Origin of the sequence: Sphingorhabdus arenilitoris (genome assembly GCF_042651485.1) — a bacterium.
Classification (GTDB): domain Bacteria; phylum Pseudomonadota; class Alphaproteobacteria; order Sphingomonadales; family Sphingomonadaceae; genus Sphingorhabdus_B; species Sphingorhabdus_B arenilitoris.
The window spans coordinates 1-56,045 of sequence record NZ_JBHSDH010000006.1 but is presented as its reverse complement, the minus strand read 5'-3'; the positions used below and the strand labels follow the sequence as shown (position 1 = coordinate 56,045).

Genomic DNA, 56,045 nt, shown 5'->3' with positions numbered 1-56,045 from the left:
CGGCTCGTTCCTGCGACAACGCCATGCCTGCGCCTTTGCCTGCGGGCACATTATTGGTGATACAGCCCAAGGTGAAGCCATCCTGTTTCAACCTATCGAGCGCATCCACCATTGCCGGACGAACATCACCAGCAAGGCATTTCAAAACATCCGCGCCGCGCAAATCAATATCCAGCAACGCGGCCTCGTTGGCAAAGAGCAGGTCAAATTGTTCTGCGTTAATTTCGGCACGCTCAAATAACGCCCACGCATTACCGTCTGGATTGGTGCTGTTAATCCGCCGCACACTATCACGCGGCTGCCCCTTTTCGGCCTCCAACCGGTTAAAGGCTTCAAAAGGCGAAGATGTAATCACCCCGCCGAAATCGAAAATGACAGTGGTGAAATTCATGCAATCGTAGCTCCGAATAAGCTGCCTATCGCTGCGGTAGCCGCCATTGCGGTCGCCCCCCAAAGGGAAACCCGTATGACAGACTTAAGAATAGGTGCGCCGCCAAGCTTGGCGCCGGCATAGCCTAGCATCGCAAGGGAAAGCAGTGCGGTAATCGATACTGCCCAAGGCAAATTTGCACCCCCAAAAAACGGAACTATGCCAAGAGGGAGCGCAGCGCCAACAGCAAAGGATGCAGCAGAGGCCAGCGCCGCCTGCAATGGTTTGGCCGCCAAATGTGGGCTTAGGCCCAATTCATCGCGCATATGAGTAGTAAGCGCATCATGCGCAGTCAGTCTGTCCGCCACCTGTTTCGCGAGCTCCCTATCGAGTCCGCGCTTCTGATATATCATAATCAGCTCTTCGCGCTCATCTTGCGGAACATTTGCCAACTCCCATTTCTCTCGCATTATCTCCGCGCCCTCGGCGTCGGCCTGAGAGCTAACCGACACATATTCACCCGCCGCCATCGACATTGCGCCTGCAACCAAACCAGCAATGCCGGTTATCAAAATTGCCGAAGGAGAAGCCGAAGCTGCCGCAACACCTACAATTAGGCTTGCCGTAGATACTATGCCATCATTTGCGCCTAACACCGCTGCGCGCAACCATCCGATCCGATCGACCAAATGGGCTTCATCATGCAATCGCGACATTTTAGTTCCTCAAAATTGCAGCTTCAATCCCGGCCGTTTCCAGCGTGTTTTGGCCAATTGCCCGGTGCCAGACAGGCATATATATGCGTCCATCATGTCATCGCCGCCAAAGGCGATATTGGTGGTGAAAATATCTGGCGTTGCGACAAATTCTACAAGCTCGCCATCGGGCGCGATCACGCTGATGCCGCATTCTCCGATTGTTGCGACGCAGATATTGCCGCATTCTTCGACTGCCAAACTATCGAAAAATTTATAGCCTGCGGGCCGGTATACCGGGATGCCGGGTCCGCCTGGCCCCGCGTCAGGGGCAACCTTTCCAGGTGCAGTGACATTGAATTTCATCAACCGGCATGTATAGGTTTCGGCGGCATATAGCGTCTTTCCATCTGGTGACAGCCCGCAGCCATTGGGATTGTTCGAAGGAAAAATCACCTCTTCCAAATGGCTACCGTCGGTCTTGCCATAAAATATGCCGACAATGTCATGTGCGCGGTTTGCATAATCGACCTTGCCATGGTCGGTGAACCAGAAGCCGCCCTGTTCATCAAATACAATATCATTTGGCCCGCGCAGGATGCAGCCATGGTCGCCGCTTTTGTATAGTATCTCGACAGCGCCAGTTTCGATATCGATACGTTCAATCCGTCCGCCCGAATAATCATCGGCAATGCCATGCGGCGTCAAAAAGCCGCCCTCGTCATTCCAGTTAAAGCCCCCATTGTTGCAACAATAAAGCTTGTCATCTGGCCCAATCGCCAGGCCATTGGGCCCGCCGCCAGTGATTGCCACGACCGATTGACTGCCGCCGGGCGACACCCGCGTAATCCGGCCTGCAGCGATTTCAGTAAGGATGACGCTGCCATCGGCCATAACCACGGGTCCTTCGGGAAAACGCAGTCCGCTTGCAACAATTTCCATATTCTTCTCCTCAGTCTGTCACTAAGGGCTGACATAATATCGGCGGTAAGGGAAGCCATTCATTTTCGGTTCAGCAATATAACGGGCAGGCTATTTGGTCTAACCACGCGGCAAAACCAAATTTAACGCCCGGAAATAGAAATTCTATTTTGCGCCCCTCGCCAAGATGGTTACACCCGTGGGCAAGCAAAAGGAGCAAAGAATATGAGCGGGCAAAACGCAGAACATAAACCGGAAACAATGGCGATCCATGCAGGAACGCAGGTCGACCCTGCAACCAATGCACGGATAACCCCAATCTATCAGACCGCATCTTATGTATTTGATGATGCTGCCCACGCCGCCGATCTGTTCAATCTCGACGCCTTTGGCAACATCTACACGCGATTGATGAACCCGACCAACGGCGCATTGGAGGGCAAGATTGCGGCGATGGATGGCGGCGTTGCGGCATTGGCTACAGCATCGGGCCATGCGGCACAATTCCTCGCCTTTCATACCATCATGGAACCGGGGTGCCATATTGTCGCAGCGAAAAAGCTATATGGCGGCTCGCTCAACCAAATTGGTCATAGCTTCAAAAAAATGGCTTGGGACTCAACCTTTGTCGATGCCAATGATTTGGAGGCACTGGCCGCTGCAATTACGCCGCAAACCCGCGCTGTCTTTATCGAAAGCCTCGCCAATCCAGGCGGCGTGGTGCAGGATATTGCAGGCATCGCCGATGTCGCACATGAGGCCGGTATCCCGTTGATCGTTGACAATACGATGGCGACCCCGGCGCTGTGCCGTCCGATCGAACATGGCGCGGACATTGTCGTTTATTCCGCCACCAAATTTTTGGGCGGACATGGCAATTCCATCGGCGGTCTGATTGTTGATGCGGGCAATTTCGATTGGGCCGCGAGTGATAAATTTCCGGCGCTCAGCACCCCGAACGCATCGTATCATGGCAAGGTTTTCACTGAAGCCTTTGGCAATCTCGCCTTCATTCTGGCCTGCCGCACGCTGGGTATGCGTGACCTTGGCCCCGCGATGGCGCCGTTTAATGCGTTTCAGATATTGACCGGCATGGAAACATTGATGCTGCGGATGGACCGGCATTGCGAAAATGCCCTGAAAGTCGCGCAATGGCTGGAAGCGCATCCAGCGGTATCATGGGTTTCCTATGCCGGGTTGAGCGATAATCCGTATCATAACCTTGCAAAAAAGTATCTTGGCGGCCGCGCAGGCAGCGTGTTCACATTCGGCCTGAAAGGTGGATATGACGCTGGCGTAAAATTGGTTAGCGCCGTCAATATGTTCAGCCACTTGGCCAATATCGGCGACACACGCTCGCTCATCATCCATCCCAGCTCAACAACACACCGTCAATTGGATGAGAGCGAAGCGGCTGCCGCAGGTGCGGGCCCCGATGTCGTGCGCCTGTCCATCGGGATAGAGCATATTGACGATATTATCGCCGACTTGGATCAGGCATTGGCCAGCCTGAGCTAAGACGTCCAAATTCGCGGCATATGTTGCTTTCAAATCACCCAGCAAGGGTTTAGATAGCCATATCGAAACCATATTTTCCAACTGACTTGAGAGCAACTATGACCGCTTATCCGACTGACCTGAAATTCTATATCGCCGGATCATGGCGGTCCGGCGAAGGCCGCGATCATCATCAGGTAATCAACCCTGCGACCGGCGCTGTTTTGGCCGAATTACCGCTGGCCACACCCGATGATCTGGACGAAGCATTGGCAGCGGTGGAGCGCGGCTTCAAAAGCTGGAGCGCGGTGGACGTCAATGCCCGCGCAGCAATATTGCATAAGGTCGCGGATTTGATCCGCGAACGCACCGACACAATCGCCGCCTATTTGACCATGGAACAGGGCAAACCGATTGCCGAATCCAAAGGCGAAGTTGCCAGCTGCGCTGGGGTATTTGACTATTTCGCCGAAGAGGCGAAACGCGCCTATGGCCGCGTGCTTGTCCGCCCCACTGGACAGCGCAGCCTGGTGCTGAAACAACCCATCGGCCCTGTTGCAGCCTTCAGTCCGTGGAATTTTCCCGTCAGCTTGATGAGCAAGAAAATGGCCGCCGCGCTGGCCGCTGGATGCTCGATCATTTCCAAACCGCCAGAAGAAACACCTGCTTGCACCATCGCGTTGATGCAATGCGTCGTTGATGCCGGCGTACCGGCCGATGCGGCGCAGCTGGTTTACGGCGTGCCCGATATGGTCAGCCGCCATTTAATCGCCTCACCCATTATCCGCAAAGTCAGCTTCACGGGCAGCGTGCCTGTCGGCAAGCATCTCCTGAAATTGTGTGCAGATGGTGTTAAGCGGACGACAATGGAACTGGGCGGTCATGCACCGGTGTTGGTATTTGATGATTGCGATCTGGAAAAAACACTCGACATGGCGGCTTTTACCAAATTCCGCAACGCGGGACAGATTTGCATCAGCCCAACGCGTTTCTACGTGCAAGATGGCATTTATGAGGCCTTTGCCAAAGGGCTTGCAGAGCGCACGGCCAAGGTAAAGGTCGGGGACGGACTGGATATTGATAGCGGCATGGGCCCGCTTGCCAATGAACGCCGCCCGGGCGCGGTTTCGGCCTTAGTTGAGGACGCAAGGGCCAAAGGCGCCAAAATCCTGACCGGCGGAGAGCGTCAGGGCAATGTCGGCAATTTCTACCGCCCCACAGTGATCAGCGACGTGCCGATGGACGCTGATATTATGAATAACGAACCTTTTGGTCCGGTTGCCCTGATCCGCCCGTTTAGCAGGATGGATGAGGCATTGGAGCAAGCGAACCGCCTGCCCTTTGGCCTTGCGGGCTATGCCTTCACCCAAAATCTGCGCACCGCCAATTTGGTGGCCGACGCGATGGAAGTCGGCATGGTCGGCATGAACAGCTTTGCCATTTCCTCTCCCGACGCCCCGTTCGGCGGCGTAAAAGAATCGGGCTTTGGCAGCGAAGGCGGCCCCGAAGGCCTCGACAGCTATCTCGTGACAAAGGCAGTCCATATGTATTAAAGCACCCCCGTGGGTCAAAAACTTATGGAGCACATATGGCAAAGTTTATTGCACTCGCTGCGGCATTCGCCGTTGTAATTTTCGCGCATCCTGCCGCCGCAAAAGCGGCATGTCCGGCGAATAATCATCAACAGCTATATGATATGAATGAGCGTTTGATCGTTCCTGAAAATAGGGACCTCGATGAAGCCGTGACGTTTATCAAAGCGCGCATGGCGGCCTGCCCGGATGATTATGAAGGGTTGGGATATATGGCGATACAAATGGGCAACGTTATCCGGCTACGCCAAGATCCGACCAAAATCCACGGCGATATTGACCTCGGTTTTACGCTCGTCGCAAAAGGGAGCGCCGTCTATAAACCAAACACCCCAGCCTTCTCGGTTACTGCGAAAAACGGACAACCCGCGAGCTTTTTCACCATTGGTCATGTTTCATCAACCATTACCGATGTGTATATACCCATGATGGCGCAATCTGCACGGGCTGACAATGTGCACCCGTCAATGGCGGGCCTCGTCAAAATCGATTGCCCCTATCCCATGAACTATACGTCACGGGCCCAAGATGAAGCCAAATTATGGTTACGAGCAAATAAGGAATTTGGACGTCTTTGGCTCAACCGGCAATGGACGATTAACCGGCTATCCAATCTCGCTGCGGCGTGTGGTCCTTTGAAACCTGTCTTTTTGCTTGGCGTCGCAGAAATCGAAAACGAGCTGGTTAAAGATATTGAACTCTCTATCGACACAGCCAACCGGTCCGCCGGTTTTTTTACTACTTTGGCCGACCGGAATAAAATCGAGCAGCTGGAGGCGCAGCGCAAGAAACAGGCCGCAGTGGCAGCCAAAGCGTATGAAGCGTTTTTTGCGACAAAGTTTTTTGAAAATGAGGAACTGAAATATTTGTCTAAGGGTCTTACCATCCGTACTGATGTGAGCGACTATCCATCTTACCGGCTGGAAAAGCTTCGTGAAATCGCGGGCTTACCGGCAAAATGATCGTAGACCATAAATGCGGATATCCGAAACAATCCGGACCGCGTCATTGAAACGGCAGCTTTATCTGACCGCTGGCTTGGTTTCGGTCGCGCTGGGCACTATCGGCATATTTTTGCCGCTGCTGCCCACCGTGCCCTTCATGATCCTCGCCGCTTTCTGCTTTGCGAAAAGCAGCCCGGCATTGGAAAAGCGTTTAATAGAGGACCGCCGTTTCGGGCCGCATATCCTTGCCTGGCGCGAAAAGGGTGCGATTAGCCGTAAGGGTAAGCTAGCCGCAACCGCCGCCTTCGCGGTCAGTATTGCGTTGGGATTGTGGATGATGGCAATGCCTTGGGCGCTCATCCCGATCGGCGTCGCGGTCATCTGCCTCAGCTGGCTTTGGAGTAGGCCGGAGCGTTAGGTTAATTCTGCGCTCCGGACAACCGCAATCCCCGCCTCGCGCTGCGCCTTCAATTCCTGTTTCAACTTCGCTGGGTCGCGGGCGAATACGAAACCGAAACTAACGCCGCCTTCCTTACCAATTGTCGCATGATGTAGCTTATGCGCTTGCACCAAGCGCTTGGCATAGCCGCTTTTGGGAACATAACGAAAATAGCGTTGGTGAACGAGGCCGTCGTGGATTAGCGTGTAGATAATACCGTAGCATAATATGCCCAAACCAATCCAAGTAGCGGGCGCCCATGCCGCGCTGCCCATGATCATCGGCGAACCTGCTGCGAACATCGAAATACTCATCGCCGCACCGACAATGCCGTAAAGATCATTTTTTTCCAATAGATTGTCATGCGGTTCATGATGGTCGCGGTGCCAAGCCCAGCCAAAGCCGTGCATGATATATTTGTGGCTGGCCCATGCGACCATTTCCATCGCAATGACAGTGACGATAACGATGGCGAGAATAGCGAAAATGGACATATCAATGCTATAGGCGTGATATTCGATATTTTGAAGCGCAGATTGCTTGCATATTGGCGCATCGCAGTTAAATCAGCCGCATGGAAAACGCAAAAACGCTTTATGAAAAAATCTGGGACGCCCATGTCGTGGAACAGCGCGAAGACGGCACCGCGATCATCTATATCGACCGGCATTTGGTCCATGAGGTTACCAGTCCGCAGGCTTTTGAAGGGCTTCGCGCGGCGGGGCGTAAAGTTAGGCGACCGGATTTGACGCTCGCTGTGCCTGACCATAACCTGCCCACCACCGCGCGGCGCGATGCGGATGGTGCACGGATCCCCATTGCCGACCCTGAAAGCGCGCAGCAGCTGGCCGCGCTTGAGAAAAATGCACCGGAATTTGGCATTCGCTATATCGGCGATGCCGACGCCGAACAGGGCATTGTCCATGTGGTTGGCCCGGAACAGGGATTCTCGCTTCCGGGCACCACGATCGTCTGCGGCGACAGCCACACGGCCTGTCACGGCGGGCTCGGCGCGCTGGCTTTTGGCATTGGAACCAGCGAAGTTGAACATGTTCTCGCAACCCAGACTTTGCAGCTCAAACGCTCCAAATCGATGGAAGTGCGCGTCGACGGAACGCTGGGCCCGGGTGTTTCCGCCAAAGATGTCGTGCTGCATATTACCGGCGTGCTTGGCGCGGCGGGCGGCACTGGCTATGTCATCGAATATACCGGAGAGGTCATCCGCAACCTAAGCATCGAAGGCCGCCTGACGATCAGCAACATGGCCATCGAACATGGTGCCCGCGCCGGGCTTTGTGCGCCGGACGACAAAACCATCGCCTATTTAAAAGGACGCCCCATGGCTCCCAAAGGCGATGATTGGAATGCAGCCGTCGCCTATTGGCAAACTTTGCGCAGCGACGCAGGCGCCAAATTTGACAAAACCGTCATTATCAACGCCGCCGATATTGCACCCGGCGTCACATGGGGAACCAGCCCTGAGGACGTCCTGCCCATTACCGGTGTCGTTCCTGATCCCGCCAGCTTTGCCGATCCATCAAAACGCGACGCTGCGCAGAAATCGCTCGACTATATGGGCCTGACGCCGGGCACCGCGATGCGGGAAATAGAGGTTCAGAATATCTTCATCGGTAGCTGCACCAACAGCCGGATCGAAGACCTACGCGCTGCCGCCGCCGTCCTGAAAGGTCGCAAAAAAGCGGGCAATATCAAATGGGCCATCGTTGTTCCGGGCAGCGGCCTCGTGAAACGGCAAGCCGAAGCCGAAGGACTCGACCGCATCTTTATCGACGCAGGCCTGGAATGGCGCGAACCGGGTTGCAGCGCGTGCCTTGGTATGAACCCCGACAAGGTACCCGCTGGCGAACGCTGCGCATCGACCAGCAACCGTAACTTTACTGGCCGCCAAGGTCCAGGCGCGCGCACCCATCTGGTAAGCCCCGCAATGGCCGCAGCCGCAGCGGTGACAGGGCGGCTAACCGATGTTAGGGAGATGACATGACCGACAAAAAAGAAAAATTGGAAAAACTGATTAAAGACCGGGACGGCAATTGGACCACGGGCGCTAAGGTCGGCGCAGCGGTTGGTTCGGCCGCTTTGATGGCGGCTTTGCTATATGCTGGCAGGCGCAGCTTGACCAAGAAGCAGGGCAAGCTTGAGCCCGGATCACCAGAGCCCAAGGAAAAGCCTTCGACCGCGAAACAGCCCAAGGGCGATACGGATTGATACCATGAAAGCAGTCACACAGATTAACGGTAAAGCCATTCCCTTCGGCGCGAAAAATATCGATACCGATATCATCATCCCCGCCAAATGGCTCAAAACCATCAGCCGAGCAGGGCTTGGCAAAGGGGCGTTTGAAAGCATCCGGGCGCAGGCAGGCAATATCTTCGACGATCCGCGTTACGCGGGCGCGCCGATATTGATTGCGGGCGATAATTTCGGTTGCGGCTCCAGCCGGGAACATGCCGCGTGGGCCATCGCCGATTTGGGCATAGAGGCGATTATCGCGCCCAGCTATTCCGATATATTTTCCGGCAACGCTTTCAAAAATGGCCTGCTCGCGATCGAATTGCCGCAAGCGGCGATTGACCGGTTGATGGACGTGGCGCAGCAGGCATCGGACGACGCGGCCCCCATTCAAATCGATTTGGAAAATCAAACGGTGACCACGGTGTTTCAGGACCGTTTCCACTTTGAAATCGACCCGTTCCGCAAGGAATGCCTGCTAGCCGGGCGCGATGAGATCGCCCTCACGCTCGAAAGCGAGGCGGCGATTACTGCGCATGAGGCAAAGCTGACGGCGCAGCAGCCCTGGATAGTTCCGGCCTAAGCGCTGACCTTATCCTTTGCGCCGCACAGGCACCGGAATATTGCAAATATCCGCGCCGCCCGCAGGCTTAATGAAAAACGGATCGCGGCGGTTCGCCCGCGCATCGGCATAGCGCGCAAAAGTCTCGCTTTCGGTGGATAGATATTCGAAGCCGGGCAAATCCGCGATATCGCCGCCCATGCGAACCGATAGGATCGGCGTGCGCTCCTCGGGCGTTTCATAGAAACCCAGCGGGCCGGTGCCGCGCGGGAGGCTGCTCATATGCTCCATGCCCTCAATGATCCGGCCGACCAGCGCAATATTCCGGTCGAGATGGCGGGGCGCATGGCCGATGACGGCATACAGCTCCGCGCCGCTGCCTGTGTCCGGCGAAAAATTCCGGCCTACGCCGACCATACCGTAACAGTGGACGGGCCATTCGCTCATAAAATCATTCGCCATTGGAAGCCCTGCCACAAATTTTGTCCAATTCGCATAGGAGTCGCCACTGCCATCAAGCGGTGGTGCGTCAAGCTTACTCAATTCCTCTGGAGTATAATGCTCGTAAACATAATCGCCTTCCCCCATCACCTCCAGACCCTCTGGCAGTGGCTTGGCTAGGCCTGTGGCGGCCGGATTGTCGTAATTGGGATCGCCCCATTGCGTCACATAATTATCCTGAACGCGGTTGATGCTGATATTGTCATACCATTTGGCCGCCGCAAGCTTGCGGATATTGCGCACCCAGCCCTGATTGAATGGCTCCGGCATCAATTGTATTACCACGCGGCGCGCCTTGCCTTTTGCATCGGGCGCCAAATCCATCACCAGCAAGTCCGATGGTGCGATCGTGGTCCACTCCGCTGCCTTTGCCTGCGCCACGATTTCATTCGGCGAAGGCGGGCCTTCCGGTTCGTCCTGCGCAGCGGCGGGAATGGCGAAGGCGGCGGCGCATAGCGCGGATAACAGATTTTTTTTTCATATAAGCGCTTATTGCAAAAGATGCGCACTTGCGAAAGCGCAATTCCATAGCTAGGGGAAGCGCTTGCCGAAAGGCATATTGCGGACACGTGGCCGAGTGGTCGAAGGCGCACGCCTGGAAAGTGTGTATAGGGGTGACTCTATCGTGGGTTCGAATCCCACCGTGTCCGCCATTTTTCTGTGAGTTTGTTGAATTAGTGATAACTCAACGGATTTGTTTCCAAAAAAAGAACCCATAATAATATCGGGTAGGCATTCTAACTTCAAAGAGGGATTTAATTCCTGCGCCTCAAGCAGACGCCCATAAAGAAAAATTATACCCGAAGCTCAATAAGGATATTTACCGACCGGACTGATCAGTATTAAACCAGTTCAAGTCTTACCTCTTCTGTTGGGACCGATGTCAATAAACTAACAGCAATGATTGCAATCATGGCTGCACAAAAACCCGGAATAATTTCATACAGCGCGTCGCTCCATCCCAGAATTAGCCATCCAATGACAACAACCGCGCCGGTAATCATACCGGTCAATGCCCCCATTAAGGTCATGCGTTTCCACGTGAGGGCAAGCAAGATGACAGGGCCGAAGGCGGCACCAAAACCAGCCCAAGCGTTGCTAACCAGGCTCAACACGCTGCTATTCGGATTTTGCGCTAGAAGCATAGCCACTGCGGCAACCGCAACTACGGACAGCCGCCCGATCGTCACAATTTCCTTTTCGCTCGCACCGCGCCTTATAAACAGCCGGTAAAAATCCTCTGTCAGCGAACTACCCGTTACGAGCAGTTGTGCTGATATCGTGCTCATCACTGCGGCCAGAATTGCTGCAAGCAAAAGTCCGTTGAAAAATGGATTAAACAATAATCCGGCAAGCTTTATAAAAATAGTCTCTGGGTCATCGACCACTATCCCATTCGTTTCCATATAAGCTCTGCCGATCATACCAACCGCGATTGCTCCAAGCAATGTCACTGCCATCCACGCCATACATATGTTACGAGCTGTGGGGATATCTTTGACCGAACGTATCGCCATAAACCGCACGATTATATGCGGTTGTCCAAAATAACCTAGGCCCCACGCAGCCGTTGAAATTATCCCCACCGCCGTTGTTCCAGCAAACAGACTGTTCATATCGGGGCTGATGGTATTGAGAATGGCCGTCACGCTCTGCCCTTCAGGCAGCTCTACAAACGTCAACAACGGAACGGCCGCCAAGGCAATGGCCATGATTGTTCCCTGTACGAAATCAGTCAGGCTCACCGCTAGGAAGCCGCCTAACACGACGTAGGCAACAACAACCAAAGCAGTAACCCATAGCCCGGTTTCATAAGCAGCGCCGAAGGCCGACTGAAATAACTTTCCGCCTGCGACGAGTCCAGACGCGCTGTAAAGAGCGAAAAACACAACGATAATGAGGCTAGCGGTTAACCTCAAAATATGCCGGTTATCTTGAAATCGATTACCAAGATATTCGGGAATAGTAAGCGCATTACCCATTCGTTCGGTTTGCTCGCGCAGCCGCGGCGCTACGATCAGCCAGTTGGCCAATGCGCCAATGAATAACCCGATTGCAATCCATGCCTCGGCAAGGCCGGATAAATACAATGCGCCTGGAAGGCCCATTAAGAGCCATCCTGACATGTCAGAAGCACCGGCCGCCAGTGCGGTCACGGCAGGCCCCATTTTGCGCCCTGCCAACAAATATTCGCCGCTATTGCCCGTGGATTTTCGCCATGCATAGACACCAATAGCTAGCATCAGCACAAAATAGAGCCCAAGCGAAATATAGGTGCCCGATGCCATTATGGTTCCCCCTTCAAAATTATGATTTGCTTGGATTGGTAAAGTGATTTTTTGTTAAAAAAGTCGACTGCCATTTGGCACGTTTTTATCTGGCGCAAAGAGCACGACTGCGCCGTTTTCATCGGAAAAACCCAAAGTCAGTACTTCCGACATAAACGGCCCGATCTGCCGCGGCGGGAAGTTTACAACTGCGGCGATTTGCCGCCCAACCAAATCGGCGCAGTCATAATGCTCCGTTATCTGCGCACTCGATTTCTTGCGGCCGATCACTTCACCAAAATCTATCACGAGACGATAGGCAGGATGCCGTGCTTCTTCAAAGGTCTGCGCTGAGACGATTGTACCGACCCGGATATCCACCTTAAGAAATTCGTCAAAGCTTATCTGCGCCGCCGCCGGCTCGTCGCTGCGATGATTTTTATGCATATTGAAATTCTTTTCAAATGGCTTTGATCGTTTCTCTGGAACTAGATATCTGTTGCATGACCATATTGGCAGCAGAGAAAATATATGTGACGCGGCGGTTTTAACACTGCCGCGTCACATAGTCTTAGTTCTTAGAAGTTGGTTGAAAGACGGACATAATAGCTTCCGCCATTGAAACCAGCCGGGTGATTAAGCGGATAAATCGCGCCCAAAAACCCTGGCGTACGGCCCGTATTTCCATCCAGAGACCATTCCTGAGGAAAAGTATCGAAAAGGTTTTTGGCACCAACCGAAATTTTGAAATGATCTTCAAATTTAAAGCCAATCTCGGCATCAACAATTAGAAGTGATGGCGTCGTGATTGGAAGGGTGGTGTCATTAAACAGGTTTTCAAAAACTTTGGTATAATGATTCAACCGGATTAACCCGTTAAACATTCCCACATTATGCGAAATGGTAAATGTGGTCCGCAATGTTGGCAGCGAGTCTTCAATTTCACGCCGACGGTTTTCGTCAATTGTGGTTCCGACGTTGCTGACTTTGGTATCATTGTAACTTGCTGCTAATGTTACGCTTGTGTCGCCGGCACTCGTGGAAAACGGGTAGCTTGCGACCAAATCAATACCCTGCGTCGTTGTGTCAAAATCATTTACGAAAAAGTTTACTTCGCTGATAGTCGCGGCTTCCGGGTTACCAGCGGCAATTAACAAAGTGCGGTCAGCTTCAGATATTGCTGCCGTCGTCAGGGCGATACGGTCTTTCACTCGAATGTTGAAATAATCCGCTGTCAAAGTCAGACCACCCAAATCAGCCGTTGCGCCCAAACTAAAGTTACGCGCTTTTTCCGGCGACAACTGACCGCCGTCGAAAAACACGGCTATGGGATCGGTGCTGGCGATAACGAGCGATTCCACTAACTGACCATTTTGGAACGAGGTAGCCGCACGTTGCAAATTGGACTGGCCCAATGTTGGAGCGCGGAATCCTGTGCTCGCCGACCCGCGAAGTGCGAAGCTATCAGAGAGTTTGAAAAGGGCGGACAGCTTGCCGTTAAATGTATCTCCAAAATCAGAGAAGTTTTCGTAACGGACCGCACCGGATAGTAAAAGCTGGTCGGTTACATCGACTTCGGTATCGAGATACAGGCCGATGCTATTCCGGCGGAACACGCCTGCGACTCTGTCGCTGAACCCTTGGAAACCATTGGAGCCGACAGAGAATCCTTGGTCAACGAATGGTCCGACGCGGAAAGAGTCAAGTTCACCTTGGGCAATCTCAAAACTTTCGTCATGATATTGGACACCAAATGCGATGTTCAAATCCGAAGCCAGGCCAACATTCACTGGATAAGTAAAATCAGCATTTGCGATGATTTCTTTTTGAATTTGGGCGCCTAGGTTGAAATTCGTAGGAGAATCCGGTCCAAGCGAAGCGTTGACGGTATTGTTGATTTCATACCCAAGCTCGTTGCGTCCAAAACCGGCGCTGAAGTCATATGTAAATCCGCTCTCAAATTTCCCGCGGAAACCGGCGGTACCCGAATAATCGTTCACTGTGCCGCCAAAACGCGGTGTAAATCCACCTGGAAAACGCGAGAAGAATGAGAAGCAATTGTCAGGAGCGCCGTTAACGAACGCTTCTGCCGCAGCGAAGCTGGAATTTGGCAGCGGTCCAACGGGACAGCCTCCGGCGCCAGTCGTATCGGCGAATAGAGCGTTTGCGCCGCTGGCAAAAACACCCTGACGGCTGGTCGGGTTACGATAGAAAAAGCTCCCATCCACTTTCCGCGTGGAATAATTCCCAAACATATAGATTTCGGAGTCACCAACCGGGATCGCAGAGTTGACGGTCAGCTTATAATCGTCTTTGACCTCTGGTTGTCCCCAAACGACGACCGGATTGGCAACAGGAAAGCCCGCAGCGGCCAAGCCAGCTGCGCCGCCGGTTGATCCTTCGCCGTCCTGAACACCGCGGCTGGTTGCCTGTTGATCTTTGACTTCAAATGCAACTGTTACAAAACCGTTATCACCAATATGCCCGCCGATGGCTCCTGCAAGTTCGATTGTTTTGCCGTCGCCCGCATATCCATTGGTGTATTGAATGCTCAATTGGCGAATATTTGGATCGTCGAGCAGCTGATAGTTGATGACACCTGCAATGGCATCCGAACCATATTGCGCGGCGGCCCCGTCGCGGAGAACGTCAACCTGTTTCAAGGAAGCCCCGAATAAAGGCGTGATGTCTACACCCTGTGCGCCGCGATTGACCCCAGATACAAATTCACCAACAACAGCGCCGCGATGACGGCGTTTGCCATTTACTAACACCAATGTGTGATCCGCTGGCAATGCGCGTAAATTGACAGGGCGAACCAGCGTGGCTGCGTCACTGATCGGTTCGCGGCTAGCGGTTAGCGACGGCACGATAGCCGAAAGGGAATCGATAATATCCGTGCTGCCTTGCGAACGAATATCTTCGGCTTTCAAAACATCGACTGGAACTGGCGAATCTGTTGCCGAACGTGCTGCGCGGCGCGATCCGATCACGGTAATGATCTGTGAATCAGCGGCATCTTCTGCCTGCGGTGTTGTTTCTGAACTCTGCGCAAATACCGCAGTCGGCGTTAGCCCCACCACTGAAATGGTAGATGTGACCAGCAATAATTTCTTTAATTTCATAATAATCTCCCATTGAAATCTTCTACTTATTGGTATGTGTATTGAAACCGAAATTTAACTTGAAAGCAGCGACGCGTTACCTCCAGCTGCTGTTGTATTTATTGTAAGGGTTCGTTCGTGAAAAAATCGTTCGGGTTCGTCGAACAAAGAAAGCAGCGGTAAAATTATGCCATCGCGGATAGCAAGGCTATTGGCTAAATTCTCACGCATTGTTCCTTCAGCAATCATGCCGTTGATTGGGGCAGAAACATAATGATCAATCAAAGCTTGGTCAGTAACCTGAACCAGGTATTTGGGCAGCATTGCAAAGCTGTTTGCCGTCATCAATCGCGCCTTTAACCGGTCTACGTGATCCGTAAACAAAATCACACTGCTGCCAGCTGCAATTGCACAAAGCATTTGCATTAGAATTATTTCGTCAGGGACCTCCTTTTCAATGTCATCACTGCACCCACATGCTGCCAATACGCCGCGCGGCACAAGGGAAAGGCTGTTGTCTTCACCCGTCGGTCCGGCCAATATCTGCGGCAGATAAAGAGGAAAAAATTGCGCCAATAAAGCGGCATTTTCGTTGGTTAGAATATCCAACTCACGGGCAATATCTAATATCAAATCCTGACAGTCGGTTAGTTGCCAGACACGCGATGCAGCAGCAGCATTGGCAATATTTTTTTCAATCGCTGCCTTTTGGGACGAATTAATGGACAATGCGTCGGCGTTACTATGTTTGTTATTATCATTATCGCTCGGTACCCATTCGGCGCCACCACATGCTGGCGCGGCATCTTGATGCTGTGACAGGCGCAGCAAATAATGGGGGCCGCCCGCCTTTGGTCCGGTTCCGGAAAGGCCTTCACCGCCAAACGGCTGGATACCCACCATCGCACCAATTTGATTGCGGTTTATATACAGATTACCCACGTGCGCATTTGCCGCAATATCCGTAACGCGTCTGTCAATGCGCGAATGCAGCCCCATGGTTAAGCCATAACCCAATTGATTAACGGAATTTATCGTCGCTTCAAAATCGTGGCCTTTGAAGCGCACAACATGCAGCACAGGACCAAAAATTTCGCGATTAAGCTTCGCGATATCATCAATGGCAAAAGCGATGGGAGGAACGAAATAGCCATCTGATTTTTCGGGCCCCGGCGTTTGGCCGATTACACGGCATTCGGCCCGCATGGCATCGATATATGCCATAATATTGCTCTGCGCTGGTCCATCAATAATAGGGCCAATATCGGTGCTCAATGCTATCGGATCGCCGAGGCGCAGTTCTGCCATAGCGCCCGCTAGCATGGTTTCAAACAGGTCGCCTATATCATCTTGCACACAAACAACCCGGCAGGCCGAACAGCGTTGACCTGCGCTTTGAAAAGCCGAGGCGACAACATCGCGCACGGCTTGTTCCAGCAGAGCGGTTGAATCGACGATCATGGCATTGATACCGCCCGTCTCGGCAATAAACGGTGTATCTGCGCGGCCAGCCACAACGCGCGACTGGGCAATTCGTTTTGCCGTGGGGGTCGAGCCAGTAAAGCACACGGCATCAATGTCGCTGCTTTGAGTTAATGCCGCCCCGACATCACCGCCGCCGATAACAATTTGCAGAGCGTCGTCAGGCACTCCGGCGGCCTGCAGAACCCGCACCGCTTCCATTGCGATAAGCGGCGTTTGCTCCGCGGGCTTTGCGACCACTTTATTGCCGCAAGCCAGCGCCGCCGTGACCTGCCCCAAGAATATAGCGAGCGGAAAATTCCAAGGTGATATACAGGCGGCAACGCCCAATGGCTTACGCGAAACCTGTCTTTCAGTGACCGCCTGAAGCGCATAATAGCGGCAGAAATCAACCGCCTCTCTAACTTCACCAACTGCATCGGGTAATGTTTTGCCGGCTTCATGAACACACAACGCCATAAATTTGTGCATATCCTGTTCCAGCAGATCGGCTGCCTTCATAAGGATATCGCTGCGCTGTTGCGGCGTTGTGGCCTCTGACCAATTGGACGCTTTGGCCTTTGCAATGGCGGCACTCACGTCGTCTACCCAAGACTCCCTCACCTGACCAACGATCATATCTGTGTCGGCAGGGTTGCGTATCAATTGCGCCTTTTCGCCATCGTCATTCGCGCTTGACGTACCCGCTAGGGGCAGGTTCACGCGGGCCGCCATCATAGCGGTCTCGACTTCAGCCGCAACTGCTTTTTGGGTCAGGTCCAAACCACGCGCCGCTTGCCTGCCGCCGCCGAAAAGGTCGGTGGGACTGCCAATAGCTTTATGGGCTGAAAAACCGTCTATCTCTGCCTGAATTAACGGATCGCGGACAATATCCTCAATGGTGATATCCGGATTCATCAGCTGGTTTACAAACGAGCTATTCGCTCCATTTTCCAATAACCGCCGAACCAGATACGGCAAAAGATCCTTATGGCTCCCAACCGGCGCGTATACTCGGCTGGAAATTCCGGTATCGGCCGCGATAATCCTATGCAAATCTTGCCCCATGCCGTGCAGTCGCTGCAGTTCAAACTGGTCAATATGCACATTATGCTTAGCTGCCATCGCGATTATAGATGACGCGCTTAATGCATTATGGGTGGCGAATTGCGAGTAAATAACATCGCTGTTCTGCAGAAGTAACTCAGCGCACGCCAGATAACTGATGTCGGTGTGATCTTTGCGGGTAAAGACCGGGTAGCTGATGAGACCCAGTTCTTGGGCCCGTTTGATTTCCATGTCCCAATAGGCGCCCTTAACCAGCCGCACGGCGATTCGGCGATCGCAAGCCCGCACCCGCTCGGCCAACCAATCAATCACCCCGCTCGCGCGTCTTTGATAGGCTTGCACGACAATACCCAGCCCATCCCAACCGGCAAGGTCTGGATGTTCCAAAAGCGCGCCAAAAATATCGAGCGACAATTCTAACCGGTCCGCTTCTTCGGCATCAATCGTCAATCCGATACCGCCTTTTTTGGCAATAGCGGCCAAAACAAGTAATTTGTCGACCAATGCAGGAACGCATCGGTCCCGCTGGGCCAGCGCATAGCGGGGATGAAGTGCGGATAGCTTTACGGATAAACCGGGGGCGCTGGTGACCGATGGATATGGAGTGGTTGAACGCGCCAAAAATTGGACAGCTTTTTTATAGGCACCAAAATAACGCTCAGCGTCTTCTTGGGTACAGGCTGCTTCGCCGAGCATATCGTAGGAATATAAAGCAGGAGCCGAAGTTTTGCCTGCGCGCTTTGCGGCGTTTTCAATTGATGTGCCGAGCACAAAATGCCCAGCCATTATTTCCATGCCGCGCACGACTGCGCTGTGCAAAACACGGTCGCCTAATCGTGCCGCTAAGTTCGAAGCCTGCGCGCCGCCGGACGCTTCCACCCAACTTGACGAAAGCCGCAGGCCCATCGTTGCTCCGTTAATTAGGGCTTTAGCGCTTGATCCGCTATGATCTGCCCATGAACCAGCGCCCAATTTATCGCGCAGAAGAGCCTGTGCGGTTGGAAAGTCTGGCGTCCGGATGAGCGCTTCGGAAAGCCGCATCAGGATAACGCCTTCGACCGTGGACAACCCATATTCCTGCAAAAAGGCGTCGATGACCGATATGCTATTTGTCTGCTCACGAACACGGCCAACCCATTTTGCGGCCCGCGCGGAAACATCGTTATATTCCGTCTCGGCCTGTATGCTATCGCGCACGGAGCTCGCCAGCGTTTGTGCCAATGTAGACTCATCTATCAGGTATAATTGCTCCAACGATATTGGAGCAGTTGTCGAGGGCAGGATAGACACTGATTCTAGTTGTGCGTTCATTACAGTTATATTAAACTGGTTCATGAGCCGTTGGGACTTTGTTTTGGGCCAGTTGAGGCCTATAAATTCATAAATGGCCATTTGGTAGGATAATGGGCTATGTATACGGTGATTATATGGTAGATGTGAATGAGATTGACGCAACAGACCGCCGTATCTTGCGAACCATCCAAAAAGACGGCCGAATTTCAATCGTCCGCTTGGCGGCGGAGGTTAATTTAAGTAAGACGCCGTGCCTGAAACGCCTGCGTAGATTAGAAAAATTGGGATATATTAAGGGGTATCGTGCCGAGCTGGACTCAAGGAAACTTGCGCAGGGCTATCTTGTGTATGTTCAAGTTTCATTAAACAATACAAGCTTGGATTCATTAGAGAAATTTAATCATGAAGTCCGAAAGGTTGAGCAGGTACTCAGTTGCCACATGATGTCGGGTGGTTATGACTATCTATTGAAAATCCGGACCAGCGATATGGATGAATTTAGGACCCTATTAGGCGATGTAATTTCCAGTCTGCCGGGTATTGATAAAACATCCAGCTATCCAGTCATGGAAGACGTGAAGGACACAATGACCATTCGGATCAAGTTGTGATGAGCATTTTATGATATGCTTCAACACATTGGCAATTCTTGCAACCGCTTGCTCTGAGGTCCGCAAGTGAACCGCTTTTAAGAGTATGCCGCTCTTTGAGAGATACGACGGGGGTTTTATTTTCAAAAGGTTTTACGCAATATGTTGCGTAATCTCGCTCCATGAATGCCCAAGAGCAATTCAGTTACCATCTATGATCGAATGATGTGTGCTATGTTGGCACGCGTATCTGTTCTCCAATTTTGCGCTGTGCGATACTATCAGCACTGCTGCAGCCTGAAGCCGCCACCACCGTTTGGCCCGGGCGTTATGAGTAGCCGCCATATCGGTTACGCCAAAACAGCAATGCTTAGCTTCTGATGGAAGTCCAATGGCACATTGTCATGGCTTAAAATTTTTGAGCCTTACAAATACTGGTTTACCCGATATCCTCCAACTCTCTAAAATCATGTCAAAGTAAATATCATCATACTACATGCGAAGCGGCAGAAATATCCGATAGTTCCAGCAGTCTCCATTTGCTGGCTGTATCGCGGTAAGCGTCCGCTTTGAAACGTAAACTTATCGGCATTGGGCAGTCGGCCAACCAACAAGCATTCCTTTCGTTGACTTGCGGAATAAATACATCTCGGCGCAGATGCATGAATTCATGGGAGTTCGGTAAACTCGAATGTTAATTGCCAATTGAGTCGGCCAATAAATTTATGAAATAGCTCTCCTGATCGCACCAGCCGAATTTGCCGATGCCGTGACCCATTTGCCTATCAGGCACCCGATAGACCAAAATAGCTGGAACCGTCTCACGATTTGCTTATGCCCTATCAACCTCCCATGGATTCAGGCCAGGATGGGTCGGCTTGTGCCGATACATCCGGCGTGGTGTCGATACAGGCTTGCACGTTTGCCGCATAATCAGGCTCGACAGTCAGCGAATAGATGCGCACCTCACTTTTGGCGCGCTCCTGAACCGCTTGGTAATCCTTGAAATTCATTTTGCGTTCGAACGCAAGGATCGCATTCTTTTTCGCCCAGCTGGTATAGACAGCTTCTTCAGGCTTGGGCAGATTGCCGCTATGGCCGGTCATTGCCATATGCTGAAAATAGGCGGTATTTGTGAGCGCCCAACATTTCAGGGAACCGTCAAATTCGGCATCGCCGGTCGACGCGGGCGATGCTGCGGCGGTTTGGGTATCGCCGCTGCTTTTATCGGTAGCTTCATTGCTGCATGCGCAAACAGTGACCAAGGTTGCGACTAAGATTAAGCTTGGGATGGTTTTAACTGGCATGATTGGGCTCCTGATTGCACCGCAGCGCGAAGGTCAATTGCTGGCTGCGGAATAGGTGAATTTATAGGCATAGTCGCCAAGGGCATTCATCATGTAACCGGATAAAGGCGCTTTGTTTTTCCCGCCGGACACTCCGCCGCGAAGGATCACGATGGTCGGGTCTTCGGCCTGCGCAGATAAGGGGATGGCAAAGACAAGGTCTTTGCCCAGTATCCGGCCTTGAACCGTTCCGCTGGCGCCAACAGATTCGCACGGCTCGCCATTGGGATCCTCACAAATGGCACGGCCCGCTGTCCAACTCACTTGCACCGATTCTGCGCCTTTATCCTGAATAACCTGAATTCTCAGCAAATCGGCTCCGCCTTTGGTGCGGATACGCGGATCTTCGCGCGACAGCTCAAAATTACGCTGCCATTCGCCCGCTGGTATAAGGCTGCCGCGATCCTCGCCCATACCCTTTGATTCCTGCGCTGCTGCAAATACAGGAGTGATGAAGGCCAGCGCTGCTAAGCCTAAGCGCCAAACGCGCATCACTGAGCTTCTTGGGGAGCAGCATCGGTAGCAGCATCGGCATCGGGCTGCGGATTGCGTTTGCGGCCATGGGTCAAGGCCACCATCGTTTCGCCATCTTCAGCAGGGGAAATAACCACCAGCAGCGACGTGCCGGCTTGCGCGTTCTCACCGGCCAAGGTGTAGCTCTCCTCGGCTTCCGCTTCCATTTTGGCGGCCAGACCGTTTTTGGCAAATTGCGCCTTGTAAAATTCGATGACCTTGGCCCGGTCTGCTTTGACCAAATAGCTTGTCATGCCCGACAACTGTTCCTCGCTGTTCATCTTGATATTGCTGGCGACCTTGCCGCCCGGATAGACGGCGACAAATTCGGGAAGGTCGGCAGCAGAGACACCGGAGCCAACGCCTGCCGCCGTACCGGCCACTTGCCGCACAACATCTGCCTGGGTGGTGACGGCTTCCTCTTCTGAGGACGATTTGCCGCCGCAGCCTGCGGTGACCGAAATCAAAACTGCGCCAATAAGGATGGATGGTATTCGCATGATAAGCCCCTTTATGTAGATGTTGGAAATGACGTTTAATATCTGACCGGATAATGCATGTTATGCGGCCCTCGGCAATGTGTCACGCATCGCCGCCGCTGCCCAAGCCGCATGCGCATGCCCGAAAAGAGCATCCTGCAAAGCCGCCATATCTTCTGTATTGGCCGCGATTCCGGAGGTAATGAGCTCAACCTGCGCAGCAATCTGCGTAAAGCCCTGACCCAATCGGGGCCGAGTTTGAACCAGACAGTCGCCGATCGGCAAATAGGGCGGTATTTGCGCAAGATCACGCAAATCAAGCGACAATAGGGTCGCTGCACAGGCGTTGAAAGCAGCAGCACGCTCACTCTGTCCGGTTGCGGCGAATACACGGTCAGCCCATCCGCCGCCCGCAACACGAAAGGCTGCCATTACGTCTAGCGGGCATGGAGATGGGAAGCCGGCAGAATGGCTTAGCGTAATCTGCGCAGCACCTTCGCCGTCGCAAGCAACATATATATCGCATGGCATCCCCGCAATTTCGGCTTTCGCAGCCCAGCTGGCCGGTCTTGTCAAGCCGCGCGTAGAAACCGAGAAACTGCGATAATGATCGCGCGCGCCAATTTCATCGACCGACCATGCAAAGCCATGTGCTTCAGCAATCTGCCCCGCAACGCTTCGTCCAGCGCCGCTGGCATCGATCAAATGCGTATAGGCCCCGTCACTTTCACCGGCATGCCAAAGGCCCGATTTGGCAGACACGGCTTTCCGGCCATTAATGCTATACCGCTTCACCCCGGCTGCGTCGGCACGGACGCGCAACGAAGCGAGCAATTTTGCGATGTCCACAACGGGTTGCGGCGGCAAGGTCTCGGTCCTGCCGCCCATTGCGAAAAGCAAAGGCCCAATTTCCCAACCGTCCAGCGCGCTTCCTGCCATCGCCTCCATTGCGGCCAATGTGGCGGCGGGAATGCGATGAACGTGGCGGTGATGCGCTGTCCGTGCTGCGGGCGGTGCGAATAAAGTAACCTCGTGACCCGCGCGCGAAAGCGCAGTCGCCGCCAAGAGTCCCGCTGGGCCGTCACCAATGACAGCGACCCTGCCCATGCGGGTCAAGCTTTCCGGGTGGGAAGACCAAGCCCACTGGTCGAAATGGCCCGATCGTCCGAGAGAACAAAGAAAACCAGGCCATCGGCAATGCCGCCGCGTTTCAATGTATCTGACTGTACCGAGGAGAGCAAATCGCGCGCACGAGGATCATCGCTGCTGCCTAACAACATGTCGCCGGGAAAGAGCATGTCCCCCGGGAACAACATATCGCCCGGGAAAAGCATGTCGCCAGGAAACAACATGTCCCCTGGAAACAACATATCACCGGGGAAGCTGGCTTTCCCGCCTCTCAAACTAAATCCATCGGAAACAAAGATTTCGCGCAATTCTCCGGCTTCAACGCGGCCAGCCAGAAACTGGACCTTTACCGCTTGTTTTGTCCGCGCAAGAAAGCGCACTGATTTTAGCAAAGCGCCGCGCAGCGCATCACCTTTCAGGTCCTTCAGCCGTTCCGGCGCGACGATTTCAAGCCGGATCGCGCCTAATTGTTGCGCAAATACCGGCATGCCCGCCATGGTGCCTGCCGCGACAAAAGCGGACGCGCCCAAAAAACGCCTACGATTTAAAGCCATATTATTCCTCCTTAAAATCAGCGCCTTAACAATCGGCTGATCATTAAAATACTTTGCCCAAGACGCCGCGAACCGCGTCTCTGGTTTTTTCCTCGGCTTTTCGCTTGGCTTCATCCTCGGCCGCTTCGGCAGCTGTTCTGGCAATACGGTCAGCCGCCGTTTCTTTGCGCGGCGCTCCATTTTGACCGGTGCTTGCCGTAGCGCCATTACCTGAAACGGACCTACCGCCGGTTTGAACAACCACCGGCGCGGCTCTGCCCGCTAGCTTCCCGTCCCATTCAAAATAGGTATCGGCCGTATCCTCACTACAAGGGTTCTTCTTTGCTCTGAAAGAGGAGCGATCAGGCGAAAACTCAATCAGCAAGGAACCATGATAGAAGGTTCCGTTCACTTTGTCTTGGCAAGCTCCCTGCAATCCCTCATTCACCAATTCTTCGTAATATTTGCCGGTAAAAGTGTTGCCGGAAAACTGGCCTACAAACGCACCGCTGACAACACCGTATCTTCCTTTTTCGTAATAAATCTGGTTCAATTCATCTACGCTTTGTGTTGCCGTCCAATTGCCGCTGGTTTCACCTTCAAAACCGTTGATAATCAGCTGCGGTTTAATCTCACCAAAAATGACAGTGTTGTATAGATAGGCTTGCGCGGCTTGCGCTTTGGGTCCGCTGACGGGGGTTGAAGCCGGTTGTCCGCTTGGCGCAGTCGCTACGCTATTTCCAACATAGCGCGCCGAGGATATTGCGCGCGAATCCGTGCCAAGATTGGATATAAAGCCTTCCACGATCCGGCATCCTGCGCGAAAGCCGGTGTCCATGCATATTTCCCATCTGCCCGACGCATCCAGACTGTAAGCAAAATTGTCCGCGCCCAAAATGGACAGGTCGGCTTGGCTGCCGGTGACGATCCGCTGTTGCCCCGCGCGATTTTCTTGCCCAAATAAAATCAGCTGCGGAACTTGAGCAGTCGCTTCGGCTTTCGCCTTTTTACCTTTCTTCGCGATTGCAGGCGATGTGGATATCGCCAGTGTTATCGCCGCGATGGAAATATAGCTGCGTAAAGATAATTTCATAAAAACCCCCAAAAAATGGCTGCAACCTCAACGATTGCTCAGATGTTCGTCATTGTCACAGCCTTGTGTGAATCTAATGATGTTAGGAATATTTACATTTACGCTTTTCGTCATACGCCACATGCAGTATGCCGCTAAAAATCAGCTATAAAATGATCGTATCATCTTATGCCCAAGCCCCCCAAACCGCGGCCAACGCTTAACCAAATTGATCTGGATATTTTAGAGGCCGCATTTCGAAGCGTGACCGATGCGTCGGCCTTTGACGATATGGTGGATGCGTGGGAAAGCCGCTTTGCCACAATGAGGGCCAGTAGCGACGGTAAAAATAACGACGCCGCTTTGTCCGAACGGTTGGCTGTTGTTAGTCAAATTTTCGAAAGCATGAAGGACCCGGCGGAACAAGCCGATCCTATTGAACATATTGTTTCCTATGCAAAATCTGCTGCTTTTGTGTCAACCAGTTCTGGCGAGATCATTTCTGCAAATGATGCTGCTAAAAACTGGTTCGATGCCAGCGTCGGCGGCAGGCTTACGACGGACTGGCTTGAATGCTCTGCGCGAAATGAATTTGAAACTGTGCGCAAAAGCTGCACCGGAAAATCCAACCGCCGGCATGCCATCCTGCGGATATCGGCGGAAAATGGAGAAGCCGCGCTAGCCGAGATCTATATCCTGAGCATCCCGTCGTATAAGGAAGGCTTGCTCGTGGTCCGGCTGTTGGAGTTATCTTGGGATGATTCGGTCTCTGCATTACTCGAAGAAGCGTTCGATTTAACTCCTGCCGAAGTGGAAATTTCCCGCTTGCTCCTGCTCCACCGCGATACCGCACAAATCGCGGAAATTCGAGGCGGCAGCGTGCTAACCGTGCGAACCCAATTGCGCAGTATATTCGACAAAACCGGTACGGTATCTCAAGTCGATCTGGTCCGGCTATTGTCAATGATTTGTGCACGTTTCGAACAGCAAAAACCGGCAATAAAAGCCGGATGGCGCGACCCGTTAGAACGCGAAGAGCATTTTTTTGATACCGACGGGCGAAAAATTTGTTTCAGCTGGATGGGAAAACAAGGCGGGATCCCGGCGATCATGGTTCATGGCACAGCCGCCGGACATTTGCTGCCTTATGCGTCACAGCAGATTCTGGCGGAGCGCGGCATCCAACTTTTTTCCATCATCCGCCCGGGCTTTGGCAATTCAGACCCCGCCCCCCTACCCGATCCGCTAAACAGTGCGGCGCGCGCAATTGGCGCATTGCAAAACCATTTGGGCTTAAAACAATGCGTTGCGGTTGCGATCAGCTCCGGGGCTATTCCGCTGATCCGATATGCTTCACAAAATAGAGCCGCAATATCGCATATATTATGTATTGGCGGATTTCTGCCGCTACATCGGCCGTCGGATTTAAGCCATTTACCTAAGTATCAGCGGGTCATATTCAAAATGGCGGCGTTATCGCCGTGGGCCAGCGAGATTTATTTTAAGGCTGGGTACCAACAAATCCGAAAATATGGCGTGGAATGGTATTTGCGGCGTTTGCATTCGGAATCTCCCTGTGATTTGGCGGTTTTGGATGATGTGAACAATCTTCCGCTGATCCGCGCGGGTGCAGAATTGCAATTTGCGCAAGGCACTGCGGCGCTGGTCAACGAAATCCGCATGATCGCGGCCGATTGGGATGGCGACCTAACCGACGAAAAACCAGGCATAACCATTTTGCATGGGGCACATGACCGCTTCTATCCAGCCCATAAAGTAGCCGCTTTGGCGGCCGGATTTCCGCATATATCCGTTGAAATATTGGAAGAATGCGGTGAGTTAATCGCGTTTCAACGGCCGGATTTGGTTGCCAAAAAAATAGCGGACCTGTGCATATCCTGACACATCAAACCTTGAAAATTAGGGTTACCCTCGCCGAGTAGACAGAAATTTGAGCGGGAGGTCTTAACGTAAGGCAACTTTGAACAAGGACGATCTCGGTGACGAATGGCAGGACAGTTCGCAATTGTCGACCATCACTCAGGTGCATTCCAACGTCCGCTTTCGCTTTTCTATTAGCCCTGCCGGAGCTGCTCATAGAGCAACCGCGTCTCAAGGAGGTTGGAGATACGCAAGGCGACCTCGATCACATCAAACGGCTTTGCGACGAAATCTTTGGCTCCCAGCGAGAGGGCGCGGCGGCGCGCTTGTAATGTCGTGTCTGCGGTCAACACGAGTACCGGACGAAATTCGTCTGGATTATCGTGCCGGGAAAATGCTTCAAGCAATTGGAACCCATCGACCTGCGGCATCATCAGGTCGAGTAGGACGAGATCAGGCGCGACATCGACATAGGTTTCCATTGCCGCCGTGGGATCCGTTAAGGTGTGAATGTCGGAATACCCCTCCCGTTCCAATATGCTGCGGAGCAAAAGGATATTCGCCTCCTCATCATCAATCACCAAAATACGCTGTGACAAAATTTTATTTCTATCAATAATTTGGGAGGGCATGGAAATCTCTTTTTCTAATGTTACGGAATAACGCTTTAATTGGGTTCATCGGCGCGGTCGCGCGGTAAAGTAAACCAAAAAGCTGAACCCCGCTTTCTGGCCTCATAGCCGATGGCCCCGCCCATCGATTCGATCAGGCTTTTGGACAGGGTTAGGCCAAGTCCGGTGCCCTCAATCTTTGCGCGGTCCTGTTGCCCCAAACGGTCAAAGGCGGTGAATAAGCGGGGAACATCTTTTTTAAGGACGCCGGGGCCATCATCTTCTACGACAACGCGAATCCATTCCTGTTGGTCTTCGCAAGACAGCCGTACAAAGTTGCCGTCGCGGTTATATTTGGCCGCGTTGGCGACCAGGTTCAAAATGACTTGGATAACACGCCTACGGTCGGCGCTCGCCGCCATGGCGGATGGCGGCGGATCGAGCAAGAATTGCAGCCCCGCCCCGCTCACAATTGGCGATGCAAGCGCATGCACCTCCTGCAACAAGTCAGCGAGACTAATCACTTCAATTTTTTGGTCAGAGCCGCCGGTTTCAATACTGGAAATATCGAGCAGGTCGTTAATCAGGGACAGCAGGTGGCGGCCAGCTTTGGTTATTTGCTCCACCGCCGTTCGGTGATTGTCGGAAAATTCATCCGCGTCAATTTCCAATAGCTGACCGAAACCCAAAATGGCATTCATCGGCGTGCGCAATTCGTGGCTGGTGCGCGACAGAAATTCGCTTTTGGCAAGGTTGGCGGTAATCGCTTCCTCCCGTGCATTGCGCAGCGCCTCTTCGGCGGCTCGGCGCTCTGTCATATCCCGCGTCACCTTGGCAAAGCCGCGTAATGTGTCATGCTCATCGCGCAAAGCGGTGATGACAACATTGGCCCAAAAACGCGATCCATCCTTGCGCACCCGCCACCCTTCATCTTCGGCGGCACCGTCTGCGCTTGCTCTGGCCAGCATTTCTGCGGGCAAATGATCGCGTGTTTCGGGTGGGTAAAAGCGGCTGAAATGCTGACCCAATATCTCCTCTGCCTGCCAGCCTTTGATCCTTTCCGCGCCCAAATTCCAACTGGCCACGACGCCATCCGGGCTAAGCGCGAAAATGCCATAGTCGCGCACCCGTTCAACCACGAGACGAAAGCGCTGCTCACTGTCACGAAGATCCTGCTCTCGCGCTCTGAGCAATGCGCTCGCGCCCACCAGCCTTTGGGAAAGCCGGCCCAGTTCATCGGCCTCATCCGGCAATTGCTTTAATGGTTCTCCGCGAGCCAGACTATCGGCATTGCCTTCTAATGCACGGACCCGGCGCACGATACCGGTTGAAAACAGATATACGGCGGCAAGACTGCCCAATAGTCCGATCAGCGCGCTTACCGCCGTGAGCGCTAAGAAGCGCTGCCGCACGTCATCGACCCGCATTGTCCGCTGATCCAGCAGGATGGCTTCGCGCCGTTGAATATTGTCGATCTGTTGCCGCATACTGTCCAGCACATCTTTGTTGAGCATCAGGGCAGTTTCCAGTTCAGCGCTGTTATTCGCACGCCCCGGCTGCGCTTCGGCAAGTTCAACTATGCGTTTCAATCCGTCTTTTTTGCGGACAGTCAGCGTGCGTAAAACCTCAAACTGGCGCCGGACAACCACATCTTTGATATTCCCATCAAGCCGCGCCATGGTAAGCGGCAACGCGGCCTCGGCCCGGCGATAAGGCTCCAAAAAGCGCTGCTCACGCGTCAACACAAAGCCGCGCACGCCAGCGGCGGCCTCCGCCAATAACGCGTGAACCTGATATGTGTCGCGTTGAATGGCAAAAGCGCGGCGAACATTTTCTTCGGCCCGTGTTTCTGCATTACTGGCTAAATATAGCGATACCAAAGCGCCCAAAAGCACGGCCAGCGGCAACACCACGACAACCAAGCCTTTGAACGCAAGCGGCCGGTCGGTCCAAAAACGTAATAGCGGTTTATGCTGAATAGCCTGCATAAACTAATTGCTTATCGTCTGCATTTGCGTCGCGAGCACTGCGGCTTGGGTGCGGTCGGACACGCCCAGCTTGCCAATGATACGCTCGACATGGGCCTTCACCGTTGCTGGGCTGATACCCAGGCGGCGAGCGATTTCCTTATTCGTCAGGCCCAATGCGATCAACTCCAACACTTCCAATTCCCGTTTTGTCAGCATTTTCGACAGATCCGCGTCCCGCCCCGGCATTGGCGCCGAACGCATGGCCGCGTTCACCAGATGCAGAGGGACCGCGCTATTGCCCTTCATCACCTGTTCAATCGCCATTTTCAAATCGCCAATGGCGGTGTCTTTTAACACATAACCTGCCGCACCGGCAGACAGGGCCTCACGCACATAGCCGGGCATATCATGCAGCGTAAGCATCAGAATTTTGATCGGCAATCCCAATGCCATTATCCGCCTTGTGGCTTCCAACCCGTCGATGCCGGCGCCGAGCCGCACATCCATCAGTATCACGTCAGGGATAAGCTTCTGAGCCTGAATGATCGCATCTTCACCATTTGCAGCAACGCCGATCACGTCAACCCCGCTATCCAATAAGACAGCCTTCAACCCCTCTCGTGCGAGCTGGTGGTCGTCCACGATCAAAATACGCGGCGCGGTCAAGCGTTTGTCTCTTTTGGCAATCGGGCAATCACGGTGATGCCTCCATTGGTACCAGCCTGCCAATGTAATTCGCCGCCGATCGCGGTCATACGTTCGCGCATGACGTCAATACCCACATGTTGGCCCGTACCTATATATTTGTCATCGGCGGGCGGCATTTTTGCGCCAACGCCCGTATCACGCACGCATAGCGACCTGCTGCCGTCCTGTGTTGACAGCGACAATTCGATAAAGACGGAACAAGGCCCGCCGGCATGTTTACGGATATTGGACACGGCCTCTTGCGCAACGCGAAACAAGGCGGTCTCTATCGGCGCGGGCAAGCGGGCGACCTCACCATCTAGGAACAAGCTGACGGTAAAGCCCTCCTCCTCCAATCCTTCCGCCAATGACTGCAATGCTGCCTCCAGACCAAGATCGTCGAGCAACGTGGGCCGTAGCCCCCCAATGACCGCGCGCAGCTCTTTCACCAGGTCGCGCCCGATATTGGCAAGGCGGGTCCGCTCTGCCGCCACTATGTCCTTTGACGCTGCGTCACCAGCCCCTTCCAATAAACGCACGAGGGCCGTCGCGGTTTGCGCAACTCCGTCATGCAATTCTTGCGACACACGCCGCCGTTCCTCTTCCTGCGCTGTAAAAATCCGCGCAACCATATATTCAAGCCGTTTTTCCCGGTCACGCAGCGCCGCCAACAATTTAATGCGTTCCCGTTCCCCTTCAATTCGGTCGATCGTGACCCCCATCAGCTCCAAATGCATCTTGAACGCTTCGCGGTCTTCGGCGTCCATTATGTCAGCCTCGGCACCTACATTGTCTATTTCGATAAAGCCCAATGGCTTATGGCCGGGGCCAGGGCCAGGGATAACTATCCCGTCGCCGCTACGCCCCAAAGTCACTCGGCCTTTCCGGCTTCCCACAAAATAAGCGAGCCGGTCGGCACATTTCTGCATAGCCTGTTCGATGTTATCCGGCGTGGCATTGGCAAGCTCGCGCCCTGTTGCGGTCAATAACCGCATACGCGCCGCACGCGATTCAGCGGCACGATATACTTCGCGCATATCCGCAGTGGTATCAATCTGCTGAGGTAGGGCGGTGGTTTTGATGTCCATCTGCGCATGAATATAGATTTTTTCACAAAGTGCATAGGCCATCCGGCCTAGGCCTCGCAGCATGCCAATCGGCGGATTTGCAGTCCGAACGGAAACGCTATCTCCAAAGGGCAGGCCAACGAACCACAGCAAATAACGGCCTACTCGAATTTCTAAATGCAGGAGATACATCATGACTAAGTTAAAATTGAAAACAATGGCATTCGCGGCATTCCTTCCATTGGCCGCAATGGCATCGCCGGTGGCGGCAAAAGAAAAGGCAGCATCTACTGCTGTAGCGGCAATGGTTGCCCCTACTTACGCGCCGATCACGAAAGCCGAAGTGGAAGCAGCGCAGCAGGCATGGGGCAATGCCTTGGTCGCGATTGCAACCGAATATGATACGAAAGGATTTGCAGCGGCAAAGAAGCTAGCTGAGAGCGTCGTCGACGGGGCCTATGGCTATCAAATGGGTCCAGTGCTCTTCAAACCAACATTGGCCGCCCCGCCGCAAACATTCCGCACCGACCGCGAAGGCGCAGTTGCCTATTTTGTTGGAAGCAGTGATCGCTTCAAAGGCGACGGCGGCTTTGCCATTAAAGGTTGGCGCGGTTTTGAAATCAACAATGCCGGTATCTTGCTGATGGGCAATTCAGCCACATCAATGGGTAATGTCACCGTCATTGATAGCAAGGGTAACCGCACGATGGTTGACAAAACCTGGAGCTACGTCCGCGGTCCAGATGGCGGTTTGCGCATCGTCGTGCATCACTCATCTCTACCCTACACAGCAAATTAATAATTCAGGCCTGACTGCGCGGGAGGCATCATCAGTAACGGATGCCGACCGCGCGGGCAGGCCAGCCACGCACCTTCCTTATTGGATGGGAACTTATTGGGACAATATACATGAAAATCAGACTATTACTCGCATCTGCAGCGGCATTGACGGCAGTCTCCGTGGCTACACCTGCAATGGCAGAAGAAGGCAAAATCCAGATTAAGGCTTTCGTCACCGGCGTCCTTCCTGACGGTGAAATTACCGATGTGAACACCGATATAGTTGGCCTGCCCGCAGGTTCGCAGTCGCGGGCAACCGATTCAGTAGTGCCTACGATTGCCGCCGAATATTTTCTATCGCCCAATTTTTCGCTTGAAACGATTTGTTGCATCACCCCCCACGATGTTCGCGGCAGCGGCGCTTTGGAGGGAACTGATCTGGTCGACGACCTGATTATCCTGCCTGCAACCGTAACGGCCAAATATCATTTCAAGCTGAGCGATAAGATTAAGCCCTATATCGGCGCAGGCCCAACTTATTTCTTCATTTTTGGTGAAGATGTCGGCGCAGATGCCGCTGCGCTCGGTGCAACCGACGTCGACCTGTCGGATGAACTTGGATTTGTTTTGCAAACCGGCGTAGACGTGAAGCTGAATGACCGGGGCCTCGGGTTGTCTCTCGACGCCAAACGGTATTTCATTGGCACCACAGCAACATTCCGCGCAGGCAACGCTGTCGCGTTGCAGACGGAACATGATCTCGATCCATGGGTTGTAAGTGCAGGCCTTACCTATCGTTTCTAACGTAAGGCCGAACTGCAGCGCCAGAGGGGGCGGCGACATCCTCCCCCCCATTTCCGCCCCCTCTGGTTTCCTGCAGCATATTTTCAATGGATTATTTCAGTGCGAAAGACGGCATAAAAATGTATAAAAAAACGGCGCTCGCATTTGCTGCGAGCTTACTTATTTTCCCGGTAACGGCTTATGCCAGCGATGATGGCGCGGAATTTTGGCTGAACCCATCGGTCAGCGTTGACGTGGATGATAACACAGGGTTGGAAATTGAGACCGCACAACGCTTTCGTGACGCAGGTGAAGGCCGGGCTGATACCTATTTTGTCCGCCTGTGGGTTAATCAGAAAATAGCCGATAATGTGACCCTCAGCGGTGCTTTCGAAAGCCGGGTCAATGACGGTGCTTCAAATGAAACCCGTCTTATTCAGCAAATGACAACCAAGCACGGAATCTTGCGCACCCGGTTGCGTTTGGAACAGAGGTTTGTGGAAGACGCAGACAGAATGGGTTTACGGATACGCCCCAGAATAGGCGCAGCGATTCCCTTGGGCGATGATGGCAAATGGACCTTCAAAAGCGACGCAGAGCTCTTTTTCACATTGCGCGGGAATAACCGCGGGAGCTCGACAGGTCTTACCGGGCTGCGCACACAGGTGGGTTTGGCCTATGACTTGAGCGACCGGATCTCATTAAGCGCGGCCTATTTGCGGCAACAAGATATCAGGAACGGCCGCCCCGATACCATCGGACATGCACCCATTATCGGAATAGAATATAGTTTTTAATTGGAATGACACCGTGATTGGTGCGCCAAGAAGCGACTAGGGTCAAAACCTATCAAGCGACGGCCGCCGCCATGCTGAACATGACGGCGGCCATTTCGCGAATAATTCGGTCAAAAAATCTAGCTGCTGCTTTTCGTACTTTTTGTTTTCGGTGCGGCTTTAGCCTTTGTACCTGTTTTTTTGGTGTCCGCTCTTTTTTTCAAAATGACTGCCCCGGCAACAGAGGCAGCGGCAACAACCCCGCCTGCGATCGCAGCGGTTTTACCCGGATTGTCCTGAATTGCTTTTTTCGTTTTGGATGACACCTCGGACAGCTTTTGTCCGGCAGCATTCAATGCTTTGGTCGCGTGATCCATTCCCGTTTCAAAACCATCGCTGGCCCGTTCAGACAGCGATGTCGCGGTACCGACAATTTTTTCCTGCGCTGTGGCGGCCGCATCGCGGATGGCGGGAATGACGCCTGCTTGCGAACCGTTCAAAGAATCTTTTGGTGAGTTGGGATTTGGCATTATTTTCTCCTTTTATTTATAAATGCTCAACGCCTGTTAGCAGATTTTGTTCCATCTTGCACGTTGCAACTAAACAACCATCCGTGCGTTGATGTTGAGGGAGAGAAAAATGGAGAAATAATATGTTGCGTTATGCTTTAATATTTTTGGTAATTGCGCTGATCGCAGCCTTTTTGGGCTTTGGCGGCATCGCGGGTGCTTCTGCTGGAATTGCGAAAATCTTGTTCGTTGCGTTCTTAGTGTTATTCGTGATTTCGGCTGTAATGCATGTCCTGCGAAAAGCAACATAACGAACACAAAATGAAAAAAGCCGGATTTTCCGGCTTTTTTTTGGTTCAAGCGCTGCCTCCGATCCATGCTTCTTGATGAATCACTGAGTTAATCTGGCCCTGCTTGTCCGCCAACCCTTTGATCGCAACATAGCGCTGTTTTAACTCATCGCGGTCAATTACGCTGCGTAAATGCGCGTCACCATCTTGCGCCAATTGCTCCGCATGCCGCAAAATAAGCTTTCGGTAAGCGTCATTATCCGTTCGCAGCATGATATCGGCCAATATCTTCATATTGTGGAGCCCGGCATTGCGGTCTTTGCTCGTATAAGGTCGCGACTGATCCATACAGCGTGCCAAAATATCGGCGAATGTGACAGGGCGAGAAATCAGACGAATAGCGCCGTCATCGTCGCAATATGCACTGGGTTGCGGTTTTTTACGGGCCACCGCGATGCAGGCAGCTTTCATCCAGTTCATGCAGTAAATTGCAGTGAATGGATCGTTGATTCCAGGTGATAATGCCCTAGCCAATATCTCCACCAATTCGTCGATCAAAAAATAGATATTTTGATGGGCGTTACGTTCAATATCGAGCGTTATACAGGGCAGGATTTGTTCGCTTATTTCCGCGTTATCGCTGACATTTGGTTCAATGATCAGCACTATGTCCCCGGTCGTCACAAAGTCGCCTGGCCGGTATAGAATATGTATCCGGGCGGAATTATCCTTCGCAATTTGGATCAGCTTTTTAATGTCAACAGCTTGAATAAAGCCAGATTGCTTAGCCGGAAATTGGATATAATTTTCCGGAATGTCAGGGATATCGCCATGCGCTCCGCCCTCGTCAACATCCGGAAAGATGTTATCGGTTTGGCGCAGCAGTGATTTCCCAACGTCGGCGGTAATATTGTTGATGTTGATGGCTTCTGCCGAATGATGAATAAAATATATAAAAATTCCGACGCTGGACGCGGTGAATACATACGCGAGCATCATTGAGATAACGGGATAATAATTATCCCTCTCCATGCTGGCCGTGTTAATGCCTTGGATGATCGCAATCATATAGACAAAGGCGGCAACAAAAGTGCCGAGGCTGATCTGGCTGCCTTGATCACGCATCATATTGCCAATTAACCGCGGGCCATATTGCCCGGCGGCAAAGGAGATGGCGACTAGCGTGACGGAGAACACCACCCCCGCCACCGTAATGATTGCACTGGCCATCAACTCCAAAGTGGAGCGTGCATCTTCGGCCGTTGCCTTGGGCAACCATGCTGGCAATTTCTGTCCAGCCTCTATTAAGTAAATGTCCGCTGATCGCGCCGCGATAGCGATGATGAGGGCGGCGCAGGCCATGACCGCGGGAATGAACCAATAGCTCGCACGCAACCGGTCAAAAATTGCGAGAAGCTTAGCTGATGACAATGTCATGGCGTCTGCCGACCCGCTTTCATGCTGGCTTGGTTTCTTTGGTGAGGTCAGCGCGTAATTGCCAACGCGATTTGGGGGCGCCATTTGCAGGCACAGGCCAACCTTCTCTTTGCTGGTCTCTCCGACCGTCCAACTCGTCAGTTTGGTCATGGAATAGATTGACCACGGTTTCATAGGGCATATCGACGCCTTCCGCATCCAGCGTCTGCTTTATCGCAGCAATTACAGCCGCGCGGGCTGTTACAACGCTGAATTGATCGGTATCGGTCCACCACCGCACCCGCAGCGTGACCCAACTTGCCGCAAGATCCCAAGGCAAAACTTCAATATCATGTTCATCCGTGACTTCTTTCAATTCGCGCAAAGATTTGAGGATTGCGTCCTTCGCGCGGCCCATGTCGTCGCCATATCCGATACCGACATCATATTCGCTCCGGCGATAACGATATGCGGTTTTGACCAAAACGGAGTTTGTATATAGCTGGCTATTGGGAATGATGACGCGCTGACCATCAAATGTTTTGATGATTGTCGCCCGGCTATCAATATGTTCGATCGTTCCGGCATAATCATCGACCTCGATCTGATCGCCATTGGTAAACGGCCGTTTCAAGAGGATCAAAATACCGGCCAACCAATTTTGCAAAATATCTTTAAATGCAAATCCGATGGCCACCGTACCAATGCCCAAGCCCGCTATTAAATCACCTGGGCGCAGCGATGGCACCACGATCGTTGCTGCAAGTAATGACCCCATGACATAGACAGACCATTTGGCGAAAGAGCCAAGCATTTCGCCCAAATTTTCCCGATCCCGCCTCGCCGCTAGCCCAATTGCTGATTTGCGGATCATCTTACCTAAAAAGAACGTGACTGCGATCAGCACAAGCGCCACTGCAATATTGGGTAGCAGCGCGAAAAAACCGTCCAACCAGCTGTCTAACGTCCCTTTCACAACTTCGGGGTTTAGTTCGATTACCTCTGCTTGGGCATTGGTCTTACTCATCATTTTGCTCCCTAAAATATGCCCCGATAACGCGCACGCGAGCTATTCGTTCCATTTGTACCAGAAACGATGATGGGAACATTTTGGCGTTTCGGCGGTTGATGGGATAACCAAAACCAAACCAGAAAGGATTTACGCATGGCAAATACCGCATTGAAAGCCGTTAGCAAAAACGCAAAAGTGGATACTGGGATCAGTGACGAGGACCGCAAGGAAATTGCGGGAAAGTTAGAAGAGGCATTAGCAGACAGCTACATTCTCTATCTGAAAACATTGGGCGTCCATTGGAATGTGGTCGGGCCAGCTTTTTATAGCCTGCACAAACTTACCGAAGAACAATATAACGATCTGCACGCCGCCATAGATGCGATTGCCGAACGGATCAGGTCGCTGGGTCAAATCGCACCGGCATCCTTCGGAGAATTCGCCAAAACAAGCGAGCTTGAAAGCGCCGCAATCCCCAAATCCGCAGATAAAATGGTCGAAGCATTGATCGCTGACAATGAAGCCATAGCGAAACGCCTGCGCGATTCTGTTGAAATTGCAGATGGTTTTGGCGACGTTTTTACCGCCGATATGTTGACCGCACGCATTGGTCAGCATGAAGAAAATGTATGGATGCTGCGATCAATGAGCAGCTAAATCACATCGACCAAAGAGGGCTTCTGGGTCTGCCCTCATCTGGGCTGCAACTTTCCAAAGTTGCGGCCCTTTTCCTTGCATATGAGCATTAGCCAAGCCGCAGCTCCCGCCCGATTTTACCACCCCATGTTATTTTAACGGCATCGCTATCCGGCATATCAGCCCCTGAATATTCCAATCCCGCTCCAGCCTTCCTCCCAGATTATCGCGGACACTGCGTTCGATTAACTGTGTTCCAAAACTGCTTTTGGACGGAGGATTTTTTATCGGTGGCCCGTCATGCTCTTGCCAGACAAATTGCAATTCTTGCGTCCCATCATCAGCGGTTGTCGAAACAGTCCAATCAAACTTCACGCCGCCCGCCCTGTTGGACAAGGCTCCGTATTTCACGGCATTTGTGGCCAGCTCATTCAATATGAGCGACAAAGCAACCATCGCATTTTCGGAAAGGCTATGCTGCTCTCCCTGCCATTTGATGCGCGGATAGGCATCCGACATTTCCTTCATCAACGCATGGATGGAGCCCGATAGAAAATCGGCATTAAGTAATACGCTTTGCGCTCGGTGAAGAGCCTTCAACCTGCCCTCCACCCGTTCGATATAATCTTCGATTGACGTCGATGCTTGACGGGTAAGGGTAATTATTGCCCGCATGGTCGCAAACAAATTGCGCATCCTATGGTGCAATTCGCGGGTTAGTAGTTCGCTTAAAGCCTGCTGCTGTTTTACTTCGGTGATGTCAAAGTTAACCCCCGACAACAGTGCAACACCATCATTCATATCGAAATTTCCATGACCAGCGAGCCAGCGCATACCTTTTTCAGGATGATTGATGCGGAATTCAGCTGAATAAGATTGGTCGCTCTGCCTTGCGGCTTCGATTGCGGCTTGAACCTGTCCCAAATCTTCCTTCACGATGCGTTCAAATGCGTCGTCGCCTGAAACCAGTGCTTCAGATACATCGCTACCCCAAATTTCGGCTGCGGCCCCCGCCCATTTTACCTGATCGGTCGTGGTATCTAATTCCCACACCGCCACATTGGCATAATTTAATGCTTTATCTAGCATACGCTGGAGCTGATCGCGTTCCAATATCGTTTTGCGCAAATCCAATTCGGCCATCACGATATCGGCTAAATCTTGAAGCTGCTCCATCTGCCGGTCGCCAAAATCATGCCTGAGCCGATTGTCAATGATGCACAAAGTGCCAAGCGTGTGTCCGTCGTTGGTCTGCAGCGGTGCGCCCGCATAGAATCGGATTTTCGGCGCACCGGTAACCAACGGATTGGTTGAAAATCGTTCATCGGCCCTTGCATCAGGGACTATCATTGGCTCATTGTTGCGAATGGTGTGATCGCAAAAAGCAATGTCTCTGGGTGTTTCGCGATCTTCCAGACCAATGGCAGATTTAAACCATTGCCGTCCTTCATCAACCATAGACACCAAAGCTATCGGTACATCAAAAATGTCCGATGCCAATTTGGTGATACGATCAAAAGCTATGTCGGGGTCGGTATCCAAAATATGATAATCATCCAGTACCTGTAACCGGGTCGCCTCTTCGATACAGTTGGAGGATGCCAGAGATTTATCATTTTGCTGCGAAGTCATAATCCCCTCATACACGTTTCATGACATTGTCGCATCCAATTGTGCCGGAAGAACGGAGCTTTGGGGGTGGGAGGGAGGGGGTTGCCCACATTCTTCCGGCATTTTGAGGGGAAGCGCACAGGTGAAGAATTATCCCTTCGACTGCGACTTCATAAATACAATGTTCGAAATGATAAACCGTTCCCACAAAGCCCTCAAAAAAATTCAAATTTCATATAAAACACTGTATGATTGAGATAATCTTTTAATTGCTGCCATGTAAACAGCTTTCCTTATATCCCCCTTTGCATCACTCACCATCTCACTTGTCCGTTTTGCTGCACCGATGAGATGATCGCGCAGAATATAACTGACTTGATCGCGATCATGTTGTTCACCGCGCAAATTGCCCGTCCACTCAATATAGCTTGCAATCACACCTCCTGCATTGGCCAATATGTCGGGTATCACATGAATGTCTTGGCTCTCCAAAATCGCATCCGCCTCTGGCTTGACCGGTCCATTAGCGATTTCGAAAATCACTTTGCAGGGTATATTTTTGGCATTGCCTGCATTGACAACACCTCCCAACGCAGCTGGCACAAAAACTGTCGCTGGGTGCTTCAAAATATCTTGGCCCACTGCTTTTTGAACATTTTTTTGATCGGTGTCGGCCACGCTGCCACCTTTATCTTTGACATTACAAATCGCTTTTATGTCCAAGCCTTCTTCATGACTAATCATCCCGGAACTGTCGGAAATAGCGGTAATGCGATAACCCGCATCAGTAGCCGCCAGGGCAAAGAAACGGGCAGCATTACCAAAACCCTGAACCGCCAGAGTATCGTCTTTTGTAAGATTAAGTTGCCGAGCAAAATATTCAAATATCATAAATGCGCCCTCACCTGTGGCCTCTGTCCTACCCACTAGCCCGCCTAGAGCAATGGGCTTGCCGGTGAAGGTGGCGGGCATTAAACGCCCCTGTAAACGCGAATATTCATCCATCATCCATGCCATCTCTGCGGCCCCCGTTGCGACATCGGGAGCAGGTATATCGCGCCGAGGCCCAATGACATTTTCGAATTGCGAGACATATAGCCGAGCAAGGCGTTCCTTTTCCGTGCGCGAAAGCTGCGACGTATCAACTTGGACACCCCCTTTGCCGCCGCCAAATGGCAAGCCCGCCAACGCACATTTCATCGTCATCCAAAAAGCCAGTGTTTGCACCTCGTCAGCGTTGACGGCCTGGTGGAACCGAATGCCTCCCTTGGTCGGTCCCAACAAGTCACTGTAACGGCATCTCCATGCTTTCAGCATTGTTATGCGGCCGTCGTCGCGGCGCAGGGGCAATGAGGCCGCAACCGTTTCTTTGGGATATTTGAGGAACTCGGCAACACCGCTCCCTGAATCTAACGCTTCGTAAGCTGACATCATTCTTGTGCGTGCTGCGGTAAGCATTTCGCCCATTTTAGTATCTCCATTGGTCGCTGGTTTTACAGTTAGAACAACTCTCATCTCGCGATGTTCCATCAACCCCGATCGGGAACCAAAAAGCGGCGCAGATGTTGGTATTATATGAGCGCCATTGATCGCGCTCCTCCAATTGCTGAGAAAAAGGAGATTACTCATGCAAGCGACAACAGAAAAATTATACGACATGATCGATGATATCGGCACAGCTATGTTGACGACCGAGCGCGCCGGGATGATCAGAAGTCGTCCAATGCGAGGCAAGCTTTACCGTGAGAGCGGCGAGATTTGGTTTCTTACCAAAGCCGGCGAAGGCAAAGCGGACGAAATTTCCGACGAAAATAACAGCGCACTGATTTATGCTTGCCCTGAAAAAGAGACATATGTCTCGGTAACGGGCAGAGCCTATATGCGCCGCAATCAAGCAAAAATTGACGATCTTTGGGGACCATGGGCCGAAGCCTGATTACAGGAAGAAAAAACTTCTCCCAATGTATCGGCAGTGTGCTTTGTCCCCGATATCGCTGAATTCTGGTCGGCCCCTTCATCGAAAATTTGGCAATTATATACTTTACTTAGCAGGTGAAAAATGCGAATCGAGGATGGACAGGTCGGTGCTAATACTGAGAAATTAACCGATGGGGCTAGCCTCCAGCGTCAGTTCGCCTCTCGCCTGCATACATCAAGGGTCCTCCGTCCGTCACTGGATAAGACATCGCTATCGAGAGGGCTGCCCCTAGCGGTGATTGAGGCAGGGGGTGATGCGATTCGCGAATTCTCTTCTGCGTATGATCCGGATCAACTGGCTGAACTTGTTTATAAAGCCATGGTTGAAAAGCATTGTGCTCTTTTGCGAGCGCTACAATGCCAGGATTATCGTTTACCGTCGCAGCCGCAAGTCTAAGACGGATAGAAATTAAATCCGTCGTCATGTTTTTGAGATCGTGTAGCTTAAAAACATAATCTCTGGCTTTCACTCGTTCTTTGACCTCAAGGCTGTTGGCTGTGTGGAAAAACCAGCCATTATCGTAAAATGGAGTTGATCCTGAATGGACAAGTCGGTCTCGCATGAATCTTATATGGGAAAATTGGGAGAGGGCGTCGTTAACAAATTCTTGGTCGTCATTGGAGCGCTTCGCCACACGGAATAACAATTTTATTGTTTCCGATATTTGATCTGATCTCTTGGAGCCAACCAATGCTCGGACTATGTCCATTTGGACTTTGGTTCTTCCCCAAACTTCACTCGGCGGTGTTCCAGAGTTTATATCGTCCGCAAGTAGTCCGCCAGCATACCGATCAATTAGGAATAAGAGTCCAGATTCTACGGTCGCATAGGTTTGAAGAAACTCTCCAAATATTGTATGATAGTCTTGAATCAGCGCTTCAGGCCAATCGCTGCTATCTTTGGGTGGGGGATACTTTGGATTTGTCATGACAGATACCGATCAAAAAGATGAAACATACACCGAAGCGGAAACAGAAGCTCGCAGAGAAGCTGCATTAAAACGTATGCTGGCAACCCCTCACAAGCCGCATAAGGCTAGCAAGGGGAAGCGCAAGGAGTCGAGTCAATCCGAACGGAAATAGCGTTTTCTTGGCGTCCCGATATGTCGGGGTATCGCGGCCCATTTAGGCGGCGATTTTATCAGTCCGCCGATATGTTAGGCGCTTGCCTTCCATGCCCTTAATTGCAACGGCTGCGCGTTCCGTATCTGTCATCTCGCGGGTGTTGTAGCGAAAATCAAATTCTTTGCAGTAGCGGCCAAGGTGCGCTTCGCTCATGTGATGATATGTGCCGATAACGCCGCGCTTAAATATCGAAAAGAAGTTTTCAGTCGTGTTGCTGTGGCCATAGCCGCCATGCTTTGTGAATTGCTTAGCGCTGTGATTGACCGAATAGTGAGCGCCATATTCCTTGCCAAGACGGGTATAGATAGGGCTTTCATCCGTCATAAGGTGAGCGTCACGCTGGACGTTAGTAGTGATAAGAGCGCGGACGTTCTTTGCGTTCACGTTGGCGACGTGGAAGCTGCGAACATGGCCTTCACGTTCAACAAGAGCGACGACGGCTTTTTTCTTTGCAGGTTTGCGGTGAGCGCGGTTCTTAGCTTTGCCGCCTACATAAGTTTCATCGGCCTCAACAACGCCAGAGCCGCCGCCAAGAGGGCCGTTATCAGTAGCCCCGTCCATAGCCTCGCGGATGCGATGGCAGAGGAACCAAGCAGTCTTGTAAGAAACACCGATCATGCGGCCCATTTGAGCCGCGCTCATGCCTTTTTTGGAAGCCGCTAGGATATGTGTAGCAAGTAGCCACTTATGCAAAGGAACATGGCTGCGTTCCATAACTGTGCCGGTGCGGATAGTGAATTTATCGCGGCAATCATTGCACTGGAACATTCCAGCCTGCGTCTTGCCGCCCATACGGGTTACATTGGTAGAGCCGCAATGCTCGCAAAAGGGTTCGCCGTCCCAGCGTGAAGCCTCAATATGGGCCTGCGCCTTGGCTTCGTCATGAAAGATGGGGTTGGTAATGTCGATATTCATTGCAGCTATCCTTTTGTCTAAGGATTTTATGCCACAAGTCACCTGCTAAGTAAAGTATATAATTGCCGAAAATTTCGCAAAGTTGGGAATTAGCAAAATCGATCATTAGCGGCAGACAACCCGATATGGGTGACCATGCAAAGTTGGCCGTCTGATATCCGCCAATTAAGTTTGGCATCAGATACAAAATGTCCGGTTCGGGCTCAGATTTTTCTGGGTCTGACCGGAACTTTATCGAGGGCCGCGCGTCTATAATGAAATTGTGGGAGTTAAAAAATGTCATTAGGCGAAAAGTTACGCGGCCACTTGCCTTATTTGCGGCGCTACGCCCGAGCGCTTACCGGCGGGCAGCAAAGTGGTGACGCATATGTCCGGGCGACTTTAGAAACGATAGTCGGCGCTCCATCGGAATTTGATGACAGTGTGGGCACTCGCCCCGGTTTATACCGCGTCTTTCACAAAATATGGCAATCTGTTCATGTCGATGGCGGTACACAGGTCGACCCGCAAAATGAAATTGAAAAAGCTGCCCTGAAAAAATTATCGATTGTTACGCCGCTCAGCCGGCAAGCATTGTTGCTGACTGCGCTAGAAGGCTTCAGAGAAGAAGAAGTGGCTTTCATTACCGGATTGGCGGTTGGGCAGATTGATCAGCTGTTGACAGACGCCATGGAAGAGCTGGACCGCGAGACGCGGACAAATGTCCTGATTATTGAAGACGAGCCATTAATATCGATGGAGCTTGAGCAGATTGTTCGTGATCTTGGTCATGATATTGCAGGGACAGCGGCAACACATAAAGATGCGCTAACGGCGGTTGAAAAGACGCGCCCCGGGCTGGTTCTAGCTGACATTCAATTGGCGGACGGATCATCGGGAATTGATGCGGTTCAGGATATTGTAAGACAATCGCCGGTGCCCGTCATTTTCATCACCGCCTTTCCGGAAAAACTGTTGACCGGTGACCGCCCGGAGCCCGCGTTTTTAATCACCAAACCATTTCAAACCAGCGCCGTAAAGGCCGCAATCAGCCAAGCACTGTTTTTCGAACTCAAAACGGTGATGGCATAATAAAATAGGAGAATTTCATGATTGTAGAAAAAGAAGACGCCAGAGCAGCGAAGAAAGTACCAGGAATGCGGATTGTGTTGATTGCGAGCATAACGCTCGTGATAATTGTGTTCGGACTGCTAATGACCGGCTTTACAATTTAACAATCGTTCAGTGAGGGAATTGAAAAGGGGCGAGCCGATCGCGGCAGCCCCTTTTTTGCTATTTGGTCAATTGCTCCACTTCAGACATGATCGAACCAAAAGCATCACTTGGCGCAACTGCGTCCTGCCTATCCTGCGTAATAACCTCATTTTCCAATATTTCTTGTAACCTACTGCGTCCACGCGATACGCGGCTTTTGATGGTTCCCATTGCACAGCCGCAAATTTCTGCAGCTTCTTCGTAGGACAGACCCCCTGCACCAATTAATATTAGCGCCTCTCTTTGGTCTAGCGGCAATTGAAACAGAGCGCGCTGCAAATCCGACAAATGTATCTGGTCATTTTGCGCGGCATTGATCGTCAGCTTTCTCTCGGCAGCCAATTCATCATATTCGCCAACAAATTTATCCCTGCGTTTCAAGGATAGAAAATTATTGCGTAATATCACGAACGTCCAGCTGCGCATTGTTGATGGACCCGGCGTATATTGGTGGCGGTTTTTCCATGCCTTTAACATCGTGTCCTGCACCAGATCATCCGCAAGGTCGGGATTACCAGCGAGGCTTCGCGCAAAAGCACGCAATTGCGGGATGAGCGCGGCCAACTCCTTTTTGAAACTATCATCGCTAAGTGTCGGTGCAGATTTGACGTTGGCTGCTTTAACAGGGGCGGCTTTAACAGGGGCTGCTTTAACAGGGGCTGCAGGTCGCTTAACAGCCGTCATTATCCGGCCTCCGGCCTATCTTGTGAATCCAGTTGATCCAACAAAGTTAGGAATTCATCCGGCAGAGGTTCTTCCAAAACATTTTGATATAGCGACCGCAAGCCAGCACCAATGGCACCTTCCTTCTCCGTAACCTGCTTGTGGCCACTTGCTTTACGGCTTTTTCGGCCAGCAGCGGTACCGCCATTATCCGATCCAAAATCTGTCACTTCAATACCTCTATTTGCACTGTTACAACCAAGTGGAAAGCAGCGCACTTGTTGAATTTATACTGTGTCAATCTCACTTACCGACTTTAAAATCTGGTCGCCATCTTCTTGCTCTATCAAAAACGCGGGACATTCCTCATTGGCATTTCGCTTGACCTCGGTACCCTTAATTGTACGAGTCACATCGCTCGTAAATTTTTCCACGACCTTACCCCGGGCAATACCGCTGCCCCAATTCCATCGGACTTGGTCGCCTTCGTCAAAGCTGCCAGACATAATCTTTTCTCCATTGATATGCGCTAAATACGCTTCACATCGCTGAAAGTTCCACATTTATGTTGAATGTCATCATATAGAGTGGGCGGGCCGAAAAATTGTCCTAATATGATGGAGCAACTCGCATCAGGAACTAGGCTAATTTGTAACCATTTCTTGATCCGTGCGAATAGGCTCGGGAATAGGAATAACTGAAAATGAAAAGGGAATAAGAAAATTATGTTTTCAGCATCGCGGTTATGCCGCTCGACATTGCTCGTTGCCACGGCTTGCCTGGCCTTTCCTGCTGAAATTCTAGCGCAGGAAAATAAGGACGGCGATGCGGCGCAGAATAGTATCATTATCGTGACCGCGCAGAAAAAGGTTGAGGATATCAGCGATGTTCCATTTTCGGTGGATGCCATTTCCGGTAGCCGTCTTGCGGATGCGCGTGCCGGCGGCGAAGATTTGCTCTTCTTGGCAGCGCGTTCTCCCAGCCTATACGCAGAATCCTCCTCAGGCCGCATCTTCCCGCGCTTTTACATTCGCGGGCTCGGTAATACCGATTTTGATTTGAACGCCAATGGTCCGGTTTCGGTCCTGCTGGATGAGGTGCCGCTAGAGAACCCGATATTGCGGGGTTTTCCTCTATTTGACGTCGAACGTGTTGAGGTTTTGCGCGGGCCGCAGGGCACTTTATTTGGCCGCAACACCCCGGCAGGCGCAGTGAAGATTGAGACAGCCAAGCCGACGGAGGAAACCAGCGGTTTCGTTCGCGCGGCCTATGGACGGTTTGATACCGTCGATTTAGAAGCGGGGATTGGCGGCTCTTTGGGCGGCGGATTTACCGCGCGGCTTTCGGGCCAATATCAACGCCGCGACGATTATGTAGATAACAGCTTTTTCCCCGCAGGCGGCGAAGAAGGATTTGAAGAATTCGAAGACATAGCTGGCCGATTGCAGGTGCAATATGAAGATGCCGGAACGTTCAAAGCGCTGCTTTCCGTATTTGGCCGCGATTTAGACGGCGGGTCACGCGTTTTCCGGGCTAATGCGATCCGGCCGGGTGTCGGCGGCCTAGTCGCTGATTTTGACAGGTTTGAAACGGCGCAAGACGCAACGCAGATATTGGGCAGCAATGTCTGGGGCATTAGCCTTCGGACCGAGCGCAAGCTAGGCAATTTCACCCTGAACGGCGTAAGCAGTTATAGCGAGGTGCGGGTCAATGCCCGGGGCGATGTCGATGGCGGATTTGGCGCATCCTTTGCGCCGCCTTTTGGCCCCGGCTTTATACCCTTCCCTGCGGAAAGCGCGGATAACATTACGGGCCACAATCAACGGACCAGCGAAATTCGGCTATCGGGGCCCATTGCGCCAAATATCGATATTCTGATCGGCGGATTTTATTTTAAGGAGAATCTGGAAATCGAAAATTTGAGCTTCGATACGCTTTCGGGTGGGGCCCTTAATGGCCGGGCCGTGCAGGATCAGGATACAACTGCGCTGGCCGCCTTTGGATCGCTCACCGCGAAAGTCACGCCGCAGCTGACCGTCACCGGCGGGCTTCGCCTGTCCTATGAGCGTAAGAATTTCGAAGTCGAGCGATTGGTTGGACCGTTTGGCGCGCCGCCGCTGGGCCCAATTAACCGCCGGTTGACCAGCACCAATTTGTCTGGCGACGTCAGTGCCACTTATGATGTGACCGACGATGTGTCCGGGTACATCCGCTATGCGCGCAGCTTCCGCGCCCCCAATGCGCAGGGCCGGATCGTATTTGGCGATGCCGTGACCACCGCAGATACCGAAACAATCGATTCAATTGAGGCTGGCATCAAAGGGCGCTTTTGGAATGGCAAAGGCCGGTTCAGCACAGCTGTATTTTATTACGTCACCAATGATCAGCAGTTAACCGCTGTCGGCGGCGCAGGGAATTTTAATCAATTGCTCAATGCCGACAAGGTTCGCGGTCATGGCTTTGAGGCGGAAGTCAGCCTTGACCCTGCAAAGAATTTCTCCATCAACGCAGGGGTCAGCCTGAATAACACCCGTATCGACGATCCCGGTTTGGAGGTCGGGATTTGCGGTGCGCCCTGCACCGTGCTTGACCCCATTAACGCTGTAACCGGCAATGCGCTGATCGATGGAAATCCCTTGCCGCAGGCCCCGCGCTGGATCGTCAATGGGTCTGCTCGCTATAGCCTGCCGGCCGGCAGTGGTGAGTTTTTCAGCAGCGCCGATTTTGCCTATCGCAGCAACATCAACTTCTTCCTTTACGAAAGCACCGAATTTCGGGACCGCAGCCTGTTTGAGGTCGGTGCGCGGGCCGGATATCTTTTTGATGGCGGAAAATATGAATTGTCTGTGTTTGGACGGAACATCTTCAACGATACATCCATTGAAGGCGCGATTGATTTCAACAATTTTTCGGCTTTTGTAAATGAACCAACCATCTATGGTATCGAGGCCAAAGCCCGCTTCTAATCAGATAAGCAGGCATTAGAGGAAGGATAAGCATGGCAGGATGGGTTTTGGGCATCATGGGCGGTTCGGGGCTATATGCTATAGACAGCCTGTCCGACGCGCATTGGGTTAGCGTCGATACCCCTTGGGGCAAGCCCTCCGATGAACTGCTAACCGGCACCATTGGCGCGGTGAAATGCGTATTCCTGCCGCGTCATGGCCGGGGCCATGCAATCGGGCCAAGCCACCTGAACTACCGCGCCAATATTGACGCCATGAAGCAATTGGGCGTGACCGATTTATTGTCCATTTCGGCCGTCGGTTCGCTGACCGAAAAATTTGCGCCAGGCGATTTTGTGGCCATTGATCAATTTATCGACCGGACATTTGCCCGCGAGAAAAGCTTTTTTGGGGACGGCCTTGTCGCGCATGTCTCTATGGCAGACCCGGTCTGCCCCCGGCTTTCCACTTTGGCAGCCACAGCAGCCCGGGCGGCAGGCGCGCGTGTGCATGAAGGCGGCACTTACCTCGCGATGGAAGGTCCCCAATTTTCAAGCCGCGCGGAAAGCCATTTATACCGGCAATGGGGCGCAGATATTATCGGTATGACCGCCATGCCAGAGGCAAAGCTCGCGAGAGAGGCACAGCTGCCTTATGCGCTCATCGCAATGGTCACCGACTATGATTGCTGGCGGGAAAATGAAGCGCCAGTTGAGGTGGAATCGGTGATCGCGCAGATGCATAGTAATGCAGAAAAAGCCCGAAGCCTCGTTGAGAATATCGCGCGCAGCCTGCCTGCGCAGCGCGAAGTCAGCCCGATCGACACCGTGTTGGAATATGCGCTGATCACCGACCCTGCCGCACGAAATCCAGCGCTTCTGGAAAAGCTGAAAAATATCCTCGGTTAACGTGGCCCTGCTGCACCGATTGGCACCGACTGGCGCCATCTGCAGTCATTTGTCAGCGAACATCGGGATAATGATCGGCCAGCCTTTCCCTTGCGCCCAGCGCCCACATAATCCCAACCTTCAAATAAATGTAATTGGCGCGCCACCGGCCCCATTCGGTAATCCGCCGGTCCGATGTCCAAACCCATCGCGGGATCATGCGCGTTCGGCCAAATCGGTTGAGTTTGATACACAGATCAGCCTCCTCCATGACCACCACCCGTTCATCGCACCCACCGACCGCCAGATAATGTTCGCGCCGAAAAAACATGGCATGATCACCAAATAACAGCCGCACCCCCCGGATAAACAGCCATGGCCGCATGAGCAGCGGCGCATACCAGGTTTTGATCCAATTATGCACGGTCGACCCCCACCGTGTTCCCGATGGCCCAGCGATGCGCGGGGTAAAGCTCGCCAGCGCAATGTTGGGATCCGCCATTGCCGCCCGAATTTCCGCAACTGCGTCAATGGGTAGCAAGGAATCGGCATGTAAGACGCAGACAATATCTCCCTTGGCTTGCTCCACCCCATAATTTATTTGAGCGCCGCGCCCGGTTCGAGGCGATGTTACGCATGTGAAACCACTGGCCCGGGCAATCTCCGCCGTTTTGTCACTGCTGCCCCCATCAACGATCAGCACCTCATCCGGCGCCGGCATCAAGGCAGATATGTTCCGCAATGTGGCAGGCAAGGCTCGCTCTTCATTGAGCGTCGGGACAAGGATCGTCACGCGGGCCATATGTTTAACCATGGCCATTTTTTCAAATCATCGGGCGTATCACAATCGCTTAATAGGCGGGTTTGGTGCACGGTCATGTTTAATGCCGCCGCGCGCGCCAGCGTTTGCGTCAGCACCTTATCCGTGCTCCACGGCATGTCAGTGAATAATCCCGCTGCGGCTTGACGCATTCCTATCAAATAATAACCGCCATCCTCGGCAGGGCCGACGACAAGGTCATGATGGCCGAGCGCGGCAATCGCCTCTGCCACAATGTCCTCCGACAGGTCGGGCGTATCGGAGCCAAAGAAAATAAGCGGCGCCGGATCAATCTCAGCCAGCAAACGATCAGTCAAATCGCCCTCCTGTTGTCGCTTGAAGCAAATATCTTCCCCCAGCCATTTCCGAAAATCCGCGATCGGCGCGCCAGTGATCGCAATCTCCAAATGGCAATCACATTGCTTCAGTATATCAACAGTTCGCAGCGTCAAAGCCGCATGAATATCAGCCGCAGCTTGCGCCCCCACCGCCGGGATAAGGCGCGTTTTGGCTTCACCCGCCACAGGATAGCGCGTGAACAAAACGGCACGGACCAACGGGCGGGTCAACGCCGCTCCATCGCGATGAGAGTTATCAACGTAATCACAACGCATTCCATCCGATCGACCATGTGGAAATTCTCCTGCGGCGCATTCGCCGTTAAGCTGCTTTGCTGCGCCGCCGGATGAGACGGTATCCCCCATAAAGCAGCAACAATAACAACAGCCCGGCAATCGCCGTGGGCACGGGGAAAGCGCGGGCGATCCAGATAGGCGACATGCTGGCAGCGGACTTCGCGCCATTCGGCACTGTCACATCATTTAACCGCCAATCATATTCCAAGAAGGAAATATCCATCTCGCCATTTGCAAGCGCCGTGCGCCGCGCCTCGGTAACGCCCAAACTGCCCGAATATAGCGCGAGGAACCCGCCCACCGAATCCGCACCGCGCCAACCGGTTTTGAAATCACCGCCATACCAGTCAAAAATGCTGGACACATGCGCACCTTTATCATCGACATAATTGCGGGTCCGGTCGGACAGAAACGCCTTGGTTGCCGCTTCCATCTGACTGTCAAGCTGCTGAGCAGTAAAGGCGCGGTCCATCAATGCGGGGCAACCGATGCTGGCGCAGTTTACAGCAAAATGTATCCGCGGATCATTATACCGACCGCTGCCCCGGATCATTTTATGCTCAATATCATCGAGCGAACGCTGCGCGCCCAACAACGGGATGAAGCGCCGTTGCCACGGTGATGTCGTAACATTGCCGAGCTCGAGGATCGACGCTAAATTGGGGTGCGCATCGGCGATCAATTTCACTGTCCAAGCATTATAGGCGTTGATCAGAAAAGCGAGCTGGTCATTTTTCGGCCAGCTATCAAACTCGGCTTGCTTAACCGCAGACAGCTTCGTCAGATAGGATTGCAGCTGCGCATCCACTGCCTTAAACTGCGCATAATCGGCGACCGAGCTGCTCCGGTCCGGTGACATTTTCACATGGCTTTGCACCAACCTATCCCATTGAGAATGGTCAAAACGTTCCGCCTGCACAGGCGCCGCAATCAAAAAAGGCAGGATGAACAATATGTATTTTAGCATGAAAGCTCCGTTTTTTTGCACCCGTCTCTTCTGGTGATGCCGGTGTTCAAATTTCAATTCGTTGCCGCGGGTGGAAAGGTTACCGGCGGACGGTCACGGGCACAATGGCTATCATATGCGGCCGGAATGATAGGCATGGCTCCAATGTAACAAATAGGTGACAGATATGACGCGGTTTTGTCCTAAATTGAAAGCCGGGCATCAGGTTATTTTCAGGTTAGGGCTCACACCTTCACCCGGCCCGCCTCCGCGCGCACCAAATTTCACGGTCCTACCCATCCGGCCAAATAGGCAGCGAACAAGCCGCCGCGGCGCGATAGTCCCAATCACCCTCGTCTCAGATAAATTTAGTATCTCGCCGAAAGTCCCTTAATCATCGCTTTGCCAATAATGGGTTCCGCCAAGATATATGTGACTGACAATATCACCTTTCCGGATGCCCGTTACGAACATCGCACTTATGCTGCCATCTGCGGCGGAAACGGCGATCAAATGCCCATCGAGATAATAGCGTCCAATACGGGGGGCTCTTTCTTCCGAATTATTTGCCACGATATCCGCGCCTGCAAAATTTGTGGTGCGCCAACGTCCCGAGGCAAACTGCCCATCTGAACGAAAAGCCAGGTCGCCTCCGCTGATCGTGCCCGATGAAAATGCTGCGCCTGAAATGCCAAAGCTTTGGATATTTCCAAAACTGGCATCCAACCTTTCGCCCTTCCGAAATTTGGTAACGTCATCGGCAAACCCGCTGCCATCCCAGGTCCCATCGCTTGCGATAACTTGCAGCGCGCCGTCGCTCGTTTTTCGCCAGCGCTTAACATCGCAATCTTCGCGAGCCCGGCCCAGCGATTCAGGCGTCGGTTCCAAAATCACCGGATCCCAATCCGAACAATTTGCCGCATATCCATTGGCAAAGAAAAGATAGACGGCAATCGAGAAATTTCCATACACGCCCGAACTGCGCGTCGCGACCGCCACGGGCCGCCGGGAAACGGGGACGCGCGCCAAATAAGCGGCAAGCTGCGCATCGGAAACCGCCGTCTCAGCGCCGCCTGATCCCGCCGCCGATGCCGACTGCGCCCCCGGTTGGGCCCACCCATTGGTGATCGCTTCGGCAATCCGCAAAGCCGCTGCGTCAGTTTTATAGATCGCCAAAACCATTTTGGTCGGCCCGTCACCTTTGCCGATATAGACCGCGCATTTGATGGTGCCCGTCAGCAACGATATTTTTTCAACGCCGCGTGCGCTCTTCTGAACCGGCTGCGCGGTTAATCCTTCGCAGGCATTTGGTTTGTCCAGCGTGCTTGCCGCTGACAATATCGTAACATTCGTATCCGTCGAAAGACCATGTAACACCAGCGAGCTGCCGTCGGCATTGCTATATTGGATATTCGTGTCATTTTCCTGTTTGGTCCATCCCGCGGGCAGGGTCGGTTCAGAGGCGCGCGCGCCGCCGCCCAGGGCAATAAGCGATACAGCCGCGGCAGCCATAAACCCGAATATGCGGAATTGAAACATCATCTTGAGCCTCCGAACTTAGGATAAGAATTATCGCGGCCCAATATTAATGCAATGGCTATTTCGGAGGAGATGTCGCGGTGGTTACTTGAGGCGGCAAGGCTAATGACGCCCGGCGGCAAAGGATAATTTCACGCAAAAAGGACAAAACTCCCTACGCACGCAGCACATTCCACCCAATCACCGCAAACCTTTAATTAGTCCGCATCAGCGGCTCTAATTAAAGGTAGGCCTTGACTAAGAGATAATTCTCATTCTAATGCAAGCTAGCTTTTAATTAGGAGCAAGCATGACAAGACAATTTAGGGCTGGCCGATATGTCAAACAGCCAAATCATTACTCAGCCTTCATGCCGGAGCCGCTGCCCCCCATACCGCCAATCAATATTGATGCCGCTATGCAGACTGTGCTTTCAAAGGCCGATCGCGCGCTTGGGCGTTTAGATGGATCAATCCAGACTTTGCCCGACCCCGATATGTTCGTTTTTATGTATGTCCGCAAGGAAGCCGTTCTTTCCAGCCAGATCGAAGGAACGCAATCGTCGTTAAATGACCTGCTGGAGGCGGAAGCCGCAATCCAAGACGCGAACCGGCCCAGCGACGTCAGCGAAGTACTCAATTATGTAGGGGCGATGAACCACGGATTAAAACGACTACCCGAATTACCAATTTCGGTCCGCCTAATCCGTGAGATACATGAAAAGCTAATGCAGGGGGTGCGCGGCGACCATGCCAATCCGGGCGAACTGCGGCGCAGTCAGAATTGGATAGGGCCCGGCGGGTCGACGTTAAACGATGCGATCTTTGTTCCGCCTCCACCGCATGAAGTGGAACGCTTATTGTCGGACCTTGAAAAATTTGTTCATGAAGAGAATGATATTCCGGCGTTAATTAAAATCGGATTGCTCCACGCACATTTTGAAACGATCCACCCATTCCTCGATGGCAATGGGAGAGTTGGGCGGCTGCTTATTGCCTTTTATCTGTGTGAACAGAAGATTTTAATAAAACCAGTTCTGTATCTGTCGCATTGGTTTAAACAGCATCGCACCCGCTATTATGAATTGCTACAAAATATACGCGACAGGGGCGATTGGGAAGAATGGATTAAATTTTTCCTAGAAGGCGTGGCATCGGTAAGTCTGGAGGCGACGGAAACTGCCCGCAACATCGTCGCGTTGCGCGAGGAACACAGACGGATCATAACCGATCACTTCGGACGGTCCGCCGGAAACGGCCTGCGCATACTTGAAAGTCTGTACACCCATCCTTTCATCGACAACCGGGCTGTGATGGAACGGTTAAACCTGTCATTCCCGGCAGCAGCCGATTTGATTGATCGTTTTGTCGAAGCTGATCTATTGACCGAAATTACGGGGCAGGCTCGGTACCGCGTGTATCAGTATTTCCCATATGTACGGCTGTTTTCGGATGTAGGTCGGGAAAGCCGGTAATTAGGTTTGTGTCCGTGGAATTCGCACCAGCGTGAAGCAAAAAAGGCCGCTGTAGGAAAATGGTTTTTTTGGGGTGGGATGATTAGTTTTGTGTCGGCGGAATTTCCCGGAATTTCGTTACTTTTGATTAAGTAGCAGCTACCATTTTGGCAAACTCTGACAGCTTGTCTTTAGCGTTGGTCGCAACCAACATCGCATCCATTGTCTTCTTAACCTGAACAATAAACTGATCATCATTGCTGTGGAGCCTGAAGAATGTTTCAGGTTCGACATGAGGCGTGAGCAAGGGCAGGAAAGTCTCTACGACCGGTATCCAACGAGCAGTAAGGTCAACTAGAGAGCGGCCCTTTGCTGCGTCAGGCTTAAACCCCGTTGTGAGGCTGTCGCACCGTTGCCCCACAATTGTTTCGAGGCTGTTAGCTACCACGTTGATAAGAAACGGCTTAAAGTTGAGATTTTTGAGAAGTGCAAGCTGGGCGTTCTCAATGTTAATTAACTCCTCTTCGGTAGATTTTTTCTTCAAATCTAATCTGAGATTGTCGATTGCACGAGACAGCGTGTGCACAAAAAGGATGTGCCGGGCTTTCTTGGCCTCAAAAGCATTTCTATAAAGCTGCTTCACAAGAAAAAGTTGATTTTTACCACGAACAGCGTCGGTCGAACGGCCATGGTAAGCTAAGAGAGGTTGTAATACTTGCTCTATTCCAATCTGATCCCCATCACCAACAAATCCCCGTTTTCGGTTATAACTGAAACCTATTTCATTAAACTCGTCCGCAATCCGTTTTTGGTCTTGATCATTACTAAACTGATCCCATGTGGTAATTACATTTTGTGTGTTATTAAATTTTACAATTTGTTCGACTGTTTCTTGATCTTGACATTCCACTATTCGGCAAATCAGTCGCACTTTACCAAGATCAGATTTAGCTCTATCAACCGATCCGATCGATCCTGTAGTCTGGGCGCCATTAATAACAGAAATTCCGTTTAGCGATAAGCGCGAACCTTTTTTAGAAATACCGTTGGTGAGTACCGTAATTCCATTGTTAAAAACCCAAAAATCATTTGGCGCATTTTCAGCAGTATCGCGGATACCGCTATTGACCTTTTTCCGACGATCAGCCCCTAGAAATCCGCGATAATTGGCGCTATACAAGTCGTCGCCATACTTAACAAATAGATCGCTAATCCAGTCGCCACTAACTGTTGCGATTGACGCTTTCCACTTATTCCCAGCCTCGGTAAGCTCGGGTTCGTATGGAAAATAGATGCTATCCGCAATTGCAATATGCGAATCGCGGGCTGAATATAGGTGTTCAACTCGAGGTTTGCCGAGTTCATATCCTTTGATTACGATATTGTCATTGGCGACCAGCTTTCTAAGCATTCCCTCGGTGGTTTGAAGCTCGCGGGAGACGTTGATCGATTCCGGTAAATTGTGGACGTATAAAACGTCAATAGCGTCAATCTCTCCATCATCGATTGCCTGTCGAAATGATGCAATCGTCGCCCTGAGTTTTTCTGGAACAATCTCCAACTTACCTTCCACCAGCCAAGCGCAGGCGGTATTCAGGTCCGATGCTTTGTTAGCAGGAGCGGAATCGACCTTCTTCTCTGTGAAATACCCCTGCGCAAATATAAGGCGCCTGGCATCCACGTCGTGGTAAATAAAATCGATCTTCTTATCGTCGCCACCGTCGGTAAGGCCGGCACTCGCAAGCTCAGTTGGGTTTGCCTCTTCAAATAGCAACGCCAGCGCTAGAATTAAATAGGCGTTACCTTCGCCGATCTCTTCGACGAGCGCATTGTTGTTTTTAAGTACTCTGTCAAAACTCATTAGTTTTCTCGATATTCAGGTTTTAAGACTCCGTAAATNTGGAGCGCTCCAAAGGAGGAGAGTGACCGATGAGTATATTTGCAGGTTTGGATGTATCTGACAAGACGTGCCACATATGCGTGGTTGATGGCGGTGGTGTTGTTATCCGCCGCGATGTGGTGGCGAGTGATCCGGATGTTTTGGCAAAATGGCTAGGCAAGCACTGTTCTGGGCGAGATGGGGGCTTGGTCCGTATCGTTCTGGAAACAGGGCCGCTATCGACCTTTTTGTATCACGGCCTTGCGGAACGGGGTGTGCCGGTGGTGTGCATCTGCGCGCGCCATGCCAAGAAAGCGCTTTCGGCGCGGGTGAACAAGAGCGATGTGAACGATGCCGAGAGTTTGGCGCAGCTG

Annotated in this window: 55 protein-coding genes and 1 tRNA gene (1 of these 56 running past the window's edge); 22 read left to right on the top strand and 34 right to left on the bottom strand. The window is 52.3% G+C overall.

Annotated elements, in window-relative coordinates; all coding sequences use genetic code 11:
• The 3 genes in view from ACFOWX_RS01120 to ACFOWX_RS01110 are tightly spaced (at most 9 nt apart) and all read right to left on the bottom strand, a layout consistent with a single transcriptional unit that may run on beyond the window.
• Positions 1-391: the 5' portion of an HAD-IA family hydrolase gene (locus ACFOWX_RS01120; RefSeq protein ID WP_381420613.1), read on the bottom strand. 248 nt of this gene lie to the left of the window's left edge; only the first 391 of its 639 coding nucleotides appear in the window; the start codon lies at positions 389-391; its stop codon lies off the left edge, out of view.
• Positions 388-1,086 (bottom strand): VIT1/CCC1 transporter family protein, encoded by a 699-nt coding sequence (locus ACFOWX_RS01115; RefSeq protein WP_381420612.1) that lies wholly within the window; start codon positions 1,084-1,086, stop codon positions 388-390. Before ACFOWX_RS01115 ends, ACFOWX_RS01120 begins: the two co-directional genes overlap by 4 nt.
• Before the next feature lie 9 nt (positions 1,087-1,095).
• On the bottom strand, positions 1,096-2,007 hold the full coding sequence (locus ACFOWX_RS01110; RefSeq protein ID WP_381420611.1) for an SMP-30/gluconolactonase/LRE family protein: 912 nt from the start codon (positions 2,005-2,007) through the stop codon (positions 1,096-1,098).
• A gap of 204 nt (positions 2,008-2,211) precedes the next feature.
• On the opposite strand from ACFOWX_RS01110, the gene ACFOWX_RS01105 reads away from it, so the two are divergent.
• The 4 genes from ACFOWX_RS01105 (at position 2,212) to ACFOWX_RS01090 (ending at position 6,437) form a co-directional block, all read left to right on the top strand.
• Positions 2,212-3,504, top strand: coding sequence for an O-acetylhomoserine aminocarboxypropyltransferase (locus ACFOWX_RS01105; protein WP_381420610.1), 1,293 nt, complete (start codon positions 2,212-2,214; stop codon positions 3,502-3,504).
• Positions 3,505-3,602: 98 nt separating this feature from the next.
• Positions 3,603-5,036: an NAD-dependent succinate-semialdehyde dehydrogenase gene (locus ACFOWX_RS01100; protein WP_381420609.1), complete on the top strand. Its 1,434-nt coding sequence runs from the start codon at positions 3,603-3,605 to the stop codon at positions 5,034-5,036.
• A gap of 35 nt (positions 5,037-5,071) precedes the next feature.
• Positions 5,072-6,037: a hypothetical protein gene (locus tag ACFOWX_RS01095; RefSeq protein WP_381420608.1), complete on the top strand. Its 966-nt coding sequence runs from the start codon at positions 5,072-5,074 to the stop codon at positions 6,035-6,037.
• A gap of 46 nt (positions 6,038-6,083) precedes the next feature.
• Complete coding sequence (locus tag ACFOWX_RS01090) at positions 6,084-6,437, top strand: YbaN family protein (protein WP_381420652.1); 354 nt, start codon at positions 6,084-6,086, stop codon at positions 6,435-6,437.
• Here ACFOWX_RS01090 and ACFOWX_RS01085 read toward each other — a convergent pair.
• A complete protein-coding gene (locus ACFOWX_RS01085; protein ID WP_381420607.1) occupies positions 6,434-6,952 on the bottom strand; it encodes a sterol desaturase family protein in 519 nt (172 codons plus the stop codon). The genes ACFOWX_RS01090 and ACFOWX_RS01085 overlap by 4 nt on opposite strands.
• Before the next feature lie 80 nt (positions 6,953-7,032).
• Between ACFOWX_RS01085 and leuC the strand changes: the two genes are divergently transcribed.
• Genes leuC through leuD form a run of 3 tightly spaced genes read left to right on the top strand, consistent with a single transcriptional unit; the run spans position 7,033 to position 9,291 of the window.
• Positions 7,033-8,460, top strand: coding sequence for a 3-isopropylmalate dehydratase large subunit (gene leuC / locus ACFOWX_RS01080; protein ID WP_381420606.1), 1,428 nt, complete (start codon positions 7,033-7,035; stop codon positions 8,458-8,460).
• Positions 8,457-8,684: a hypothetical protein gene (locus ACFOWX_RS01075; RefSeq protein ID WP_381420605.1), complete on the top strand. Its 228-nt coding sequence runs from the start codon at positions 8,457-8,459 to the stop codon at positions 8,682-8,684. The genes leuC and ACFOWX_RS01075 overlap by 4 nt, the downstream gene beginning before the upstream one ends.
• A gap of 4 nt (positions 8,685-8,688) precedes the next feature.
• The gene (gene leuD, locus ACFOWX_RS01070; protein ID WP_381420604.1) at positions 8,689-9,291 is read left to right on the top strand and encodes a 3-isopropylmalate dehydratase small subunit; all 603 of its coding nucleotides are present in this window, start codon (positions 8,689-8,691) and stop codon (positions 9,289-9,291) included.
• A 9-nt stretch (positions 9,292-9,300) separates the two neighbouring features.
• Here the strand turns inward: leuD and ACFOWX_RS01065 are convergent, their stop codons facing one another.
• Positions 9,301-10,239 (bottom strand): peptidylprolyl isomerase, encoded by a 939-nt coding sequence (locus tag ACFOWX_RS01065; RefSeq protein ID WP_381420651.1) that lies wholly within the window; start codon positions 10,237-10,239, stop codon positions 9,301-9,303.
• A 95-nt stretch (positions 10,240-10,334) separates the two neighbouring features.
• On the opposite strand from ACFOWX_RS01065, the gene ACFOWX_RS01060 reads away from it, so the two are divergent.
• Positions 10,335-10,424: transfer RNA gene (locus tag ACFOWX_RS01060), tRNA-Ser, on the top strand.
• A 189-nt stretch (positions 10,425-10,613) separates the two neighbouring features.
• Here ACFOWX_RS01060 and putP read toward each other — a convergent pair.
• From putP to putA, 4 genes are all read right to left on the bottom strand, one after another.
• Positions 10,614-12,059, bottom strand: coding sequence for a sodium/proline symporter PutP (gene putP / locus ACFOWX_RS01055; protein WP_381420603.1), 1,446 nt, complete (start codon positions 12,057-12,059; stop codon positions 10,614-10,616).
• Between the two features lie 54 nt (positions 12,060-12,113).
• Positions 12,114-12,485, bottom strand: a complete 372-nt coding sequence (locus tag ACFOWX_RS01050) for a tRNA-binding protein (protein WP_381420602.1) — start codon at positions 12,483-12,485, stop codon at positions 12,114-12,116.
• Positions 12,486-12,616: 131 nt separating this feature from the next.
• Complete coding sequence (locus tag ACFOWX_RS01045) at positions 12,617-15,163, bottom strand: TonB-dependent receptor plug domain-containing protein (RefSeq protein WP_381420601.1); 2,547 nt, start codon at positions 15,161-15,163, stop codon at positions 12,617-12,619.
• Between the two features lie 54 nt (positions 15,164-15,217).
• Positions 15,218-18,982, bottom strand: a complete 3,765-nt coding sequence (gene putA / locus ACFOWX_RS01040; protein WP_381420600.1) for a bifunctional proline dehydrogenase/L-glutamate gamma-semialdehyde dehydrogenase PutA — start codon at positions 18,980-18,982, stop codon at positions 15,218-15,220.
• Between the two features lie 92 nt (positions 18,983-19,074).
• Between putA and ACFOWX_RS01035 the strand changes: the two genes are divergently transcribed.
• Positions 19,075-19,575 (top strand): Lrp/AsnC ligand binding domain-containing protein, encoded by a 501-nt coding sequence (locus ACFOWX_RS01035; protein WP_381420599.1) that lies wholly within the window; start codon positions 19,075-19,077, stop codon positions 19,573-19,575.
• A gap of 821 nt (positions 19,576-20,396) precedes the next feature.
• On the opposite strand, the gene ACFOWX_RS01030 is transcribed toward ACFOWX_RS01035, so the two are convergent.
• Genes ACFOWX_RS01030 through ACFOWX_RS01005 form a run of 6 tightly spaced genes read right to left on the bottom strand, consistent with a single transcriptional unit; the run spans position 20,397 to position 24,646 of the window.
• A complete protein-coding gene (locus tag ACFOWX_RS01030) occupies positions 20,397-20,861 on the bottom strand; it encodes a hypothetical protein (RefSeq protein WP_381420598.1) in 465 nt (154 codons plus the stop codon).
• A 33-nt stretch (positions 20,862-20,894) separates the two neighbouring features.
• The gene (locus ACFOWX_RS01025; RefSeq protein ID WP_381420597.1) at positions 20,895-21,392 is read right to left on the bottom strand and encodes a hypothetical protein; all 498 of its coding nucleotides are present in this window, start codon (positions 21,390-21,392) and stop codon (positions 20,895-20,897) included.
• On the bottom strand, positions 21,392-21,913 hold the full coding sequence (locus tag ACFOWX_RS01020) for a hypothetical protein (RefSeq protein WP_381420596.1): 522 nt from the start codon (positions 21,911-21,913) through the stop codon (positions 21,392-21,394). Before ACFOWX_RS01020 ends, ACFOWX_RS01025 begins: the two co-directional genes overlap by 1 nt.
• 60 nt (positions 21,914-21,973) lie before the next feature.
• Positions 21,974-22,999 (bottom strand): FAD-dependent oxidoreductase, encoded by a 1,026-nt coding sequence (locus ACFOWX_RS01015; RefSeq protein WP_381420595.1) that lies wholly within the window; start codon positions 22,997-22,999, stop codon positions 21,974-21,976.
• A gap of 5 nt (positions 23,000-23,004) precedes the next feature.
• On the bottom strand, positions 23,005-23,574 hold the full coding sequence (locus ACFOWX_RS01010; protein ID WP_381420594.1) for a hypothetical protein: 570 nt from the start codon (positions 23,572-23,574) through the stop codon (positions 23,005-23,007).
• 43 nt (positions 23,575-23,617) lie between these two features.
• Positions 23,618-24,646: a hypothetical protein gene (locus tag ACFOWX_RS01005; protein ID WP_381420593.1), complete on the bottom strand. Its 1,029-nt coding sequence runs from the start codon at positions 24,644-24,646 to the stop codon at positions 23,618-23,620.
• A gap of 168 nt (positions 24,647-24,814) precedes the next feature.
• Between ACFOWX_RS01005 and ACFOWX_RS01000 the strand changes: the two genes are divergently transcribed.
• Positions 24,815-26,527, top strand: coding sequence for an alpha/beta fold hydrolase (locus tag ACFOWX_RS01000; protein WP_381420592.1), 1,713 nt, complete (start codon positions 24,815-24,817; stop codon positions 26,525-26,527).
• Between the two features lie 173 nt (positions 26,528-26,700).
• Here the strand turns inward: ACFOWX_RS01000 and ACFOWX_RS00995 are convergent, their stop codons facing one another.
• From ACFOWX_RS00995 to ACFOWX_RS00980, 4 genes are read right to left on the bottom strand one after another with little or no spacing between them, the layout of a single operon-like run.
• Positions 26,701-27,138, bottom strand: coding sequence for a response regulator (locus ACFOWX_RS00995; protein ID WP_381420591.1), 438 nt, complete (start codon positions 27,136-27,138; stop codon positions 26,701-26,703).
• Positions 27,139-27,173: 35 nt separating this feature from the next.
• Positions 27,174-29,105: a sensor histidine kinase gene (locus ACFOWX_RS00990; protein ID WP_381420590.1), complete on the bottom strand. Its 1,932-nt coding sequence runs from the start codon at positions 29,103-29,105 to the stop codon at positions 27,174-27,176.
• Between the two features lie 3 nt (positions 29,106-29,108).
• Positions 29,109-29,753: a response regulator gene (locus tag ACFOWX_RS00985; protein ID WP_381420589.1), complete on the bottom strand. Its 645-nt coding sequence runs from the start codon at positions 29,751-29,753 to the stop codon at positions 29,109-29,111.
• A complete protein-coding gene (locus ACFOWX_RS00980) occupies positions 29,750-30,994 on the bottom strand; it encodes a sensor histidine kinase (RefSeq protein WP_381420588.1) in 1,245 nt (414 codons plus the stop codon). The genes ACFOWX_RS00985 and ACFOWX_RS00980 overlap by 4 nt, the downstream gene beginning before the upstream one ends.
• Before the next feature lie 40 nt (positions 30,995-31,034).
• Between ACFOWX_RS00980 and ACFOWX_RS00975 the strand changes: the two genes are divergently transcribed.
• The 3 genes from ACFOWX_RS00975 (at position 31,035) to ACFOWX_RS00965 (ending at position 33,201) form a co-directional block, all read left to right on the top strand.
• The gene (locus ACFOWX_RS00975; RefSeq protein ID WP_381420587.1) at positions 31,035-31,640 is read left to right on the top strand and encodes a hypothetical protein; all 606 of its coding nucleotides are present in this window, start codon (positions 31,035-31,037) and stop codon (positions 31,638-31,640) included.
• Positions 31,641-31,750: 110 nt separating this feature from the next.
• On the top strand, positions 31,751-32,425 hold the full coding sequence (locus ACFOWX_RS00970; protein ID WP_381420586.1) for an OmpW/AlkL family protein: 675 nt from the start codon (positions 31,751-31,753) through the stop codon (positions 32,423-32,425).
• Positions 32,426-32,544: 119 nt separating this feature from the next.
• Positions 32,545-33,201 (top strand): DUF2490 domain-containing protein, encoded by a 657-nt coding sequence (locus tag ACFOWX_RS00965; protein WP_381420585.1) that lies wholly within the window; start codon positions 32,545-32,547, stop codon positions 33,199-33,201.
• A 119-nt stretch (positions 33,202-33,320) separates the two neighbouring features.
• On the opposite strand, the gene ACFOWX_RS00960 is transcribed toward ACFOWX_RS00965, so the two are convergent.
• Positions 33,321-33,710 (bottom strand): hypothetical protein, encoded by a 390-nt coding sequence (locus tag ACFOWX_RS00960; RefSeq protein WP_381420584.1) that lies wholly within the window; start codon positions 33,708-33,710, stop codon positions 33,321-33,323.
• Between the two features lie 122 nt (positions 33,711-33,832).
• On the opposite strand from ACFOWX_RS00960, the gene ACFOWX_RS00955 reads away from it, so the two are divergent.
• Positions 33,833-34,000: a DUF1328 domain-containing protein gene (locus ACFOWX_RS00955; RefSeq protein ID WP_381420583.1), complete on the top strand. Its 168-nt coding sequence runs from the start codon at positions 33,833-33,835 to the stop codon at positions 33,998-34,000.
• A 45-nt stretch (positions 34,001-34,045) separates the two neighbouring features.
• Here ACFOWX_RS00955 and ACFOWX_RS00950 read toward each other — a convergent pair whose 3' ends face one another.
• Entirely contained in the window at positions 34,046-35,500 is a 1,455-nt protein-coding gene (locus ACFOWX_RS00950) for a DUF2254 domain-containing protein (protein ID WP_381420582.1), read from the bottom strand.
• The gene (locus tag ACFOWX_RS00945) at positions 35,436-36,425 is read right to left on the bottom strand and encodes a mechanosensitive ion channel family protein (RefSeq protein WP_381420581.1); all 990 of its coding nucleotides are present in this window, start codon (positions 36,423-36,425) and stop codon (positions 35,436-35,438) included. The genes ACFOWX_RS00950 and ACFOWX_RS00945 overlap by 65 nt, the downstream gene beginning before the upstream one ends.
• Before the next feature lie 135 nt (positions 36,426-36,560).
• On the opposite strand from ACFOWX_RS00945, the gene ACFOWX_RS00940 reads away from it, so the two are divergent.
• Positions 36,561-37,064: a Dps family protein gene (locus tag ACFOWX_RS00940; RefSeq protein WP_381420580.1), complete on the top strand. Its 504-nt coding sequence runs from the start codon at positions 36,561-36,563 to the stop codon at positions 37,062-37,064.
• A gap of 129 nt (positions 37,065-37,193) precedes the next feature.
• Here ACFOWX_RS00940 and ACFOWX_RS00935 read toward each other — a convergent pair whose 3' ends face one another.
• Together ACFOWX_RS00935 and ACFOWX_RS00930 are read right to left on the bottom strand one after the other, a co-directional pair.
• The gene (locus tag ACFOWX_RS00935; RefSeq protein WP_381420579.1) at positions 37,194-38,675 is read right to left on the bottom strand and encodes a sensor histidine kinase; all 1,482 of its coding nucleotides are present in this window, start codon (positions 38,673-38,675) and stop codon (positions 37,194-37,196) included.
• A 204-nt stretch (positions 38,676-38,879) separates the two neighbouring features.
• Complete coding sequence (locus ACFOWX_RS00930) at positions 38,880-40,085, bottom strand: Glu/Leu/Phe/Val family dehydrogenase (protein ID WP_381420650.1); 1,206 nt, start codon at positions 40,083-40,085, stop codon at positions 38,880-38,882.
• Positions 40,086-40,281: 196 nt separating this feature from the next.
• Between ACFOWX_RS00930 and ACFOWX_RS00925 the strand changes: the two genes are divergently transcribed.
• Positions 40,282-40,590 carry a pyridoxamine 5'-phosphate oxidase family protein gene (locus ACFOWX_RS00925; protein ID WP_381420578.1) on the top strand — a complete coding sequence of 103 codons (309 nt, stop codon included), beginning with the start codon at positions 40,282-40,284 and terminating at the stop codon, positions 40,588-40,590.
• Positions 40,591-40,768: 178 nt separating this feature from the next.
• Here the strand turns inward: ACFOWX_RS00925 and ACFOWX_RS00920 are convergent, their stop codons facing one another.
• Complete coding sequence (locus tag ACFOWX_RS00920; RefSeq protein WP_381420577.1) at positions 40,769-41,560, bottom strand: hypothetical protein; 792 nt, start codon at positions 41,558-41,560, stop codon at positions 40,769-40,771.
• Between ACFOWX_RS00920 and ACFOWX_RS00915 the strand changes: the two genes are divergently transcribed.
• On the top strand, positions 41,559-41,714 hold the full coding sequence (locus tag ACFOWX_RS00915) for a hypothetical protein (protein ID WP_381420576.1): 156 nt from the start codon (positions 41,559-41,561) through the stop codon (positions 41,712-41,714). The two genes, ACFOWX_RS00920 and ACFOWX_RS00915, sit on opposite strands and share 2 nt — an antisense overlap.
• 42 nt (positions 41,715-41,756) lie before the next feature.
• Here the strand turns inward: ACFOWX_RS00915 and ACFOWX_RS00910 are convergent, their stop codons facing one another.
• Positions 41,757-42,671, bottom strand: a complete 915-nt coding sequence (locus ACFOWX_RS00910) for an IS1595 family transposase (RefSeq protein WP_381420575.1) — start codon at positions 42,669-42,671, stop codon at positions 41,757-41,759.
• A gap of 276 nt (positions 42,672-42,947) precedes the next feature.
• On the opposite strand from ACFOWX_RS00910, the gene ACFOWX_RS00905 reads away from it, so the two are divergent.
• The gene (locus ACFOWX_RS00905) at positions 42,948-43,742 is read left to right on the top strand and encodes a response regulator (RefSeq protein ID WP_381420574.1); all 795 of its coding nucleotides are present in this window, start codon (positions 42,948-42,950) and stop codon (positions 43,740-43,742) included.
• Positions 43,743-43,943: 201 nt separating this feature from the next.
• Here the strand turns inward: ACFOWX_RS00905 and ACFOWX_RS00900 are convergent, their stop codons facing one another.
• The 3 genes from ACFOWX_RS00900 to ACFOWX_RS00890 are packed head-to-tail and all read right to left on the bottom strand — an operon-like array spanning position 43,944 to position 45,094.
• Positions 43,944-44,609: a sigma-70 family RNA polymerase sigma factor gene (locus ACFOWX_RS00900; RefSeq protein WP_381420573.1), complete on the bottom strand. Its 666-nt coding sequence runs from the start codon at positions 44,607-44,609 to the stop codon at positions 43,944-43,946.
• Complete coding sequence (locus ACFOWX_RS00895) at positions 44,609-44,818, bottom strand: NepR family anti-sigma factor (RefSeq protein WP_381420572.1); 210 nt, start codon at positions 44,816-44,818, stop codon at positions 44,609-44,611. Before ACFOWX_RS00895 ends, ACFOWX_RS00900 begins: the two co-directional genes overlap by 1 nt.
• A gap of 57 nt (positions 44,819-44,875) precedes the next feature.
• A complete protein-coding gene (locus tag ACFOWX_RS00890; RefSeq protein ID WP_381420571.1) occupies positions 44,876-45,094 on the bottom strand; it encodes a hypervirulence associated TUDOR domain-containing protein in 219 nt (72 codons plus the stop codon).
• A 219-nt stretch (positions 45,095-45,313) separates the two neighbouring features.
• Here ACFOWX_RS00890 and ACFOWX_RS00885 point away from each other — a divergent pair, with 219 nt between their 5' ends.
• Both ACFOWX_RS00885 and ACFOWX_RS00880 read left to right on the top strand, forming a co-directional pair.
• Positions 45,314-47,554: a TonB-dependent receptor gene (locus ACFOWX_RS00885; protein ID WP_381420570.1), complete on the top strand. Its 2,241-nt coding sequence runs from the start codon at positions 45,314-45,316 to the stop codon at positions 47,552-47,554.
• A gap of 32 nt (positions 47,555-47,586) precedes the next feature.
• Positions 47,587-48,441 carry an S-methyl-5'-thioadenosine phosphorylase gene (locus tag ACFOWX_RS00880; protein WP_381420569.1) on the top strand — a complete coding sequence of 285 codons (855 nt, stop codon included), beginning with the start codon at positions 47,587-47,589 and terminating at the stop codon, positions 48,439-48,441.
• Between the two features lie 52 nt (positions 48,442-48,493).
• Here ACFOWX_RS00880 and ACFOWX_RS00875 read toward each other — a convergent pair whose 3' ends face one another.
• From ACFOWX_RS00875 to ACFOWX_RS00860, 4 genes are all read right to left on the bottom strand, one after another.
• Positions 48,494-49,240 carry a glycosyltransferase gene (locus ACFOWX_RS00875; RefSeq protein ID WP_381420568.1) on the bottom strand — a complete coding sequence of 249 codons (747 nt, stop codon included), beginning with the start codon at positions 49,238-49,240 and terminating at the stop codon, positions 48,494-48,496.
• Positions 49,210-49,809 (bottom strand): TIGR04282 family arsenosugar biosynthesis glycosyltransferase, encoded by a 600-nt coding sequence (locus ACFOWX_RS00870; RefSeq protein WP_381420567.1) that lies wholly within the window; start codon positions 49,807-49,809, stop codon positions 49,210-49,212. The genes ACFOWX_RS00875 and ACFOWX_RS00870 overlap by 31 nt, the downstream gene beginning before the upstream one ends.
• A gap of 91 nt (positions 49,810-49,900) precedes the next feature.
• Positions 49,901-50,842 carry a DUF547 domain-containing protein gene (locus tag ACFOWX_RS00865; RefSeq protein WP_381420566.1) on the bottom strand — a complete coding sequence of 314 codons (942 nt, stop codon included), beginning with the start codon at positions 50,840-50,842 and terminating at the stop codon, positions 49,901-49,903.
• A gap of 369 nt (positions 50,843-51,211) precedes the next feature.
• Positions 51,212-52,363, bottom strand: coding sequence for a hypothetical protein (locus ACFOWX_RS00860; protein WP_381420565.1), 1,152 nt, complete (start codon positions 52,361-52,363; stop codon positions 51,212-51,214).
• A 286-nt stretch (positions 52,364-52,649) separates the two neighbouring features.
• Here ACFOWX_RS00860 and ACFOWX_RS00855 point away from each other — a divergent pair, with 286 nt between their 5' ends.
• Entirely contained in the window at positions 52,650-53,813 is a 1,164-nt protein-coding gene (locus ACFOWX_RS00855; protein WP_381420564.1) for a Fic family protein, read from the top strand.
• A 127-nt stretch (positions 53,814-53,940) separates the two neighbouring features.
• On the opposite strand, the gene ACFOWX_RS00850 is transcribed toward ACFOWX_RS00855, so the two are convergent.
• Positions 53,941-55,653 carry an AIPR family protein gene (locus tag ACFOWX_RS00850; RefSeq protein WP_381420563.1) on the bottom strand — a complete coding sequence of 571 codons (1,713 nt, stop codon included), beginning with the start codon at positions 55,651-55,653 and terminating at the stop codon, positions 53,941-53,943.
• 68 nt (positions 55,654-55,721) lie between these two features.
• On the opposite strand from ACFOWX_RS00850, the gene ACFOWX_RS00845 reads away from it, so the two are divergent.
• A partial coding sequence (locus ACFOWX_RS00845; RefSeq protein ID WP_381420562.1) for an IS110 family transposase occupies positions 55,722-56,045 on the top strand: 324 nt, incomplete at its 3' end.

Excerpts from the sequence above, each read along its gene's own strand:
- ACFOWX_RS01115 (WP_381420612.1), bottom strand. The coding sequence starts at position 1,086 with ATGTCGCGATTGCATGATGAAGCCCATTTGGTCGATCGGATCGGATGG.
- ACFOWX_RS01110 (WP_381420611.1), bottom strand. The coding sequence starts at position 2,007 with ATGGAAATTGTTGCAAGCGGACTGCGTTTTCCCGAAGGACCCGTGGTT.
- ACFOWX_RS01105 (WP_381420610.1), top strand. The coding sequence starts at position 2,212 with ATGAGCGGGCAAAACGCAGAACATAAACCGGAAACAATGGCGATCCAT.
- ACFOWX_RS01100 (WP_381420609.1), top strand. The coding sequence starts at position 3,603 with ATGACCGCTTATCCGACTGACCTGAAATTCTATATCGCCGGATCATGG.
- ACFOWX_RS01095 (WP_381420608.1), top strand. The coding sequence starts at position 5,072 with ATGGCAAAGTTTATTGCACTCGCTGCGGCATTCGCCGTTGTAATTTTC.
- ACFOWX_RS01085 (WP_381420607.1), bottom strand. The coding sequence starts at position 6,952 with ATGTCCATTTTCGCTATTCTCGCCATCGTTATCGTCACTGTCATTGCG.
- leuC (WP_381420606.1), top strand. The coding sequence starts at position 7,033 with ATGGAAAACGCAAAAACGCTTTATGAAAAAATCTGGGACGCCCATGTC.
- ACFOWX_RS01075 (WP_381420605.1), top strand. The coding sequence starts at position 8,457 with ATGACCGACAAAAAAGAAAAATTGGAAAAACTGATTAAAGACCGGGAC.
- leuD (WP_381420604.1), top strand. The coding sequence starts at position 8,689 with ATGAAAGCAGTCACACAGATTAACGGTAAAGCCATTCCCTTCGGCGCG.
- putP (WP_381420603.1), bottom strand. The coding sequence starts at position 12,059 with ATGGCATCGGGCACCTATATTTCGCTTGGGCTCTATTTTGTGCTGATG.
- ACFOWX_RS01050 (WP_381420602.1), bottom strand. The coding sequence starts at position 12,485 with ATGCATAAAAATCATCGCAGCGACGAGCCGGCGGCGGCGCAGATAAGC.
- ACFOWX_RS01045 (WP_381420601.1), bottom strand. The coding sequence starts at position 15,163 with ATGAAATTAAAGAAATTATTGCTGGTCACATCTACCATTTCAGTGGTG.
- putA (WP_381420600.1), bottom strand. The coding sequence starts at position 18,982 with ATGAACGCACAACTAGAATCAGTGTCTATCCTGCCCTCGACAACTGCT.
- ACFOWX_RS01035 (WP_381420599.1), top strand. The coding sequence starts at position 19,075 with ATGGGCTATGTATACGGTGATTATATGGTAGATGTGAATGAGATTGAC.
- ACFOWX_RS01030 (WP_381420598.1), bottom strand. The coding sequence starts at position 20,861 with ATGCCAGTTAAAACCATCCCAAGCTTAATCTTAGTCGCAACCTTGGTC.
- ACFOWX_RS01025 (WP_381420597.1), bottom strand. The coding sequence starts at position 21,392 with ATGCGCGTTTGGCGCTTAGGCTTAGCAGCGCTGGCCTTCATCACTCCT.
- ACFOWX_RS01020 (WP_381420596.1), bottom strand. The coding sequence starts at position 21,913 with ATGCGAATACCATCCATCCTTATTGGCGCAGTTTTGATTTCGGTCACC.
- ACFOWX_RS01015 (WP_381420595.1), bottom strand. The coding sequence starts at position 22,999 with ATGGGCAGGGTCGCTGTCATTGGTGACGGCCCAGCGGGACTCTTGGCG.
- ACFOWX_RS01010 (WP_381420594.1), bottom strand. The coding sequence starts at position 23,574 with ATGGCTTTAAATCGTAGGCGTTTTTTGGGCGCGTCCGCTTTTGTCGCG.
- ACFOWX_RS01005 (WP_381420593.1), bottom strand. The coding sequence starts at position 24,646 with ATGAAATTATCTTTACGCAGCTATATTTCCATCGCGGCGATAACACTG.
- ACFOWX_RS01000 (WP_381420592.1), top strand. The coding sequence starts at position 24,815 with ATGCCCAAGCCCCCCAAACCGCGGCCAACGCTTAACCAAATTGATCTG.
- ACFOWX_RS00995 (WP_381420591.1), bottom strand. The coding sequence starts at position 27,138 with ATGCCCTCCCAAATTATTGATAGAAATAAAATTTTGTCACAGCGTATT.
- ACFOWX_RS00990 (WP_381420590.1), bottom strand. The coding sequence starts at position 29,105 with ATGCAGGCTATTCAGCATAAACCGCTATTACGTTTTTGGACCGACCGG.
- ACFOWX_RS00975 (WP_381420587.1), top strand. The coding sequence starts at position 31,035 with ATGACTAAGTTAAAATTGAAAACAATGGCATTCGCGGCATTCCTTCCA.
- ACFOWX_RS00970 (WP_381420586.1), top strand. The coding sequence starts at position 31,751 with ATGAAAATCAGACTATTACTCGCATCTGCAGCGGCATTGACGGCAGTC.
- ACFOWX_RS00965 (WP_381420585.1), top strand. The coding sequence starts at position 32,545 with ATGTATAAAAAAACGGCGCTCGCATTTGCTGCGAGCTTACTTATTTTC.
- ACFOWX_RS00960 (WP_381420584.1), bottom strand. The coding sequence starts at position 33,710 with ATGCCAAATCCCAACTCACCAAAAGATTCTTTGAACGGTTCGCAAGCA.
- ACFOWX_RS00955 (WP_381420583.1), top strand. The coding sequence starts at position 33,833 with ATGTTGCGTTATGCTTTAATATTTTTGGTAATTGCGCTGATCGCAGCC.
- ACFOWX_RS00950 (WP_381420582.1), bottom strand. The coding sequence starts at position 35,500 with ATGGCGCCCCCAAATCGCGTTGGCAATTACGCGCTGACCTCACCAAAG.
- ACFOWX_RS00945 (WP_381420581.1), bottom strand. The coding sequence starts at position 36,425 with ATGATGAGTAAGACCAATGCCCAAGCAGAGGTAATCGAACTAAACCCC.
- ACFOWX_RS00940 (WP_381420580.1), top strand. The coding sequence starts at position 36,561 with ATGGCAAATACCGCATTGAAAGCCGTTAGCAAAAACGCAAAAGTGGAT.
- ACFOWX_RS00935 (WP_381420579.1), bottom strand. The coding sequence starts at position 38,675 with ATGACTTCGCAGCAAAATGATAAATCTCTGGCATCCTCCAACTGTATC.
- ACFOWX_RS00930 (WP_381420650.1), bottom strand. The coding sequence starts at position 40,085 with ATGTCAGCTTACGAAGCGTTAGATTCAGGGAGCGGTGTTGCCGAGTTC.
- ACFOWX_RS00925 (WP_381420578.1), top strand. The coding sequence starts at position 40,282 with ATGCAAGCGACAACAGAAAAATTATACGACATGATCGATGATATCGGC.
- ACFOWX_RS00915 (WP_381420576.1), top strand. The coding sequence starts at position 41,559 with ATGACAGATACCGATCAAAAAGATGAAACATACACCGAAGCGGAAACA.
- ACFOWX_RS00920 (WP_381420577.1), bottom strand. The coding sequence starts at position 41,560 with ATGACAAATCCAAAGTATCCCCCACCCAAAGATAGCAGCGATTGGCCT.
- ACFOWX_RS00910 (WP_381420575.1), bottom strand. The coding sequence starts at position 42,671 with ATGAATATCGACATTACCAACCCCATCTTTCATGACGAAGCCAAGGCG.
- ACFOWX_RS00905 (WP_381420574.1), top strand. The coding sequence starts at position 42,948 with ATGTCATTAGGCGAAAAGTTACGCGGCCACTTGCCTTATTTGCGGCGC.
- ACFOWX_RS00900 (WP_381420573.1), bottom strand. The coding sequence starts at position 44,609 with ATGACGGCTGTTAAGCGACCTGCAGCCCCTGTTAAAGCAGCCCCTGTT.
- ACFOWX_RS00890 (WP_381420571.1), bottom strand. The coding sequence starts at position 45,094 with ATGTCTGGCAGCTTTGACGAAGGCGACCAAGTCCGATGGAATTGGGGC.
- ACFOWX_RS00885 (WP_381420570.1), top strand. The coding sequence starts at position 45,314 with ATGTTTTCAGCATCGCGGTTATGCCGCTCGACATTGCTCGTTGCCACG.
- ACFOWX_RS00880 (WP_381420569.1), top strand. The coding sequence starts at position 47,587 with ATGGCAGGATGGGTTTTGGGCATCATGGGCGGTTCGGGGCTATATGCT.
- ACFOWX_RS00875 (WP_381420568.1), bottom strand. The coding sequence starts at position 49,240 with ATGGCCATGGTTAAACATATGGCCCGCGTGACGATCCTTGTCCCGACG.
- ACFOWX_RS00865 (WP_381420566.1), bottom strand. The coding sequence starts at position 50,842 with ATGCTAAAATACATATTGTTCATCCTGCCTTTTTTGATTGCGGCGCCT.
- ACFOWX_RS00860 (WP_381420565.1), bottom strand. The coding sequence starts at position 52,363 with ATGATGTTTCAATTCCGCATATTCGGGTTTATGGCTGCCGCGGCTGTA.
- ACFOWX_RS00855 (WP_381420564.1), top strand. The coding sequence starts at position 52,650 with ATGACAAGACAATTTAGGGCTGGCCGATATGTCAAACAGCCAAATCAT.
- ACFOWX_RS00850 (WP_381420563.1), bottom strand. The coding sequence starts at position 55,653 with ATGAGTTTTGACAGAGTACTTAAAAACAACAATGCGCTCGTCGAAGAG.